The 57,671-nt window shown below is 64.4% G+C and carries 49 protein-coding genes (2 of these 49 running past the window's edge); 22 read left to right on the top strand and 27 right to left on the bottom strand.

Features of this window, described 5'->3' with window-relative positions; genetic code table 11:
- Window positions 1–935: the 5' portion of a tripartite tricarboxylate transporter substrate binding protein gene (locus tag E0W60_RS18410; protein WP_135705173.1), read on the bottom strand. The gene continues 61 nt to the left of window position 1, outside the view; only the first 935 of its 996 coding nucleotides appear in the window; it begins with the start codon at window positions 933–935; its stop codon lies off the left edge, out of view.
- 168 nt (window positions 936–1,103) lie between these two features.
- Here E0W60_RS18410 and E0W60_RS18405 point away from each other — a divergent pair, with 168 nt between their 5' ends.
- The 4 genes from E0W60_RS18405 to E0W60_RS18385 all read left to right on the top strand — a co-directional run bounded on the left by E0W60_RS18405 (window position 1,104) and on the right by E0W60_RS18385 (window position 6,026).
- A complete protein-coding gene (locus E0W60_RS18405; RefSeq protein ID WP_135705172.1) occupies window positions 1,104–2,015 on the top strand; it encodes a LysR family transcriptional regulator in 912 nt (303 codons plus the stop codon).
- 861 nt (window positions 2,016–2,876) lie between these two features.
- On the top strand, window positions 2,877–4,547 hold the full coding sequence (locus tag E0W60_RS18395) for an MASE1 domain-containing protein (protein WP_135705170.1): 1,671 nt from the start codon (window positions 2,877–2,879) through the stop codon (window positions 4,545–4,547).
- Entirely contained in the window at window positions 4,528–5,199 is a 672-nt protein-coding gene (locus E0W60_RS18390; protein WP_133098246.1) for a response regulator, read from the top strand. The genes E0W60_RS18395 and E0W60_RS18390 overlap by 20 nt, the downstream gene beginning before the upstream one ends.
- A 266-nt stretch (window positions 5,200–5,465) precedes the next feature.
- Window positions 5,466–6,026, top strand: a complete 561-nt coding sequence (locus tag E0W60_RS18385; RefSeq protein ID WP_135705169.1) for an RBBP9/YdeN family alpha/beta hydrolase — start codon at window positions 5,466–5,468, stop codon at window positions 6,024–6,026.
- Between the two features lie 115 nt (window positions 6,027–6,141).
- Here E0W60_RS18385 and E0W60_RS18380 read toward each other — a convergent pair whose 3' ends face one another.
- A complete protein-coding gene (locus E0W60_RS18380) occupies window positions 6,142–7,137 on the bottom strand; it encodes a Bug family tripartite tricarboxylate transporter substrate binding protein (protein ID WP_133098244.1) in 996 nt (331 codons plus the stop codon).
- A 290-nt stretch (window positions 7,138–7,427) separates the two neighbouring features.
- Between E0W60_RS18380 and E0W60_RS18375 the strand changes: the two genes are divergently transcribed.
- On the top strand, window positions 7,428–8,441 hold the full coding sequence (locus E0W60_RS18375) for a zinc-dependent alcohol dehydrogenase family protein (RefSeq protein WP_133098243.1): 1,014 nt from the start codon (window positions 7,428–7,430) through the stop codon (window positions 8,439–8,441).
- 67 nt (window positions 8,442–8,508) lie between these two features.
- Here the strand turns inward: E0W60_RS18375 and E0W60_RS18370 are convergent, their stop codons facing one another.
- From E0W60_RS18370 to E0W60_RS18345, 6 genes are all read right to left on the bottom strand, one after another.
- Window positions 8,509–9,843: an amidase gene (locus E0W60_RS18370; RefSeq protein WP_133098242.1), complete on the bottom strand. Its 1,335-nt coding sequence runs from the start codon at window positions 9,841–9,843 to the stop codon at window positions 8,509–8,511.
- Window positions 9,843–10,532: a DUF2848 domain-containing protein gene (locus E0W60_RS18365; protein WP_135705168.1), complete on the bottom strand. Its 690-nt coding sequence runs from the start codon at window positions 10,530–10,532 to the stop codon at window positions 9,843–9,845. The genes E0W60_RS18370 and E0W60_RS18365 overlap by 1 nt, the downstream gene beginning before the upstream one ends.
- 89 nt (window positions 10,533–10,621) lie before the next feature.
- On the bottom strand, window positions 10,622–11,881 hold the full coding sequence (locus E0W60_RS18360; RefSeq protein ID WP_135706266.1) for an MFS transporter: 1,260 nt from the start codon (window positions 11,879–11,881) through the stop codon (window positions 10,622–10,624).
- A 95-nt stretch (window positions 11,882–11,976) separates the two neighbouring features.
- Entirely contained in the window at window positions 11,977–12,645 is a 669-nt protein-coding gene (locus E0W60_RS18355; RefSeq protein ID WP_135705167.1) for a DUF4286 family protein, read from the bottom strand.
- Window positions 12,646–12,806: 161 nt separating this feature from the next.
- Entirely contained in the window at window positions 12,807–13,718 is a 912-nt protein-coding gene (locus tag E0W60_RS18350; protein ID WP_135705166.1) for a LysR family transcriptional regulator, read from the bottom strand.
- A 133-nt stretch (window positions 13,719–13,851) separates the two neighbouring features.
- A complete protein-coding gene (locus E0W60_RS18345) occupies window positions 13,852–14,754 on the bottom strand; it encodes a LysR family transcriptional regulator (protein WP_133098238.1) in 903 nt (300 codons plus the stop codon).
- A gap of 170 nt (window positions 14,755–14,924) precedes the next feature.
- On the opposite strand from E0W60_RS18345, the gene sdhC reads away from it, so the two are divergent.
- Genes sdhC through E0W60_RS18325 form a run of 4 tightly spaced genes read left to right on the top strand, consistent with a single transcriptional unit; the run spans window position 14,925 to window position 18,227 of the window.
- Window positions 14,925–15,332, top strand: a complete 408-nt coding sequence (sdhC, locus tag E0W60_RS18340) for a succinate dehydrogenase, cytochrome b556 subunit (RefSeq protein WP_135705165.1) — start codon at window positions 14,925–14,927, stop codon at window positions 15,330–15,332.
- 11 nt (window positions 15,333–15,343) lie between these two features.
- Window positions 15,344–15,709, top strand: coding sequence for a succinate dehydrogenase, hydrophobic membrane anchor protein (gene sdhD, locus E0W60_RS18335; RefSeq protein ID WP_135705164.1), 366 nt, complete (start codon window positions 15,344–15,346; stop codon window positions 15,707–15,709).
- A gap of 3 nt (window positions 15,710–15,712) precedes the next feature.
- A complete protein-coding gene (sdhA, locus tag E0W60_RS18330; protein WP_135705163.1) occupies window positions 15,713–17,491 on the top strand; it encodes a succinate dehydrogenase flavoprotein subunit in 1,779 nt (592 codons plus the stop codon).
- A gap of 34 nt (window positions 17,492–17,525) precedes the next feature.
- Window positions 17,526–18,227, top strand: coding sequence for a succinate dehydrogenase iron-sulfur subunit (locus E0W60_RS18325; protein ID WP_135705162.1), 702 nt, complete (start codon window positions 17,526–17,528; stop codon window positions 18,225–18,227).
- 136 nt (window positions 18,228–18,363) lie between these two features.
- On the opposite strand, the gene E0W60_RS18320 is transcribed toward E0W60_RS18325, so the two are convergent.
- Window positions 18,364–19,104 carry a FadR/GntR family transcriptional regulator gene (locus E0W60_RS18320; protein ID WP_133098579.1) on the bottom strand — a complete coding sequence of 247 codons (741 nt, stop codon included), beginning with the start codon at window positions 19,102–19,104 and terminating at the stop codon, window positions 18,364–18,366.
- 267 nt (window positions 19,105–19,371) lie between these two features.
- Here E0W60_RS18320 and uxuA point away from each other — a divergent pair, with 267 nt between their 5' ends.
- Window positions 19,372–20,412, top strand: a complete 1,041-nt coding sequence (uxuA, locus tag E0W60_RS18315; RefSeq protein ID WP_135705161.1) for a mannonate dehydratase — start codon at window positions 19,372–19,374, stop codon at window positions 20,410–20,412.
- A gap of 47 nt (window positions 20,413–20,459) precedes the next feature.
- Window positions 20,460–21,479 carry a Bug family tripartite tricarboxylate transporter substrate binding protein gene (locus tag E0W60_RS18310; RefSeq protein WP_135705160.1) on the top strand — a complete coding sequence of 340 codons (1,020 nt, stop codon included), beginning with the start codon at window positions 20,460–20,462 and terminating at the stop codon, window positions 21,477–21,479.
- A 195-nt stretch (window positions 21,480–21,674) separates the two neighbouring features.
- Here the strand turns inward: E0W60_RS18310 and E0W60_RS18305 are convergent, their stop codons facing one another.
- The 4 genes from E0W60_RS18305 to E0W60_RS18290 form a co-directional block, all read right to left on the bottom strand.
- Complete coding sequence (locus tag E0W60_RS18305; RefSeq protein ID WP_240745962.1) at window positions 21,675–22,466, bottom strand: transcriptional regulator; 792 nt, start codon at window positions 22,464–22,466, stop codon at window positions 21,675–21,677.
- A gap of 781 nt (window positions 22,467–23,247) precedes the next feature.
- Window positions 23,248–24,369 (bottom strand): hypothetical protein, encoded by a 1,122-nt coding sequence (locus tag E0W60_RS18300; RefSeq protein ID WP_135705158.1) that lies wholly within the window; start codon window positions 24,367–24,369, stop codon window positions 23,248–23,250.
- A 170-nt stretch (window positions 24,370–24,539) separates the two neighbouring features.
- The gene (locus E0W60_RS18295) at window positions 24,540–26,240 is read right to left on the bottom strand and encodes a hypothetical protein (RefSeq protein ID WP_135705157.1); all 1,701 of its coding nucleotides are present in this window, start codon (window positions 26,238–26,240) and stop codon (window positions 24,540–24,542) included.
- A 281-nt stretch (window positions 26,241–26,521) separates the two neighbouring features.
- Window positions 26,522–27,343, bottom strand: a complete 822-nt coding sequence (locus E0W60_RS18290) for a transcriptional regulator (protein ID WP_135706265.1) — start codon at window positions 27,341–27,343, stop codon at window positions 26,522–26,524.
- A 641-nt stretch (window positions 27,344–27,984) separates the two neighbouring features.
- Here E0W60_RS18290 and E0W60_RS18285 point away from each other — a divergent pair.
- Both E0W60_RS18285 and E0W60_RS18280 read left to right on the top strand, forming a co-directional pair.
- On the top strand, window positions 27,985–29,364 hold the full coding sequence (locus E0W60_RS18285; protein WP_135706264.1) for an undecaprenyl-phosphate glucose phosphotransferase: 1,380 nt from the start codon (window positions 27,985–27,987) through the stop codon (window positions 29,362–29,364).
- Between the two features lie 74 nt (window positions 29,365–29,438).
- Window positions 29,439–30,551: a glycosyltransferase gene (locus E0W60_RS18280; protein WP_135705156.1), complete on the top strand. Its 1,113-nt coding sequence runs from the start codon at window positions 29,439–29,441 to the stop codon at window positions 30,549–30,551.
- A 21-nt stretch (window positions 30,552–30,572) separates the two neighbouring features.
- On the opposite strand, the gene E0W60_RS18275 is transcribed toward E0W60_RS18280, so the two are convergent.
- The 7 genes from E0W60_RS18275 to E0W60_RS18245 all read right to left on the bottom strand — a co-directional run bounded on the left by E0W60_RS18275 (window position 30,573) and on the right by E0W60_RS18245 (window position 39,228).
- Window positions 30,573–31,739, bottom strand: coding sequence for a hypothetical protein (locus tag E0W60_RS18275; RefSeq protein WP_240745961.1), 1,167 nt, complete (start codon window positions 31,737–31,739; stop codon window positions 30,573–30,575).
- A 130-nt stretch (window positions 31,740–31,869) separates the two neighbouring features.
- Complete coding sequence (locus E0W60_RS18270) at window positions 31,870–33,078, bottom strand: lipopolysaccharide biosynthesis protein (RefSeq protein WP_135705155.1); 1,209 nt, start codon at window positions 33,076–33,078, stop codon at window positions 31,870–31,872.
- Complete coding sequence (locus E0W60_RS18265) at window positions 33,078–34,310, bottom strand: polysaccharide pyruvyl transferase family protein (protein ID WP_135705154.1); 1,233 nt, start codon at window positions 34,308–34,310, stop codon at window positions 33,078–33,080. Before E0W60_RS18265 ends, E0W60_RS18270 begins: the two co-directional genes overlap by 1 nt.
- On the bottom strand, window positions 34,273–35,352 hold the full coding sequence (locus E0W60_RS18260) for a hypothetical protein (RefSeq protein ID WP_135705153.1): 1,080 nt from the start codon (window positions 35,350–35,352) through the stop codon (window positions 34,273–34,275). Before E0W60_RS18260 ends, E0W60_RS18265 begins: the two co-directional genes overlap by 38 nt.
- 48 nt (window positions 35,353–35,400) lie before the next feature.
- Window positions 35,401–37,635, bottom strand: a complete 2,235-nt coding sequence (locus E0W60_RS18255; RefSeq protein ID WP_135705152.1) for a polysaccharide biosynthesis tyrosine autokinase — start codon at window positions 37,633–37,635, stop codon at window positions 35,401–35,403.
- Between the two features lie 19 nt (window positions 37,636–37,654).
- Window positions 37,655–38,092, bottom strand: coding sequence for a low molecular weight protein-tyrosine-phosphatase (locus E0W60_RS18250; protein WP_135705151.1), 438 nt, complete (start codon window positions 38,090–38,092; stop codon window positions 37,655–37,657).
- The gene (locus tag E0W60_RS18245) at window positions 38,089–39,228 is read right to left on the bottom strand and encodes a polysaccharide biosynthesis/export family protein (protein WP_135705150.1); all 1,140 of its coding nucleotides are present in this window, start codon (window positions 39,226–39,228) and stop codon (window positions 38,089–38,091) included. Before E0W60_RS18245 ends, E0W60_RS18250 begins: the two co-directional genes overlap by 4 nt.
- Window positions 39,229–39,998: 770 nt before the next feature.
- Here E0W60_RS18245 and galU point away from each other — a divergent pair.
- From galU to E0W60_RS18230, 3 genes are read left to right on the top strand one after another with little or no spacing between them, the layout of a single operon-like run.
- Window positions 39,999–40,895, top strand: a complete 897-nt coding sequence (gene galU / locus E0W60_RS18240) for a UTP--glucose-1-phosphate uridylyltransferase GalU (protein WP_135705149.1) — start codon at window positions 39,999–40,001, stop codon at window positions 40,893–40,895.
- An 11-nt stretch (window positions 40,896–40,906) separates the two neighbouring features.
- A complete protein-coding gene (locus E0W60_RS18235) occupies window positions 40,907–41,260 on the top strand; it encodes a hypothetical protein (protein ID WP_133098584.1) in 354 nt (117 codons plus the stop codon).
- A gap of 33 nt (window positions 41,261–41,293) precedes the next feature.
- Complete coding sequence (locus tag E0W60_RS18230; protein ID WP_135705148.1) at window positions 41,294–42,109, top strand: undecaprenyl-diphosphate phosphatase; 816 nt, start codon at window positions 41,294–41,296, stop codon at window positions 42,107–42,109.
- Window positions 42,110–42,198: 89 nt separating this feature from the next.
- Here E0W60_RS18230 and E0W60_RS18225 read toward each other — a convergent pair whose 3' ends face one another.
- Window positions 42,199–43,293, bottom strand: a complete 1,095-nt coding sequence (locus E0W60_RS18225; protein ID WP_240745960.1) for a hypothetical protein — start codon at window positions 43,291–43,293, stop codon at window positions 42,199–42,201.
- Between E0W60_RS18225 and E0W60_RS37540 the strand changes: the two genes are divergently transcribed.
- Entirely contained in the window at window positions 43,292–43,561 is a 270-nt protein-coding gene (locus E0W60_RS37540) for a hypothetical protein (protein WP_240745959.1), read from the top strand. The two genes, E0W60_RS18225 and E0W60_RS37540, sit on opposite strands and share 2 nt — an antisense overlap.
- 729 nt (window positions 43,562–44,290) lie before the next feature.
- Window positions 44,291–44,926, top strand: a complete 636-nt coding sequence (locus E0W60_RS18220; RefSeq protein ID WP_240745958.1) for a cysteine peptidase family C39 domain-containing protein — start codon at window positions 44,291–44,293, stop codon at window positions 44,924–44,926.
- Window positions 44,927–44,958: 32 nt separating this feature from the next.
- Here the strand turns inward: E0W60_RS18220 and E0W60_RS18215 are convergent, their stop codons facing one another.
- From E0W60_RS18215 to E0W60_RS18190, 6 genes are all read right to left on the bottom strand, one after another.
- On the bottom strand, window positions 44,959–47,169 hold the full coding sequence (locus E0W60_RS18215) for a penicillin-binding protein 1A (RefSeq protein WP_135705146.1): 2,211 nt from the start codon (window positions 47,167–47,169) through the stop codon (window positions 44,959–44,961).
- 409 nt (window positions 47,170–47,578) lie between these two features.
- Window positions 47,579–48,619, bottom strand: a complete 1,041-nt coding sequence (locus E0W60_RS18210) for an AraC family transcriptional regulator (protein WP_135706261.1) — start codon at window positions 48,617–48,619, stop codon at window positions 47,579–47,581.
- A gap of 156 nt (window positions 48,620–48,775) precedes the next feature.
- Window positions 48,776–49,111, bottom strand: coding sequence for a hypothetical protein (locus E0W60_RS18205; protein ID WP_133098587.1), 336 nt, complete (start codon window positions 49,109–49,111; stop codon window positions 48,776–48,778).
- Between the two features lie 100 nt (window positions 49,112–49,211).
- Complete coding sequence (locus E0W60_RS18200; protein ID WP_133098588.1) at window positions 49,212–50,456, bottom strand: complex I 51 kDa subunit family protein; 1,245 nt, start codon at window positions 50,454–50,456, stop codon at window positions 49,212–49,214.
- Window positions 50,457–50,475: 19 nt separating this feature from the next.
- Window positions 50,476–52,125, bottom strand: coding sequence for an FAD-binding protein (locus tag E0W60_RS18195; protein ID WP_135705145.1), 1,650 nt, complete (start codon window positions 52,123–52,125; stop codon window positions 50,476–50,478).
- A gap of 15 nt (window positions 52,126–52,140) precedes the next feature.
- On the bottom strand, window positions 52,141–52,779 hold the full coding sequence (locus E0W60_RS18190) for a 2Fe-2S iron-sulfur cluster-binding protein (RefSeq protein ID WP_135705144.1): 639 nt from the start codon (window positions 52,777–52,779) through the stop codon (window positions 52,141–52,143).
- Window positions 52,780–52,884: 105 nt separating this feature from the next.
- Here E0W60_RS18190 and E0W60_RS18185 point away from each other — a divergent pair, with 105 nt between their 5' ends.
- The 4 genes from E0W60_RS18185 to E0W60_RS18170 all read left to right on the top strand — a co-directional run.
- Entirely contained in the window at window positions 52,885–54,327 is a 1,443-nt protein-coding gene (locus tag E0W60_RS18185; RefSeq protein WP_135705143.1) for an anion permease, read from the top strand.
- Window positions 54,328–54,344: 17 nt separating this feature from the next.
- Window positions 54,345–55,280, top strand: coding sequence for a DUF2950 domain-containing protein (locus tag E0W60_RS18180; protein WP_135705142.1), 936 nt, complete (start codon window positions 54,345–54,347; stop codon window positions 55,278–55,280).
- Window positions 55,277–56,419: a DUF3300 domain-containing protein gene (locus E0W60_RS18175; protein WP_135705141.1), complete on the top strand. Its 1,143-nt coding sequence runs from the start codon at window positions 55,277–55,279 to the stop codon at window positions 56,417–56,419. Before E0W60_RS18180 ends, E0W60_RS18175 begins: the two co-directional genes overlap by 4 nt.
- Before the next feature lie 449 nt (window positions 56,420–56,868).
- On the top strand, window positions 56,869–57,671 hold the 5' portion of the coding sequence (locus tag E0W60_RS18170) for a TauD/TfdA dioxygenase family protein (RefSeq protein WP_135706260.1). It continues 118 nt past the right edge of the window; the window shows 803 of its 921 coding nt (coding positions 1–803); its start codon is at window positions 56,869–56,871; its stop codon lies beyond the right edge, outside the window.

Genomic DNA, 57,671 nt, shown 5'->3' with positions numbered 1-57,671 from the left:
AGGTGGTCGCGCAATACCGCCGGCGAGCTTCCGATCGGCTCGGCGCCGATCTGCGCCAGGCGTTTTTGCACGGCAGGATTACGCAGCGCCTCGAGTATCGCGCCGTTCAGCTTGTCGATCACGGGCTGCGGCGTCTTCGCCGGCACGAAGGCGGCGAACCAGGGCGACAGTTCGTAGCCCGGCAGCCCGGCTTCGGCCACAGTGGGAACGTTGGGGAGCGCGCTGGAGCGCTTGCTTGTGGTGACGGCAATCGGGGTCAGCTTGCCGGATTCAATCTGTGGCCTGGCCGACGTGATGCTGTCGAACATATAGTCCACCTGCCCACCCAGCAGGTCGGTCATGGCCGGTCCGCTGCCCTTGTAGGGAATGTGCAGCATCTCGACATGGGCCATCGACGTGAACAGTTCGGCCGCAAGGTGGATCGAGGTGCCGTTGCCGGCGGAAGCATAGGTATATTTGCCCGGTGCTGCCTTGGCATGGGCGATCACGTCCTTGACCGTGGTCTCCTGCCGGCGCGACTTGTTGGCGACCAGCACATTGGGCACTACGGCCAGTAGCGACACCGGAGCGAAATCCTTGACCGGGTCATACGACAGCTTGCCGTACAGCGCCGGGTTCACTGCCATGCCGTTGGCCACGATGATCAGCGTATAGCCGTCGGCAGGCGCGCGCGCCACCAGTTCAGCGCCGATATTACCGCCCGCCCCGGGGCGGTTCTCGACCACGATCGACTGGCCCAGCGTACGCGACATGTCTTCTCCGAGCGTGCGCGCGATGTTGTCCATTGCCCCGCCCGCGGGGAACGGCACGATCCAGCGGATCGGATGGTCGGGGTATGCCGCCTTCGCCGCGGGCGCAGCAAACGAAAGGCTTGCCGCCAGGGCAAGCGCGCCCGCCCGGCCGGTACGGGCCAGCCCCTGAAACAACGTATCCATGGTCTCCTCTCTGCATTGCCGCGCTTGGGCGGCTTGTCCGTGCCACCCGCTCAGCAGATTCAGGCCTTGCGGCACGCGCAGGCTGAAGGTGGCCAGGCAAGTATGGCGCTTGACTGAGACCACGTCCAAGACCGATGATGTTGCGATTGATACCTTCAAGGTATTGGAATGGAACTCCGACATCTGCGCTACTTCCAGGTCGTGGCCGAGGAACTCAACGTCACCCGCGCGGCAGAGCGGCTGCATATGGCGCAGCCACCGCTTTCACGCCAGATCCGCCAGCTCGAAGAGGAAGTCGGCGTGGCGTTGTTCGACCGGGTCGGCCGGGGCATTAGACTGACGGAAGCCGGGCGTTTCCTGCTGGAACAGAGCAAGCAGCTGACGGTGCGGCTGGAAGAGGTCATCGGGACGACGCGGCGCATCGGACAGCAGGACAAACGCTGGTTCGGCATCGGCTTTGTACCCTCGGTGTTGTACGGCGTCCTTCCCGAACTGATTCGCGAGCTGCGCGAGTCCGAGCAGCAGGTGGAAGTCGGCCTGGCGGAGATGATTACCATCGAGCAGGTGGAAGCGCTGAAGTCAGGCCGCATCGACCTTGGCTTCGGACGCATCGCGCTCAACGATCCGGCCATCCGGCAGCAGCAGGTCATGTCGGAGCCGCTGGTGGCGGCGATACCCGCGTCTGACCCGATCCCCGATATCGCCCAGCTGACGCCCCGGCAACTGGCCGCGCGATCCTTCATCCTCTATCCGGCCCGGCCGCGTCCGAGCTACGCTGACCACCTGTTGTCGCTATTCAGTGCACACGGGATCCAGTTGCGCGTGGCCCAAGAGGCCAACGAACTGCAGACGGCGCTGGGCCTGGTTGCCGCAGGGGTCGGCATCACGCTGGTGCCCGCGTCGATCCAGCGGCTGCACCGCGATGATGTTCGCTATTGCCCGATCGATGCGCCCGGCTTCGTCTCGCCGGTCATCATGAGCTACCGGGTCGGTGACCAGTCCCCCTTCCTGGCCTGGGCTGTCGAGCAAGTGATGAGGCGCGCAGGAGCAGCGCGCGAAAGCGCGTATTTAGGTCGCTGAGGTCCCTCCAGGCGATTGCGGCGTCGACTCGATCTCTTGCCAGCATGGCATCCTGGCTGATCAACGGCGGCCTTTCCTCAAATAATCGGTAAAGAGCAAAAAAATCCCCGAGCCGTGCTCGGGGGATATCGGGTTGTGGCCGCTGACGTGGCGCGGTCCACGCATGTAAGTCCAGACGTCTCGAGGCAACTACGTAGTTGCTTATTTACCCTAGTCTGTCAGCCCGTCGCGATTGGTAATTCTCGCACCGTCGGTGAACACGTCTCGCCTGTCTACCACTCTCGCGCCATCCGAGTAGACGTCAAACTTTGCGCTTCCATCGGCATACGGATCCCGCGGCCCCAATACGCTCGCGCCGTCCGTGTACACATCTCGCGCCCCGATGCCGGCATAGGCCAGGCTGGAGCCAAGCGCCGCGCACGCGCCAGCTAGCAAAATGAGTGTCTTTACCATTTTTTCACCTCCTACTTATGCGGTTGCAAGGGCCCGGCAGCGAATCCGCTTCGCTCCCGTGTGAGGACATAGCTTCGTACGACTGCAATGTATGTCCTGGCGGTAGGTAGATGAATAGGGCTTGTTTCCGAAAAGGGGCTAGGGGAATGCCCTATTCGGAAGGCGGACGGGAACTTTTCGAAATTCCCTCAAGAAGGCTTACCGCGCAGCAGCATTCTGGCATAGATTGGTAGGGTGCACTGCAACACCGAATGGATTCGATCCGCCTACACATTGCCCGGATTCGATAGAAATTGGCGATTTTCAACAAATTTAGACACGTTGGCTTTTTGCAAGACTTTTGTCATTTCAGATAACGTGACAATGGCTGGTGTTGCCAGGGCATGTCTCGATGGTTTGAATCGAACAATGACCATCATTCTGCATAAAGCGAGGCTCAACCTCTTCATTCGAAGCGCATTTGTCGCATTGGCGTATTTTGCAGGTGCAAAGCTGGGTCTTGCGTATGCGGTAGTGGGCGGTGCGGTGTCCCTGGTCTGGCCATCCAGCGGCATTGCCCTCGTTGCGCTGCTCACGATGGGCGTCGGCGTTGCCCCTGGCGTTGCGATTGGCTCGATGCTGGCGAACATGTCGGTGGGCATACCTGCGCATGTTGCCGCGGTAATCGGCCTCGGCGCAACGATGGCCGCCTTGACGGCCACATGGCTGCTGAAGCGGGTCGCCGGTTTCCAGGTATCGCTTGATCGCATCAGGGACGTGCTGGCCTTGATCATCCTGGCTGCGACGCTTGGCTCGGCACTGAGCGCCTGGATCGGCACGAGCGCCCTCCGGGGCGAAGGTATGCTGTCAGTCGACGAATACAGCGGCGCCTTTCTGAAATGGTGGCTCGGCGACATGATGGGGGTGCTCGTGGTAGCTCCGCCGCTGCTCAACCTGCTCACCCATTCAAGTCCCGTCCGTTCGGCGAGCCAGGCCGTGGAAGCGTGCGGACTTGCCGTGGTGATCCTCGGGGTGAGTCACCTGATCTTCGGCGCCCCGCAGCTTGCCGGGCACGGCTACTATCCTGCGGCCATGGCGATCTTTCCGTTCGTTATCTGGGCCGCCCTGCGCTTTGACCATCTTGGTACCAGCCTCGCGACCTTGCTGGTCGCGATCATCGCCGTCCGGGGCACCACGCACGGCACTGGTCCCTTTGTCGCGGAATCACCGGTGGATAGCCTTGTGAGATGGTGTGTGTTCGCGAACGTGGTGGCGATCACCGGGCTGCTGCTGGTGGCGACACATGCCCAGCAGAAGCGCATTCATCGTCTCCTGATGGCATCCCACAAGGAACTTGAACGGCGCGTGCAAGAACGAACCCAGGACCTTGAGCGAGCCAACAACGAACTGAAGCAGGAGATGGAAAGGCGCCGCCGGCTGGAGTCGGAACTGATCCGGATCGGCGATCACCAACAGCGGCTCATTGGCCGGGAACTGCATGACGGCCTCGGGCAGCACCTCACGAGCCTGGGCTTCTACTGCACCACTGTGAGCCAGGAACTGCAGAGGCAGGGAAACCCGGCAGCGGCGGATGCGGCAACCGTTGTTGAACTGGTGAAACAGGCGTCCCTGATGACTCGCAGGATTGCCCATGGGCTGGACCCCGTCACCATGGACTCCGGTGACCTCTCGGTCGCCCTGCAAGGCCTGGCGGAATCGACACGCTCGCTGAACGGCATTGGCTGTACGCTTCGCATCGCGACGGATGTGGACTTGCCGGATCCGCCAATGCAGACCAACCTTTACCGTGCCGCACAGGAAGCCGTCAATAACGCCCTGAAGTACAGCCACGGCAGCCATATCTGGATCGACCTGGAGCGCGAAGGCGACGGCCAGACGCTTTCGATCAGTGACGATGGCGTGGGGATCGACCCGGAGCAGATGGAACGCACTTCGGGACTGGGACTTCACAACCTGCGTCACCGGGCAAGCCTGCTGGACGGTTCGTGCACCGTCACCCGCAATGCCATGGGTGGCACCACGGTTGCCATCAGCTATCCGATACGCAGGGGGCCCGGCCATGCCAGAGACGCCACCTAGCCCTCGCCCTGCAACCAGGGTCCTGATCGTCGACGACCACCCTATCATCCGGGAAGGATTGACCCACTTGCTGAAGCAGGAGAATCTGCACGTCTGCTGCGCGGCAGCCAGTACGGAAGAGGCTTTGGCCGCAATGGCGTGCGGGCCTGACATGGCCATTGTGGATCTCAGCCTGCAGGCGGACTCCGGCCTGGATCTTATCAAGACGCTCCGGCAACACTATCCGAACCTGGCAATACTGGTCCTCAGCATGCACGACGAAGCCCTGTTTGCCGAACGCGCATTGCGAGCGGGCGCCAACGGGTATCTGATGAAACTCGAGGCCACCGGGCATGTCATGAGTGCCATCCGCGAGGTGCTGGCCGGCAATATCTACCTCAGCGCCGCCATGCATACCAGGCTTGCACGGGCACTGGCCGTCCCCAGGAACAACCTGGCAGGCTCGATTGCAAGTCTTTCTGATCGTGAGTTCGAAGTCCTGCACCTGATCGGGCTCGGCTTCAGCACGCGCGAGATCGCCATGAAGCTGAATCGGAGCGTCAAGACCATCGAGGCACATCAAGCCAACATCAAGGAAAAGCTCGACATTTCCAGTGGCAAGGAGTTGATGCGCTTTGCGATTCAGTGGCTCGAAAGCGAGGGGAGTGCCTAGGACCTTTGGGATATCGGAGGGGGAAGCAGGCTCTTGCTTTTTGAGCCGGCCGCACTCGCCCGGAGGCAGGGCGATCCAGACGCGCGTGTCAGCTTTGTGCCATGAAATGGTAAATGCTTGTCACGTCCCGTCAAGCGGACGCAGCCCGCAACATCCAAACTCACGAGGGCTGATCTGTCTGATCGAGCACCGCAGCCTTATCCCCGTGCCACCGAAAGATGGAGCGAACCGCCATCATCGGTGACGCGCCATCTTGAAAGTCTGACATGAACCCTACGACACCAACCGTTCTCATCGTCCCCGGCCTGCGTGACCATGTGCCGGAACACTGGCAGACCCTGCTGGCAGCGAAGCTGCCCCGCGTGGTCTCCGTCGCCCCACTCGAGCAAGACAAGCTGAGCTGCGCTGCCCGGGTGGATGCGATCGAGCGCGCCCTGGCTACTATCGAGGGGCCGGTCATCATCGTGGCACACAGCGCCGGCGCGATGATGGTCGTCCATTGGGCAGCCCGAGGCGGCAAACGCGAGATCCTCGGCGCACTGCTTGCGGCACCTGCGGACCTCGAGACGCCCATGCCGGCAGGCTACCCGGCGACCGACACACTGCGCGATCACGGCTGGCTGCCGATCCCTCGCGCCGCCTTGCCGTTCCCGAGCATCGTTGCGGCAAGCAGCAACGATCCGCTGACTCGCCTCGAGCGCGCCCGCGACCTGGCGCAGGCCTGGGGAAGCCGTTTCGTCGAACTCGGCGACGTCGGGCATCTGAATCCGGCTTCCGGCTATGGTGAATGGCCGCAGGCGGAAGCGCTCATCCTCGAGCTCTCGTAAAGCGGATCACCGCCTGGTGCCACAGGCCGCTCGTAACGGACATGGCCCGCGGCGCCGGTGATCGTGCCATGCACGCCGGAGGAGCCGTGGCAAGTTCGCTCACGGCTCCTTCTGCTTACTCCGGCTGGTAGTTGATGGACTTCAGCAGCGCGGCCTGTTGCTGGTATGCCTGCTTCAGGTCCGTCATCATCTCTTCCGACGTCGCGGGATCGCCCTGCTCCATGCCCATGTCCTTGATGCGACTCTGCACGGCGGGTTGCTTGAAATATGCCAGCGTGGCGTCGCGGATTTTCTGCTGTACCGCCAGGTCGACATCCGGGCGTGACCACACGGCGAACCAGCCAGCTTGCGCCAGCTGCGGGTAGCCAAGCTCCTTGAAGGTAGGTACATCCGCCAGGCCCGCGATCCGGGCCGGATAGGCCACCGCAATCGCTTTGATCTTCCCCGCCTTGATCAGCGGCAACGAGGTAGTCACCCCATCGAACATCAGCGGCACATGCCCACCCATCAGGTCGTTCAACGCGGGTGGAGAGCCCTTGTAGCCTACGTGCCGCATTGGCACATGGGTGAGTTGTCCGAGCAATATGCCCGAGGTGTGCCCCTTCAGTCCGGCAGCATAAGAAGCAAACACGAGCCCGTCTTTTTGCGACTTGCCATAGTCCACAAGCTGCTTCAGGTTGGAAACAGGAAGGTCCTTGTTGGCAACCAGCACCAGCCCCGTGCGGCTGATCTGGGCAAGAGGCTTCAGGTCTGCAAACGGCTTGTACTGGACCTTGTAGGCCAATGGCGCCTCGCTTACGACACCGCCCTGGATGACCAGGAGGGTATGGCCATCCTTGCCGGTGGACTGCATGTCGCTGATCGCCAGCGCACCGGCCGCACCAGGCTTGTTTTCCACAATGACCGGCTTGCTCCATGCCTTATGCAGGCCTTCCGCGAGCAGCCGCGCCAGTGCGTCAGCGCTGCCGCCGGCAGGCCCCGCCACCACCAGGCGGATCGGCTTCGTTGGCCAGGCCTGCTGGGCGTGAGCCACGGGCAGCCAGCCGACGACACCAACACCGAATGCCAGGGCGCATCCTTGCCACCATAAGCTATTGGCCTGCTTCTTCATGTCTGTACCTCTTGATTGCTGCTTTGCGTGTTTGGAAAGCTTTGTCGATGACGGAAGCGGCATATCGCACCACGGGCCACGCGCGTGAGGACTGCTCACCTCTTTTTTTCTATTCTCGGAGCGCGGCACGTCAACCGGCTAGGCCGATCACGACATGCTTTTACCAATTCGCGCAAACAGAGGGAAAACCCTGTAGAGATCTGGCAAGCCACCCTGACGAGCCGGTGGTCTTTCCGGCGTTCGGCAGCTAAACTCGGCCCGCATCTTCTGTCGGCGACCTGGGGAATGCCTTGACTGCTGCAAAAGCCATATATCTCGATCCACCTGCCGGTTTCGAGCGCATCGTCGTCGGGGAAGCCACGGCCGCCCCTCCCGGACCGGGGGAGATCACCGTGCGCATCCATGCGAGTTCGCTCAACTATCATGACTACGCCGTGGTTTCAGGCCGTCGGGCCCTGGCGCAAAGGCGCATTCCGATGGCGGACGGCGCCGGTGAAGTCACCGCCGTTGGTGCCGGCGTGAAGACATTCTCGGTCGGCGACCATGTTGTCAGCACCTTTTTTCCGACGTGGCATGACGGAGGGCCGTTCCTGTGCGATTTTGCTACCGTCCCCGGGGATGGCGTCGACGGCTTTGCGCGGGAGGTTGTGACGTTGCCCGAAGCGTGCTTCACGCATGCTCCACACGGCTACAGCCATGCCGAGGCCGCCACGCTGACCACGGCCGGCCTGACTGCCTGGCGGGCATTGTTTGCCGATGGCGGCTTGAAGCCGGGAGAGACCGTGCTGGTACTCGGCACCGGCGGCGTATCGGTCTTTGCGCTGCAATTCGCCAAGGCGGCCGGCGCGCGGGTGATCGCCACCTCATCCTCGGACGAGAAGCTGGCCAGGCTGCACAAGCTTGGCGCAGACTGCCTGATCAACTATCGCAAGACGGCGCAGTGGGGCGAGGCAGTACGCGAGATGACGGATGGCGCAGGCGCAGACCATGTCATCGAGGTTGGCGGCGCCGCCACCCTGGACCAGTCGATGACGGCAGCCCGTGTCGGCGGACATATCGCCGTGATCGGGTCACTGGGAAACCCGACCGGGCCGGTCACCGTCACCCAGCTGCTGCGCAAGCACCTGCGGCTGACGGGGCTGCTGGTGGGGAGCCGCCAGCACCAGCTCGACATGGTGCGTGCCTTGAATACCACCGGCATCCGCCCGGTCATCGACCGGCATTTCCCGCTGGAAGCGATGGCCGACGCCTTTCGCTACCAGGAAGCGAATCAGCACATCGGCAAGATCGTGCTGGACATCTGATCAACGGCCGCTGCATAACCAGCGGCGGCCGGCAACCCGATGTCTTGCGCACGCGCGCACGATGCCTTCAGCAAAGGCCCCTTTCGATCGCCCCGGCAACCTGCAGGATGCGCGCGTCGGCACCGTTCAAGCCACAGACGCTGAGCGCGACGCCCGGCACGGCTGCGGGGAGCGGTAGCGATACCGCACAGCCATCGAGGAAGTTGATGACGCTGGGATTGCGAAGCACTAGCCCGTTGATCGAAAAGAAGGCCTCATCGCTGCCGAGTGCATCGAGCCGCGGCGGCCGGACGGCAACGGTCGGCATCAGCCAGGCGTCGGCATCGCGCAGCAGCTTGGCTGCGCTCTGGCGCATCGCTTCCCGTTCTTTCAGCAGCGTCAGATAGTCGGCAGCGCCCTGTTGCTGGCCGCGGCGTATCCGTGTCGCCACACGCGGATCGTAGGCAGCGCCGCGCTCGTCCAGCAGCGCGCGATGCCAGTGCCACGCCTCGGCCGCGGTCAGGCCGCCGCCGGCGTTGATCGTGGGCAGGTGGTGCAGTTCGGGGAAATCGAACGGGATGACGTGCGCACCGTGCCGGGACAGGCTGGCAAGCGCTGCGTCGAAACCACGCGCGACTTCGCTGTCCAGACCCTCGGTGACGAAATCGCGCGTCACGTACAGGCGCAGGCCGGCGAGCGCAGCGGGCTCGCTGTCGAGCGTTTCGCCGCTGAGGACCGCATCGAAGGCCGCGCAGCAAGCCACCGAACGCGCCAGCGGGCCGGCCGAGTCGAGCGAGGTCGACAACGGCACGGCGCCCGCCAGCGGCACGCGCCTTGCGCTGGGCTTGAAGCCCGTCAGCCCGCAGAATGCGCTCGGGATGCGGATCGAGCCGCCCGTGTCGGTACCGAGCGCGGCCACGGCCATGTCGAGCGCCACGCTGACGGCGCCGCCCGAGGTCGAGCCCCCGGCGATGCAGGCTTCGTCGAACGGCGTGCGGGGCGTACCGTAGTGCGGGTTCAGGCCAAGCCCGGAAAACGCGAACTCGCTCATGTTGGTGCGCCCGATCAGCACCGCGCCTGCCGCGCGCAGGCGCGCCACGGCCGGCGCATCGGCGGCCGCAGCGGCGCCATCCAGCGCCTTTGAGCCGGCCCGCGTCACCTGGCCGCGCACATCGAACAAGTCCTTGACGGACACCGGCAGGCCGGCCAGTGGCGATGCCACATAGCCGGCGGCACGCGCCTGGTCTGCCGCCGCGGCCGCCGCCAGGGCGCCCTTGTCATCGACCTCGACGAAAGCCGCGCCGCCCGACTTGCGATGGCTGTCGATACGCGCCAGCGCCTGTTCGGTCAGCGCGACGCTGGTCGTCCGCCCGGCATCCAGGCTGGCGGCCAGTTCGGCGATGGTGGGAAGATCGGTACGCATCAAGGAGCCACCTCCAGGCTTGCCACGCGGTACGCATGGCGTAGCGAACGCCGCAATACCGGATCGTGCAGCTCGACTTCGAACGCCTCCCCGCCTCCCAGTTCCCCGATCACGGCCTGAGTGCCGCAGAACATCGCGGTACCGGGCGGTAGCGCGTCTGCGCCATGCACATCGCCGTGCAAGCGCCGGATCAGGTCACGCGGATCGAGCAGGCGCGTCACCAGCCCTTCCTGGTAAAGCTCGCGCACGCCATGCCGGGTGCGCCAGCAGCGCATCTCGAGCCGGTCCCAGTGCGCCGCGACATCGTCGAAGCGCCAGACCTTGCTGCCGACCGGCTTGGCGCACATCTGCTTGGAGACGGTGACGTCATAGGCCTCGACCTTGCGATCGGTATGGTCCGAGCCCACGCCGACATAGAGCGCGTCGGGGCCCGCCATCAGCACGAACTCGATCTCGCCCGATGAATCCTCCCGCGGCACTTCCAGCAACGGCGCGGTCGTCAGCAGCGACGCGGCAAGCGGGTAGAAGCACGGGACGGTCGACGGCGGCTTCACGCCGATCTCTTCGAGTTCCCGGATGTGGTGGTTGACGGCGTCGGCATCGCGCCCGGTCCAGCCGGCAATGACGAGCCGGTCGATATGCAGCGCCAGCGGTCCTTCGCCGGCGAGCTGGAATTCCAAAGTAGGCATACGGTACAAGTGGTTGGAATGATGGGGCTGCGAGCGGAACGCAGCCGCTGGGCGCGGCCCGCCGGACAAGCCGGCGGGCCATGGCCGGCCTAGTGTTCGAGCGGCTTGTGCGCCGTTTCGCGGGCAACCAGCAGCGCAACCAGCGTCACGCCCAGTGCCGCGCAGACGTAGAGCGACACCGCGCCGGTCGTGCCGTACGCCTTGTACAGGCTGGTGATGATGAGCGGAGCGAAGCCGCCGCCGAGGATGCCTGCCAGGGTGTAGGCCAGGGACGAGCCTGCATAGCGCACCCGCGTCGGAAACTGCTCGGTCACGAACGCTGCCTGCGGGCCGTACATGACGGCGTGGATCTGCAGCCCCAGCACCACCGCCACGCAGATCTGCCACGGCTGGCTGCTGTCCATCAGCACGAAGAACACGAACGCCCATACGATCCCCAGCAGCGCCCCGACGATGTAGACCGGCCGGCGGCCGAGCTTGTCGGACAGCGCACCGAACAGCGGCACCGTCAGCGCATTGCCGGCCGCGCCCAGCATGGTCGCGGTCAGTGCCAGCGGTCGCGACAGGTGCAGCACGCTGGTGACATAGGTCAGCGTAAACACCACGACCAGCGCATAGAGCACGTCCGAGCCGATCCGCACGCCGCCGGCCACCAGCAGGCGCCGCCAGTGCGAGACGAACACTTCCTTCAGCGGGGTCTTGGCCTGCGCATTGTGCGCAGCCATTTCCTTGAACGCCGGCGTTTCCTCGACGCCGCGCCGCAGCCACAAGCCGAACACCACCAGCGCCACGCTGGAAACGAACGGAATGCGCCAGCCCCACGCCAGGAAGTCCTCCGGGCTCAGGAACAGCGACACCAGCGCAATGAAGCCGGTGCCCAGCAGCGTGCCGGCCGACGGACCTACCTGCGTAAAGGACGCGTTGCGCCCACGCTGGTCCTGCCTGCCGTGCTCCATCGCCAGCAGCACCGCGCCGGCCCACTCGCCACCGATGGCGGCGCCCTGCACAAAGCGCAGTGCCACCAGCAGCAGCGGGCTCCAGATGCCCCACGATGCATAGGTCGGCAACAGGCCCATCACGCCGGTGGCGATGCCCATCAGGATCAGCGTGGTCACCAGCACAAAGCGGCGGCCGAGCTTGTCGCCAAGATGGCCGAACACCATGCCGCCGAGCGGCCGGGACACATAGCCGACGGCATACGTGGAAAACGCCAGGATCGTGCCCGTGAGCGGATCGAAGGACGGAAAGAAGATGACGTTGAAGACCAGCGCCGCCATCAGGTTGTAGACGGTAAAGTCGTACCACTCCAGCGTGGTCCCGATCGAGCTGGCCGCGGCCAGGCGGCGCATCCTTGCGCTGGCGTTGGCGTTGGCGTTTGCGTTTGCATTTGCCTCGTGCGCGCCGGCTGCGGAGCCGACGTCGGCTGCCGTAGAGATCATTTCGCTCATGACGTCAGTTCCTTTGCGTAGAGTTTCCACTTGAGGATGTAGCGCGTTGCGCCTGCGGCATCGGCGTGCAGGCCCTGCGCCGCGATGCTCAGCGCAAGCTCGCTTGCCTGTTCATCGCTGCTCTCCACGACGAACAGGGGAAGCAGCTCGCGGCCTTCCAGGCTCTCGTTGGGCAAGGGTTGACTGAGTTCGTCGTCGGGGACCAGAAGATAGGAGCGGACATACCCCGCGCGCAGCGAGAGTTCATCTCCAACCTCGCCGGCCCGTTCGATGAGGGACACGGCATCGTCTGCACGCGGCAGTGGAAGGACCGCGATCCAGCTGCCGCTGCCCTGCCCCACCGAGGCGTTGACCGCGCACACGCGGCGCATCGGCCTGCGCATGCGCCCGAGATTGGTGACCGACCACGGGGTCTGGTGCCGGAAGGCTTGCCTGTAGGCGGCCGAGGTGAACGCGGCCAGCGATTCGGTGCGATAGAGGCCAAGGTACTTCGGGCCGCCGTGCACCGCCTGGTAACGCGCGGCCGAGATAAAGCCCGGCACGCGCGCACGCTCCTCTACGTGTTCGCGGTCGTACCACAGGTTGAAATCGGCTTCATCCGCCGCGTCCACATCGGACGCGACGAACAACAAGCCATGTTGGGGAATGGCCGCAGGATTGCTCATCTGACTCTATCTCCTCTGATGGGGTGATCGCCGTGTTCGGCGGATGAGTCGATGATCGTTGCAGCAGCGAGTCAGGACAAACGGGAAATTGTTGGTCCCTCCGATCAGTTTTTCTTGTGGATGCGGCCGGGAAACCGCACCAGGCTGGCGCAATGGCCGCTCTAGGCACCCGAATATGGTGCGGGCAGCGACTCGACGAACCGGTCCGATTCGCGGCAGGCCAGTTCGGCAACGAAACGGATGGCCTCGGAAACGCCGTGGTCGTGATAGCTGACCACGACGCGCTGCGGTGGCAGCGGGACATCGCAGGCAAGCAGGCGCAGTTCGCCACGCTCCACCTGCTCGCGCACCGGCGCCAGCGGCATCAGGGCATTGCCGAAACCGCCCCTGACCAGCCTGACAATGGCAGCGATCGAGCTGACGCAATGCACCTTGCCCACCGGCAGTCCGGCCTTGCGATACAGCTCCTTGAGCGCAACATGGGGTTGCGAGCCCCGGCTCATGGTGATGGTCGGATGCTGCAGCAGCCCGGCCAGCACGCCCTCACCCGGCTGCGGCTCGCCCGGCGGGCCAACCCAGCCCATCGCCATCGGCAGGCAGGGCATGCTGGCAATGCCTTCGCCGACAGCGGTGTCGGTCTGCAGCGCGATATCGATGGCGCCGGCGCGCAGGCTCTTGTGCAGCCCTTCCGTCGTCTCGGAGGTGATCTGCACCTCGATGCCGGGATAGGTCGAACTCAGGTGCCGCAGGAAGTCGACCAGCCAGGTATGCACCACGGTTTCGATGGCGCCGATGCGCACCAGCCCGAGCAGTTGCTGGTCGGAGCGGCCCAGCACCATGATCTCGCGCTGCAGTTCGAGCATCCGCTCGCCATAGCTGAGCAGGCGCAGGCCAACCGGCGTCAGCCGCAGGTCGCGGGCCTCGCGTTCAAAGACGCGGGCTCCAATTTCCTGCTCGAGCGAGGCGATGCGGTTCGACATGGCAGCCTGCGTGATGTGCAGGTGGTCGGCAGCGGCGCGGAAGCTGCCAAGCCGCGCGACCCACATGAAGGCCTCGATGAAACGTGTATTCAAGGGCACCTCTGCGCCAGGCGGCCTGAAACCACACCAGTCATGGTGTTGTCCCCTCTTATTTATGTGTCGATTTTCCGGGGATTGTACCTGCGTGCCCGGCGCGTCCGTTCGAACGACTGCGGTGCCCTACGGCTCAGCCTGCGTTGGCGCCGGCACGGAATCCCTGAGCCATTGCCAGAAAATTGGCCGTTTTCGCAGGCGTCGACTCGATCCGGGAAGCCAGTGCCAGCCGGATCGAGACCGGGCTGCCAACGATGTCCTTATAGACAACGCCCTCGACCTGTATCTGGCAAACCGAGGCAGGAACGATGGAAACGCCGAACTCCGCTGCCACGAGATTGACGACCGAAGAGAGCTGCGGCGCTTGCTGCCCGGCGATGAGATCAAATCCGGCCTGCTTGCAAGCGCCCACAATGACGTCATGCAAGGTCGGACTCGCTTCGCGGGGCAGCAGGACAAACTGGTCTTCCGCCAGTGCGTCGAGGGATATCCGGCGCCGCCTGGCAAGTGGATGGGTTGCAGGGAGCACGACCTTCATCGGTTCCACCGCAATGTGCTGCAGTTGAACCCCGGCCGGCGACTGCCCGCTCAATCGGACAAAGGCCACATCGACCCGGCCATCGTTGAGAAAGGCGAGGAGCTGGGATGTATTGCCTTCCGCCAGGGTGAGGACAACGTTGGGGTAATCCTGCCGAAACGCGCGGATCAGCCTGGAGACCACCGGGTTGAACGCGGCGGAGCCGGTAAATCCGATATTGAGTCGCCCGATCTCGCCCCGTCCGGCGCTTTGCGCTTTTTCTACGGCTGTGCGCGTGTCATGGAGGATGCGCCTGGCATCCGTTGCGAACGCCTCGCCCGCTTCCGTCAGTACCACGCCATGCCCGGTCCGGCGAAACAGCTTGACGCCCAACTCCTCCTCCAGCGCGTGAATCTGCTGGCTGAGGGGCGGCTGTCCAATGCCGAGCCTTTCCGCCGCCCGCGTGACGTTGCGCTCGTCGGCGACGGCGAGGAAGTACCGAATATGCCGCAGCTCCATGCGATATCTGCCGTTTTATATATCAGAAAGATGCGATAGATATTGGACAGTATATCAGCGGAAGGCCAAAATACGCGCGTATCACCCCTTGCCGGGTACTTCACGGTGTCGAAGACCGTGTTGTTCGCGGCAAAGGCGGCGAATCACCCCACGACAAGAATCAGCGCCCCATGGAAAAGCAACTATCCACCAGGCCCGAATACCGGAATATCGGTATCTCGCAGATCGCGAAATACCGGTTGCCCTGGGCCGGCAAGGTATCCATCCTGCATCGCGTGAGCGGTGCCTTGATGTTCCTCCTCCTTCCCTTCGTCCTGTACCTGTTCGAGCAGAGCATTACCTCCGAACTGAGCTTCGCAAAGTTCTCGGCCCTGTTGTCCGGCGGCTTTGTCAAGCTGGTTGTGCTGGCCCTGATCTGGGGTTATCTGCATCATTTCTGCGCCGGTATCCGCTTTCTGCTGCTGGATGTGCACGTTGGTGTTTCCAAGCCCGCCTCGGCCAAGGCTGCCATCAGCGTGCTGGTTGTCAGCCTGCTGCTTACCCTGATTTTCGGCCTGAAGCTGTTCGGCCTGTTCTGAGGAGAATCACGGTGGCAAACAACAATATCGGTCCCAAGCGCCTGGTCGTCGGCGCCCATTACGGCCTGAAAGACTGGCTCGCGCAACGCGTCACGGCCGTGATCATGGTGGTGTTCACCGTGGTGCTGGCCATTGCCTTCCTGCTGTCGAACGGCGCTTCGTACGAAGCGTGGGCAGGGCTCTTCGCCAACCAGTGGATGAAGATCATCACGTTCCTGACCATCCTGTCGCTGCTGTATCACGCCTGGATCGGCGTGCGCGACATCTGGATGGACTATGTCAAGCCGATGGCGGTGCGCCTGGTGCTGCAAGTTCTTACGATTCTGTGGCTCGTCGGTTGCGCGGGCTACGCTGCTCAGATTCTCTGGAGGGTGTAATAAATGGTCGCAGTCAAGACTGGATTGCCGCGTCGCCGCTTTGACGTGGTCATCGTCGGTGCTGGCGGCGCCGGGATGCGCGCATCCCTCCAGCTCGCGGAAGCCGGCCTGAACGTGGCCGTGCTGTCCAAGGTGTTCCCGACCCGCTCGCACACCGTGGCGGCGCAGGGCGGCATCGGTGCTTCGCTGGGCAACATGAGCGAAGACAACTGGCACTATCACTTCTACGACACCATCAAGGGCTCGGACTGGCTGGGCGACCAGGACGCGATCGAGTTCATGTGCCGGGAAGCGCCGAAGGTCGTGTACGAACTCGAGCACTTCGGCATGCCGTTCGACCGCAATCCGGACGGCACGATTTACCAGCGCCCGTTCGGCGGCCATACCGCCAACTACGGCGAGAAGCCGGTGCAGCGCGCCTGCGCCGCGGCGGACCGTACCGGCCACGCGCTGCTGCATACGCTGTACCAGCGCAACGTGCGCGCCAAGACCCACTTCTTCGTCGAGTGGATGGCGCTGGACCTGATCCGCGACCAGGACGGCGACGTGCTGGGCGTGACCGCGCTGGAAATGGAAACCGGCGAGGTCTACATCCTCGAGGCCAAGACCACGCTGTTCGCGACCGGCGGTGCCGGCCGTATCTACGCTGCGTCGACCAACGCCTTCATCAACACCGGTGACGGCCTGGGCATGGCCGCACGCGCGGGCGTGCCGCTGGAAGACATGGAGTTCTGGCAGTTCCACCCGACCGGCGTGGCCGGCGCGGGCGTGCTGATCACCGAAGGCGTGCGCGGCGAAGGCGGGATCCTGCGCAACAAGGACGGCGAGCGTTTCATGGAACGCTATGCGCCGACGCTGAAGGACCTGGCGCCGCGCGACTTCGTCTCGCGCTCGATGGACCAGGAAATCAAGGAAGGCCGCGGCTGCGGCCCGAACGGCGACTACGTGCTGCTCGACCTGACCCACGTCGGCGCCGAGACCATCATGAAGCGCCTGCCGTCGATCCGCGAAATCGGCATGAAGTTCGCCAACGTCGACGCGATCAAGGAACCGATCCCGGTGGTCCCGACCATCCACTACCAGATGGGCGGCATCCCGACGAACTACCACGGCCAGGTCGTGGTGCCGAAGAATGGCAGCCCGAACGAAGTGCTGAATGGTTTCTACGCGATCGGCGAATGCTCGTGCGTGTCGGTGCACGGCGCCAACCGCCTGGGCACCAACTCGCTGCTCGACCTGGTGGTGTTCGGCCGTGCCGCCGGCAACCACATCATCGCGCAGAACCTGAAGCAGAAGGAACACAAGCCGCTGCCGGCCGACGCCGCTGACCTCGCGATGTCGCGCCTGGCCAAGCTGCAGGCCACGTCGTCGGGTGAATACACGCAGGACGTCGCCAACGACATCCGCAAGAACATGCAGTCGCATGCCGGCGTGTTCCGCACCCAGAAGCTGATGGACGAAGGTGTCGACCGCATCCTGGAAGTGGCCGAGCGCGCCGACAACATCCACCTGAAGGACAAGTCCAAGGTCTTCAACACCGCGCTGGTGGAAGCCCTGGAAGTGGCCAACCTGGTGGAAGTGGCCAAGGCCACCATGATCTCGGCGGCCGCCCGCAAGGAATCGCGCGGTGCGCACGCGCACAGCGACTTCCCCAACCGCGACGACCAGAACTGGCTCAAGCACACGCTGTTCTACAGCGAAGGCAACCGCCTCGACTACAAGCCGGTGAAGATGGAACCGCTGACGGTGGAAAGCGTGCCGCCGAAGGCCCGTACCTTCTGAGCACCGCATCGTAGAGACAACAGGACCCACAGAAATGAAGCGTATTTTCGAAGTCTACCGCTACGATCCGGACAAGGACGCCGCACCGCGCATGCAGACCTACGAGGTCGAACTCGACGGTCACGAGCGCATGCTGCTGGACGCGCTGGTCAAGCTCAAGAAGCTGGACGAGACCATCTCGTTCCGCCGTTCGTGCCGCGAAGGCGTGTGCGGCTCGGACGCGATGAACATCAACGGCAAGAACGGCCTGGCGTGCCTGACCAACATGCGCGAGCTGCCGGACCGCATCGTGCTGCGTCCGCTGCCCGGCCTGCCGGTGGTGCGCGACCTGATCGTCGACATGACGCAGTTCTTCAAGCAGTACAACTCGATCAAGCCGTTCCTGATCAACGACGAGCCGCCGCCCGAGAAAGAGCGCCTGCAGTCGCCGGAAGAGCGCGACGAGCTGGATGGCCTGTACGAGTGCATCCTGTGCGCGAGCTGCTCGACCTCGTGCCCGTCGTTCTGGTGGAACCCGGACAAGTTCGTCGGCCCCGCCGGCCTGCTGCAGGCTTACCGCTTTATCGCGGACAGCCGCGACCAGGCCACCAGCGAGCGCCTGGACAACCTGAACGACCCGTACCGCCTGTTCCGCTGCCACAGCATCATGAACTGCGTCGACGTGTGCCCGAAGGGTCTGAACCCGACCAAGGCCATCGGCAAGATCAAGGAACTGATGGTTCGCCGCGCGGTTTGACGCGTCGCGACGCCGGTCAGTGCGGTTGGTTCGCCTTGCCCTGAGGTGACTTTCCGCGCGACCGGCGGCTTTTACACCCTCCGCTCCTGGAGCGGCCCGGCGTGGAAAAGCCGAACTACGCCCAACGGGCTATCTGTCAACGCCACGCCTGGGTGAACTCGCTGATCACCCTCTCCAGGTGGTTGCGCATTGCCGCCCGCGCCGCCATCGCGTCGCGGGCCATCACCGCCGCGAAGATCCGCTGATGGTCTTCCTGCGATGCCTCCCGTAGCCCGGTGGTATGGAAGTGTTCCTCGATCTTGCTCCACAGCGGATCGCTGCGCCCGCTATCCCACAGTGCGGCGACCATATGCAGCAGGACCCGGTTGCCGGTCGATTCGGCAAGGCACAGGTGGAACTGGCGGTCCGCCGCCTCGTTGGCCTGCTTGTCGTCCATGTGCTCGCGCATCAGGCTCAGGGCCGAGAACATGCGGTCAAGATCGCTGTCCTTGCGCTCGCTGGCCGCCAGGCCGGCGACTTCCGCCTCGATCAGGGCCCGGGCGCGCAGCGATTCGATAGGCCCCGGCCGCCACGGCATCTCAAACGGCTCGGGACCGGGCGCGGGCGCTCCTGCGCAGACGTAGATTCCGGAGCCGCCGCGCACTTCGACCAGCCCCTGGACCTCCAGCGCGATGATTGCCTCGCGCACCAGGGTACGGCTGACGCTGAACCGCTCGGCCAGGGTGCGTTCGGACGGCAGCCGCATGCCGGCGGAGAACTCTCCGGATGCGATCAGTGCCTGCACCTGGCCGGCCAGGCTCAGGTACGACCGGTCGCTGGCCGCTGGCGGGTTCTCGACTGACGGACGGGTTGCAGGATCGCTGGTGGAATGTCGCATTGCAGGTAAGGCGGCGGCTGCCCAATGTCATCACCGGTTGACCAATCGCCACAAAAACGCGGCATGGCCGGGCAGTGCCTGATGCATCCCATGGTAAACCATGACGGCAAAATTGGGCAACCTGTTCATAATTGGTGAACCAAATAAACCAATCCGGTACACCAATGCTGCGTGGCCTCCGGGCCATGCCGCGCGCCGGTTCGCACTACAGGTCGGGGTTTTTCCGCCCTGTTCTGCCGCAACAGAGTCGCCCCAAGGATGCCCCCCATGAAGATGTCGTTCCGCTGGTTTGGCCCGTCCGACCCGATTCCTCTCGAATACATCCGGCAGATCCCGGGCATGACCCACATCGTCTCGGCCATCTACGACGAACCCGTCGGCGAGGTATGGCCACTGGACAAGATCCTGGCGCTCAAGTCCACCATCGAGGCGGCGGGGCTGCAGTTCAAGGTCGTGGAATCGGTTCCGGTCCATGAGGACATCAAGCTTGGCAAGCCGACGCGCGAGCGGCTGATCGCGAACTACCAGCAGAACATCAGGAACCTGGCCGCCGCGGGCATCGAAGTCATCTGCTACAACTTCATGCCGGTATTCGACTGGACCCGTACGGAACTGGCGAAAAAGCTCGATGACGGCTCGACCTGCCTCGCCTTCAGCACGCGGGAGGTCGAACTGGTTGACGTCAGCCAGGGCATCGCCCTGCCCGGCTGGGATTCCAGCTACGAGCCAGGTGAGCTGCAGTCGCTGCTGGCTGAATACCGCGGCATCGACGAAGCCAGGCTCTGGGAGCATCTGGAGCATTTCCTGCACGCGATCATTCCCGTGGCGCAGGAGTGCGGGATCAAGATGGCCATTCATCCGGACGATCCGCCGCGCCCCATTTTCGGGCTGCCGCGCATCGTCAAGGACCGCGACGACCTGGCACGCATCCTCGGGATCGTCGACACGCCGGCAAACGGCCTGACGCTGTGCTCGGGCTCGCTTGGCGCCCGCCCGCAGAACAACGTCGAGGCGCTGGTGCGCGAGTTCGGCGGCATGGGCCGCATCCACTTCGCCCATATCCGCAACGTCAAGATCACGCCGGAAGGCGACTTCGAGGAAACCGCCCACCTGTCGAGCTGCGGCTCGCTGGATATCGCCGCGATCGTCAAGGCGTACCACGACGTCGGCTTCCAGGGCTATTTCCGCCCCGACCACGGCCGCATGATCTGGGGCGAGACGGGCAAGCCGGGATACGGCCTCTATGACCGGGCACTCGGCGCGGTCTATATCAACGGGATGTGGGAAGCGATGGAAAAGACGGCCTGAAGCGCCGTGGGGCTGCGGCCCTGTCAAAACATAATCGGAGACCTGTCATGACAATCACCAAGAAATCGCCCGTGAATTCGCGCCGTTCCGCGTTGATCCTGGGCGTCGCTGCGCTCGGCCTTGGCGCGCTGGCGACAACGGCCGCCTGGGCACAGACCACCTGGCCGACCAAGCCGGTGACACTGCTGGTCGGCTTCCCGCCCGGCGGCCAGACCGACTTCGCGGGACGTGCGCTGCTTAACGGCCTGCAGAGTTCGCTCGGCCAGCCGTTTGTCATCGACAACAAGGCCGGTGTGAATGGCAATATCGCCTCCATTGAGGTCATGCGCGCGGCGCCGGACGGGAATAAGCTGCTGGTAGGCAACGGCTCGATGACGATCATGCCGCACGTCTACACCAAGCTCGGCATCGTCGACCCGCAGAAGCTGACGCCGATCGGCGTGATGCTGCAGTCGCCGCTGGTCCTGGTCGTGCCCGCCAGTTCGCCCATCAGGACGTACGCGCAGTTTGTCGAGGAGGTAAAGGCGCGGGACAAGTCCGGCAAGACCATCGACTATGGCTCGGGCGGCACCGGCGCATTGCCGCATGTCACGATGGAGCTGCTGCGCGAGCGCATGGGCGGCCCCAAAATGAACCACGTGCCTTACAAGGGCAGCAGCCCGGCGATGGTCGACCTGATGGCCGGGCGCCTGGATGCGATGTTCGATGCAACCTCGGTCGTCGCGCCCTTCATCAAGTCGGGCCAGCTGCGGCCGCTGATGGTCACCGGACCCAAGCGCGTGGCCATGATCCCGGATGTACCGACGGCCACCGAGAGCGGCATCAAGGACTTCACCATCATCTCGTTCATCGGCCTGTACGGGCCGCCGGGCCTGAGCCCCGACATCGTCAAGAAGGCCAACGGCGCGTTGAATACGGCGCTGAAGGACCCTGCCGTCGTCAAGAGCATCGTCGACCGCGGCGACGAGCCCGGCGGCGGCACGCCCGAGCAGCTCGCAACGCTGACCCGCACCCACTACAAGATGTGGGGCGAGGTGGTGAAGGCCAACAACATCACGGCTGATTGAGGCCGTGCAGGCCGGCGCATGCCGGCCTGCCGCCAGCGCCGCGTCGCCCGACTGCGTTCCACCCTCCACGCAAAAAAAAGACACCGCGCTAACGGTGCCTTCAATGGGAAATTCAATGAATGAAGATTGCGAATTGTCTCAAGTATTTTGACTCGGGAAAATTGAAAGTTTTTTACATCAGTTTTTTGGGTGGCACTAGACGAGGGATTCGCAATTTCCCGCTCGCGCGGGTTCATTAGCCGGAAACATTGGCCGGACACGTTCCACCGGACGACTACCACCCGCTTCGGCAGGCAGCCTCCTCGTCTCGCAGCGCTCCGGCAGGCGCTCCGCCCTGGCCGGCGCTCCATCGTCGACGGCATCGAGCTCGGCGCAGTGCTTGAAGTCGCTCTCCGCCAGCCGCATGCCCAGAAACTTTCCGAACGCATCGAGTTGAACCTGCGACGTCATCCCGGCGCTACCGCCGATTGCCGGGCAGATGATCCACGTCGTCCCGTCCTTGGTGAAGAGGCGCAGGCGCCTGACCTGGTCTGCCGGCTGGAGTGCATGCTCCTCGCTGGCGAGCCCGCCTAGCGAGAAGGCTTCGATGTATTCGTCGGCATGGCGATGGCTCAGGCAAATGACGACCTTCGGGCGCCAGCGGGCGCGTGTCTTTGCGAGAAACCGGAAACGTTCGCCATGCCGGCACAGATCCAGGTAGCGCGACTGCGGGATCAGTTCAGGCTGGCCCCGGAACGCCTTGGACCACGTCGTTCGTCCGTCGACATGGGCAGGCAGCGGAAACAGGCTGAGCCGGAACTCTGCACCCCTCGGCGAGTAGAGATGGCGCCGGTAGTATTGCTCCCAGTCGTTGTCCCCGAGCCGGACGCGCAGCGCCTCGGCCCGCGCGGCCGCCATGATGCGCGCCATGCACTGATGGCCGAACCACTTGCCCATGTCTTCCCGGTACTGGTGGCGGAACACGGCGTCCCAGGCCGGCGGTGCCATACGCGGCTGTAGCGGTGCGACGAGTGGCTCGGAGCAGGCTGGGCTTCTGTCGCATATCCAGACCGGAGCCTTCGGATTTCCGCCTTCCATCCCAACGTAGGAGGCAAAATAACGATCCAGGTCCGGACGCGCGAACACCTTTGAATGCTGCATACTATCCCTTGCTGCTTGGTGGGACCCCCGACAGACAATGCCGCGGCATGCCGCGGCCTCTGTGGCGCGCGTGCTGCCGTGGTCTTTCGCAAATCGTTATTGGCAGGTACGGTGCGAGGAATTCAGTGTGCCGCCGCATGCGACATCCTCGCGCCGACCGGGTCTTTTCAAATGCCCGGATCTGCTTGTTTTAATGATGGTTCGGGCTGGAACCCGCCTCCGATGCCCACCTGACACAAAATCCGGTCAGGCGGCGCGCCGAACGCAGTCGCGGGTTCGAGGAAATACGGTGAGCCCACGTCATCCTGTAACACAGGATTATTCCCATCCTTGTTTGAACTTCTGCCATGGAGGAAAAACGCCTTCCCTGGCATCGCACGCTTGGCGATGATTTACGCCGAAGATAAAAATGATATTTATCTGAACGCGCGCCCGGCGACTTTAGCAAAACTGAATAGAGCTATATAGATTTTTTCGATTGAATTAATTCTAACCCAGCCTCACCCATTTAGGAATTTCAATCTTCTAAGGTCTGACATAAGTGATTTGCTGCGATGCAATATCTCTGGGATTGCGTTTTCTATCCCCTCACCCGAGGGGATAGAAAACCGCGACCTGCTTCACAAACTCAGAACCCGGAGAAACGAATGCCGATCGAGCCGTAGCCGTAGTAGCGATCCAGCTTGCCCGCGGTCGTCGCGTTATAGAGGAACGGGATGGTGCCGACGAAGTTGTACAGCGACGCCTGGCCGCGCAGGAACACTTCCACGTTCTTCACCACCGCATACGAGAGCTCCAGGCCCAGCGTGTGGTTGGAGCGGATTGGCGAATTACCGTAGCTTTGCGTGCGGCTGTCGACATTGCTGCGCAGCAGGTATTGGAACTGGTATCCGAGCCGCGCCGCGAAGCGCTCGTATTTCCAGCGCCATGACCCGCCCAGGTTCAGATAGCCGGCTGTGTAGTTGAAATCATCGTTGAAGTTCAGCCCGAACTGGCTGGCGTCGACCGAGAACGACGCCGACTGCAGGGTAACGTTGCCCACGTTGCATGGCGCGGCCAGTTGGCCATTGGCGAGATTGTCGGAGCCGATAGCGACATTGAAGTTGCAGTTGCCTCGCTGCAGGCGGGTATTGATGCTGCCGATCGACACGCGGCTGATGCCGAGGCCGATGAAGCCGGTGAGCTGGTTGCGCTCGGTCAGCTCGCCGGAGAAGATGACGTCGGCCTGCGCCTGGACGTCATTGGCGTTATTCACGGTGAGGCTGTTGAACGTCGTATTGCGGACCATCACCGGCGACGAGCGGTTCAGGCTGCCGGAGTGGTCTCCCCATAGCGAGAAACGCAGCATGATGCGATCGCGAGCACCGGCCTCGGCGAGCGGGTCGTAGTGCATCGCCAGCATCCAGGTATCGATCTGGTTGTGGTCTTGCCCATAATCGATGCCACGGCGCCAGTAGGTGGCCGACCCCGACCAGTGCGGCGAGAACTTGTAGCCCAGCATCAGCTTGCCGCCGCGATAATCGCCGGCGTTGTCCGACACCGGTCCCTGCCGCCCGCGCAGGTTGAAGACATCGACAGTGCGATCGACCATGTCGTAGCTGGCCTCCACCCGCACCGAGGTGAACTCCCCGGTGGCGGGCTCGGCCTGCATGAACACATCGTCGGGCGCGGCACTGGCCGTGCCCACGCACGACAGGCCCAGCATCAGGGCGCAGGCGTGGTCCAGCCGGCGCTTGCGAATCAGCTGCATAGAAGACTCCGAGGCCACTGGGCGAGCCTCATGCGTCGCGCGCTCCTGCGAGATGCCCGACACAGACACAAAAAAGCCCGGTCACCCGCGGCGCGGCCTTGAGACACGCGTTCGGATGACCGGGCGGCCTGGCCTTCCCCATCCGGGCGGAAGGCACCGCTACGCGCCGGTCACGGGTTCAGCGTCACCGTGGTCTTGAGGCCGTCACCGACCACCATCTCGGCGTCGGTCTTCACCAATGCCGTCTTGGCGAATTCCACGTCGCCGTTGACCAGCATGCCCACCTTCACATCCCTGCCCTGGGCACCGGTGGTTGTGGCAAACGCCACGGGGAACGTGCTGGTGGCAGTTGGCGTGAGAGCGTCAACCTGCGCCTGGCTCAGCGCGCCGGCAGACCTGAGCTTGCCGAGGAACACCGTGAACGGCAGGTTCAGCGAGCCGCCGTTTGCGGTGGAGAACAGGCTGTCGGCGGCGCTGTTGGTCAGGCTTGCCGCGGCAGACACGTTGCCACTGATCCGGAACGAATAAGCAGTATTGGCAGGCACCACCGCATCCACCAGTTGCGACCCGTTGAACGTCAGCGTCACGTTCTCGATGATGACATCGACCTGGTTGCCGCCGTAGGTATAGCTCAGGCCAGCGCGCAGTTGCGACGGGCCGCCGTTGAAGGCGTTGCCATTCTGCGTCACCGCAACCTGGATCGCGCCCAGCGTGCCGCCCGTGGCCGAGATCGTGTCGGTGATCGGGTAATTGACGCCGTTGATCGTCAGGTTTGACAGCAGCAGGTAGTTCTTCAGCCCGACCGCGTTTGCCACGTTGTTGATCGCGCCGGCATCCACCGTGCTGCCGAGTTCAGCAGTGACCTGCTGGATCTCGGCGGTGTTGCCGGTCGACACCGCTTCGCCGAGTTCAGCCAGCCTGGTCGTGATCGATGCATCGCTCAGCCCGTCGGTCGTCACCGCCTGGACCAGCGCCGTGGTCGTCGTCGACTGCGCGCTTTCGGTCACGATGTTGAGCGATCCGCTTTCCGTCAGCGCCGACAACGTCGCGGTCGGGCTGCTACCCAGATCGACGGCCTCCAGCGCCGTGCTCACGCTTGCCACCTGGGTTGTGATTACCGGCGCGGCCAGTGCGGCCACATTGGCGGCCACGACACCGATGTCCGAGCGCAGTTCGGCAGGCAGGCCGGCCTGGGCGTTCTGTACAGCGCTGGACACCACATTCGTGACCAGCGCAACGCTGGTCAGGTCTGCCGTGCCCGGAGTGCTGGCCACGGCGTTGGCGACTGCCTTGGAGGCGGCCGCGGCCGTATCCGCGGAAGTCAGCGTGCCACCCGTGCCCAGGCCGGTCAGCGTCTTGGCGACATGGTCGACAAGTTGCTGCACAACGACCGCCGCCCGCAGCGCCGCCGCGTCCTGCATCGGGTCGAGCGTGTTCAGATCCTTGCCTGCCAGGCCTAGGCCGGCCGCCAGGGGGGCCGCCTGACCCGAGCCGACCTGGACCGCCAACGTGGTCAGCGGCGAGACCACCTGGATTACGCCCTCCTTGCTATCCAGCGCCGGTGCCTGCAGTACACCGGTGAACGGCTGGTTGGTACCGATATCGGTGCCGCCGGTCACTCTCAGCGCACTCTTCGCGCAACCCGCCGGGAAGGTAAAGTCCCCGCTTCCATTCGTGACCGCGGTCTTGTTGTCGCAGTCAAGGAAGGTGACAGTCGAGCCGGACAGGTAGAAGTCCACCGCCTTGCCGCTCACGGTGGCGGGCTGCGAAGGCGGCGGCGAATCGTCGCCGCCGCCGCCGCAAGCCACGAGCGTTGCCGCGGCGCTGGCCATGATGCCAAGGATGAAGATGTTCCGGGTTTTGGTTTGCACGCTGCTCTCCTGAGATCGATACTTCGCTACAACGAAACATGGTGGGGACTACTGCGACGGAGTACTGCCGCGCACGGTCTCCGGCGCCCTACGCTGCCGCTGATGCCACGCACGAGACTGGCGAGCGGGTGCAGTGGCAGCGATCTTGCAGATCGCGGCAGCCCGCAGATAAACGCATCCACCAATCCGTGTCACCCCTACATGGCGGGGGAAAGCCAATCATTTGCTGCACAGACCGCGCCACCAGGCGAACGGTATCGGCGACCCGCGCGCGCCATGGCTCATGACGCCCTCGCGATCGGCTTCTCTGTACCGGTCGAGAACCCGAGGAAATCGTCCGGCCGCAGCCAGCGCGTGATGTACTGCCCCATCGCGTCGAGCAGGACATCGGACATCATTCCCGCTGCGCCGGCCAGTGGCGGACAGATGATCCATGTGGTGCCGTCGCGCTCGAGCACACGCAAGGTCTTGGGCTGGTCGGCAGGCTGCAGGACGTGGTCGGTGGCGCGCGCCTGCGCGAGCACGAACGCCTGCACGAAGTCGTCGGCGTGCCGTTCGCCCAGGCATATCACCACCTTCGGCTTCCAGCGCCGGCGGATCCCGTCGATGAAGGCAAAGCGCCGGCCTTCGCGGCACAGGTCGAGGTAACGCTGCCTCGGCAACAGCTCCGGCTGGCCGCGAAACGCCTTCGACCACGGGGTCTGATTGATCAGGCGCGCCGGCAGCGGGAACAGGCTGAGCTTGAACTCGGCGCCGTGCGGCGCGTACAGATGATGATCGAAGTAGTGCTTCCAGTCCTGCTCGCCCATGGCCGTGTTGAAGACCTGTGCTCGCGCCGCCGACATGATGCGGGCAATCCTCTGGTGCGACTGCCAGCGCTCCATGTGATGACGATACTTGCAACGGTAGGCGGCATCCCATGCGCCGGGTTGGCGGCGAGGAACCAACGGGGCCAACAGCGACGCCCCGCTCGGATGCGGAGAGCTATCGCAGAACCATACCGCAGCGCCTGGGTTTCCACCTTCCATCCCTACGTACGAAGCGAAATACGCATCCAGCTGTTCCCGCGTGAATACCGTATGTGGCTCTGTTTTCTTTCTCATTTCCTTGCCGCGGTTGAGTGAAGGATGCCCGGCTGCCAAGCCGCATCGGCCTTTTCACGGGCATCACACAAACTCGGCGGTCCCGAACCTGCTCGCCAATGCTTTTTATTCTCACCCCCGGTGCGGGGGGTGTGCTGGCCTCTCGCTTCCCTCCTTGAGCGGGGTAACGCTGGAGTCAGCGTCACGGCATTTTCGCGCGCGGAAAATCGACGAAGCCCATCGCGAATAGCGGTCGAACGCTTCATCGGCCAAGGCCAGGCTTTCCCTTCTGATGAAGGGTACCGAGGCATTTCGCTGCATCGCACTATTCGCACCTGAAAACACGAAGCACGCCGGTGCCATCAGCGCGCCGGCAGCAAAAAGAGCGTTGCGGTTCCGTGGACGGCCCTCAAGGATGCGGCCGTGGCCGGTCGTCAGCTGACCGCCGCCACACCATGGAACCGGCTGCCGCAATGCAGCCCCGCACGACTCTGCTTTGTCCACACCTTGAGCATGCACAGCAACGATGCATGCCATGCAACGAGCCTGGACGCCACCGCGCGCGGACCGGAGGTTCGGAGGAGACAACAACGGCATGGGCACTCGATTGAACGCCCATTACTCAACGCTTCTGGGGGAAGCAATTGGGTATCTATCGCGATATGTTTGCCAGGCACCATGATCAGCTCGCGCTGATGGCCCGCCTGCTCGACGCCGGGGCCATCTGGCTTGCGGCAATCCTGGCCAGTGAAGTGCGGTTCTCGACCGCGCACGCGCCAATCCACCAGTTCATCCAGTATTTTGGTTGTGCGATCGCCTTTATCGTGCTGCCCGGGTTCGACGTCTACACATCCTGGCGCGGCCGCAGCCTGATCTCGCTCGCCGCGCGGCTGCTGTCTGCGTGGAGCCTGGTCTGGCTGGTCAGCTTGCTGCTGACCTACCTGCTCCATCAGGCCGACTCCCTGTCCCGCCTGTGGATGGTGTACTGGTACGCCTTCTCGCTGGGCGCCCTGGTGGGCCTGCGCGTAGTCACCCGCGCCGTGCTAAACCTGCTGCGCGTTGCCGGAGCCAACAACAAGCGCGTAATCATCGTCGGCTTCGGCCGGACCGGCCAGGAGATGTACCGCCGCGCGACCGCCCACCACACCACCGGATTCAAGGTCAGCGGCATCTATGCCGCAGAAGGCGAATCCACGCCGGAGGGGCGCCGGCGCATCACCGACAGCGCTCACATCGCCGATTTCGCCCGCGAGCACGGGATCCATGAGATCTGGATCACCCTCCCGATGAGCGAGCACCGCCTGATGCAGGAGATCGCCTTCTCGCTGCGCAATGACTTCATCGACATCAAGTGGATGCCGAGCGTGCTCGACTTCGACCTGCTCAACCACAACGTCGGCAACTTCCTGGGCATGCCCGCGGTGGAGATGAACAAGCCGCCCTCGCTCGGCGTGCGCGGCACCATCAAGGCCGTCTTCGACCGCACCTTTTCCGCGCTCGTGCTGGTCGCCCTGTCGCCGCTGTTCCTGCTGATCGCCATCCTGATCAAGCGCGATTCGCCGGGGCCGGTCTTCTTCAAGCAGGAACGCCTCGGCATGGATGGGCGCGTCATCCACGTCTACAAGTTCCGCAGCATGAAGGTGCATAGCGAGCATGGCGTCGTCACACAGGCCACCCGGGGCGACAGCCGCGTGACGCCGATCGGCGCCTTCCTGCGCCGTACCAGCCTGGACGAACTGCCGCAGTTCATCAATGTGCTGAAGGGCGAAATGAGCGTGGTCGGCCCGCGGCCGCACGCCATGGCACACAACAACATGTACAAGGAGCAGCTGGACTTTTACATGCTGCGCCACCGCGTCAAGCCCGGAATCACGGGCTGGGCGCAGATCAATGGCCATCGCGGCGAGACCGACACGCTTGACAAGATGGCCAAGCGGGTGGAGCACGACATCTTCTATATCCGGAACTGGTCGTTCTGGCTCGACCTGCGCATCATCTTCTGGACCGCGTTCCGGGGGTGGGTGGGAAGCAATGCTTACTGAGGCCGCCCCCTTCCATTACGCAGCAACACGCATCCCAAATACGCATCCCAATACGCACCAATTTGCGCAACCCAATGATTAAAGTCCTGCATGTGACCGAGTGCCTGGGCGGTGTCGAGACTTACCTCCACCTGCTGGCATCCCATATCAACGACGAGAACATCAGCTTCCACTTTGCGCTGCCGAAGCAATGCTCGATCTCGGCCGTTGCGGATGCGCGAAACTTTGGCGTCAGCTACCTGCCGATTCCCCGCAAGCTCGACCCGGTGAACGACCTGAAGGCTGCGCTCAGGTTGCGGGCGCTGGTAAAGAGCGTCGCGCCGCAGATCGTGCACCTGCACAGTTCGAAGGCGGGACTGGTGGGCCGGCTGGCATGCATCGGACTGGACGTGCGCGTTGTCTATACTCCGCATGCCTACTACTACCTCGGCCTCAGCGGGATAAAGCGCCGCGTGTTCCTGATGGCGGAGCGGTTTCTGCATCGCCTTACGGACGCGGTGCTGGCCACCTCGCCGTCCGAGCGGCATCGTGCCATCCACGAAGTCGGGCTGCCGCAGGACCGCGCGCACGCGATACTGAATGCCGTGGAACCCCGCTTTCCGCCGGCGGAAAGGCAGCTTGGCGACGGCGTCAAGCGAGTGATCATGGTGGCGCGGATCAGCCGGCAGAAGAATATCCCCATGTTCCTGGACGTGGCCAGGCTGTTCCAGGGCCGCCGGGATATCGAGTTCATGCTGGTTGGCTACGGCCACTACGAGGATGACCGGGCGACGCTCGATGCACTGCTGCAGGAACGCGGCCTGGTCGAGGGCAAGGATGTGACGGCCATCGCGTGGATGAGCCGGTCCGAACTGCTGGAGTTGCTGGGGTCGGCCGCGGTGGTGGTGCTCACCTCGCACTATGAGAGCTTCGGCTACGTGCTGGCGGAGGCCAATGCCCTGGCGATACCGGTGGTCGGCACCGACGTCGACGGGATCAAGGACATCATCGTCGATGGCAGCAACGGCTTCATCGTGCCGGTTGACGATGCGCCCTCCATGGCGGACTGCATTGAGGCGATCGTCGGCGACGCCGCGCTCTGGCAGGCCATGTCGGAGCACGCGGTGACACGCGCAAAGTCGGAGTTCAATATCGTGACCCAGGCCAGGAAGTTCGAGTCCTTCTATTCAAGCGAAGTGCTTGCCTAGCACAGGCACCGTGCGTGCTGGTCAGGGCTGCGCAGTGCCTGCTGCCAGGCTGACCAGCACAATGTCCCCGTTGGAATATTCCGTGTCGGCCTGCAGCATCGCCGCGCAAGGCCGCGCCCCGGCGGAAGTGCCCAGGGCCCTGACCTTGCAGCCGTCCGCCCTTTCCTTGCCCAGCTCCTCGCGCATCATCGCCCTGCTCTGCGGTCCCCAATAGATGCGATGGACAGCGCCATCCTTGCGCAGCGACAGCACAAAGCTGCCGTGATGCTCGCGCCAGGACGCATCGGTCGCACCGGCAAGGACGCCCAGCAGATCGCGCAGCATGGCGACGACCGGCTTTTCCGACCCATCAACCCTTAGCAGGCCGAAATTCGCCTCCCGGTCCCAGCGCGCCTCGCCCCGGTCGCGCCAGGAATAGATGCCCAGCATGGGCACCTGGGAGATGACACCGGACAGCACCTGCCTGGCGATCAACGCGGCCTGCGTCGCTTCGCTGCGAACCGGAAGATAGGAGGCATAGCCCCATTCGCTGACAATCAGCTCGGCGGACGGACGTGCTGAATTGCGGATCCGGCCGCTCAGTTGCCGGTAGTCCTGCAGCAGCGTCTCCGGCGTTGGCCGGTACGGATGAATGCTCAATCCCCGGAAGCAGCCCAGCCGCGGATCCGCCAGCAGCCGGGTCAGCGACAGCTCCGCGGCCGGGTTCCCCGGCTTCGGCAGCCGCGCAAGGCCGAACAGGTACAGGGGCGGCGGCGGCGCGACGCCCTGCTGCGCCAGTTCGTCGCAAAGCCTGCCGGCGGTCGAGATCAGTCGCGAGATCGGTACCGAGGGATGCAGGAAGGTTTGGTTGTCCGGCTCGTTCCAGATCTCATACGACAGGTCCGGCCCCTTGTTGCGCAGCATGAAGCGGGCAGCGAACCCGGCGAACTTCGCCTCGTTCGCATCGCTCGAACCGTCCTGGCCGGTATCGCCCCAGATATACCGTCCGCCGTAAAGCGTGATTAGCATGCGCAGGCCAGCCTGGCGCGCCATGCTGATGACCTGCAGGTAGCGTTCCGCCGGCAGATGCCCCCGCACCACGTCGGGCCGCACGCCGAACCGCACCAGCGAGAATCCCAGGCCCTTGATCGTGGCCAGGTCGTGATAGGACACCGTGGCGGGATCGATCTGCACGGCAAAGGCAGGCATCGATGCGATCCGGCCCGGAGCCGGGCGCGGTTCGGCGTGCGCGTGCTGGCAGGGCAAGAACCCAGACAGGGCCATGTGCGCCGCCGTGGCGAGCGCGCCCGCCAGCGCGCGGCCGTGCCCGGAGGCAGCCCTATGCCGTCCCATGCCTGCGAAGGACGCCCATTGCGAGCGCACCAGTCTGAATCAGCGCGATGACGAGGAACGACAACAGCATGACCTGCGCTGCCACGAGGTAGTCGAGCCGGGGATAGCGCCATGCCCCAAGCCCGATCCCGGCCACCAGGCCGATGCCCGCGGCAAGGAAGATGGCACGGGCCATGCCGAATGATTTCAGCAAGGTCCTCAGGCACATCACGACTGCGAACACGACAGGGAACAGGGCAAAGAAGCGCACATCGAGGTCGCCGTACGCCGCGCCGAACAGTATGACGACGATCCGGTCGCCAACCAGCAGCAGCAGCACGCTCAGCGCGCCGGCCAGCGCGACGCCGCCCAGCACGAACAGTAGGGACGTCCTGGCCAGCGTCAGCGTGTCATCCTGCCGGAACGAGGTCGCGAACCTTGGCATCAGGTGATAGCCGAGCGCCATCAGGATGTATTGGGCCGGCAGCAGCACCGTCAGCAGGATCCGGAATTTCGCCGAGTCGGCAAAGTGTCCCAGCGATCCCAGCAGCACGACCAGCCCCGGCCCGACCAGCCAGCTCATCAGCTGCGCGCTGGCCGAGCTTGCACCGAATCCCAGCCATTGCCGCGGGGACGCCGGCCTTCCCGGGATGATTTCAATACGGCCATTGCGCATATCGCGCCGGATGGCACCGGCCCCCAGCAGCGTCGGGAGCAGGATCGCGGCGGCGAGCATCAGCATTACCGCGGACTCTTTCTGTGTGCCGGAAGCCAGGCCGATCACGGCAACGCCGCCACCGATCAGCGTGTGGCAGGCGAGCAGCCCGGTATAGCCCCTCGCCTTCGCGCCTACGGTCCTGAGCACCCAGTATGCGGTGTAGCTGGCGAACAGCACGGCGGCCGCGGCACATGCCGACGTGCTCAGGCCATGCCCGTACAGGTAGAGGATCGACCCCGCGGCAACCGGCAGCACGGTCAGCAATGCAACTTCTATCGAAAAGCCCACGCGCAGCTTCAGCCCCTCGATCAGCGCCGGCTCATGCAGGAAGGAGACATAGAAGATATTGATGAACACCACCAGCGACAGCACCACCGCAACCACGCCATAGCCGGCCACATCCATTGACCGGGCCAGGGCCACGTTGATGCCGAACTGCACTGCCGTATAGGCGGCCTGCTCGAACACCGCGCCAAGCGCCGACAGCATGCGGCGCATTACTGCATCCCCCCGAGCGAAGGCGCGGCCTTGATCTCTGTCCGGCATGCCGGGGATGGGCCCGGCATCGCCGGGCTCCGGGCAAAAAGCATGGACAGGCCCTGCCTGATTTCCTGACCGAGCCGCGCCGAACGCTTGAACTGCGCGGCCCCCAGGGACCGGGCGTATGCCAGCCGTTCGATCAGGTCGTCAGCGCTGGCCGTCTGCCGCATCGCGAAATCCCCGCGCCCGCTCAGCTTGAAGAACGAGGCGACCTTGGTGTCCCAGACAATGCCGACGGAAGGCACGCCGAAGCTGAAGGCGATGATATTCGCGTGCATCCGGTGGCCCACCATGCTCCGGCATCCCGCGATGACCGAGACCAGTTCCGCCGGGGACCTTGGCAAAATGAAGTCCACATCATCAACGCCGAGCCGGCTCCTGACCGCAGCCGCCGCGATATTGTCTTCCGCCGCGCCGTTAGTGAACAGAACGACGCGTTGCCCGCTCTGCCGCAGCTTGGTCACCAGCCCTGCGAACATGCCGATGCCCCGGCCCTGCTCCGATACGCTGACAAGGTCCGCGTTGTAGTGCAGCGCTTCGACGTCCGACACGCAGATGCCCACATCCCAGCGTTTTTCCAGTCCCTTGTCGGCATAGAGCGCCGAACTCAGGATGGCCGGGTCCGGAATGATGGTCACGTCGGAACAAGTGTCCCCGGCGACGCGGACGATATTGCGGCGGGAATTTTCATCACGAACGGAAATGAACCGTGGCGCCGCCTGCTTGAAGAATCTGGACAGCAGATACTTCCCCGCGCCGGACCAGTTGCCCGCCACGCCTACCGATACCAGCGCGACCTCGGCCTTCTTGCCAAGGCACTGGGCCAGCAGGTAGAGCTTCAGGGGGAAATTGAGGTCCACATCGCACAGCAGCTGGCCGCCGCCGATCACCACCACATCGGCATCGGCGAGCTGCTGCTTCCACCTGGCGCGCCATTGCCGGCGGTATTTCATCCCGATGGCAAGGGTCAGCGCGGGCACCCGTGCCCAGCCAGGCAGGCTGGAGAAGATCCGCATCAGCCGCCCCTTCTTCAGCGAGCTTTCGCCGAGCTGGGTGCGCCCCGCGATATCGAGGTAGCTGATCCGGCAGTCCGGCAAGGCCTGGCGGATCAGGAAGCCCAGTGTTTCGGCTATCACGGCATCGCCGAGGTTGTCACTGTACGGCACCGCGCATATGACGACGTGCTTCATCTTGATTGGCCGAGGGCAAAGTTAGCAAGGGAATGAGAAACAAGCTGACCGAGGTGAGATGGCGGACATAGCTGCCCAGGTCTGGCTCGAATATGAACTGCACCAGGATATGCGCGACAATCAGCGTGGCAAACCAGCGGCGCTTGCGGTAGTCGTCACCAGCCGGCAACGTCCCGGACAAGCCGCGCAGCGCAACCCGGATGATCGCGAAGTGCATCAGCATCATGGCAAGATCGACCGGCGCGCGGAAGCTGATCACCGGCAACACGAAGATGGCGGCTGCATACAGGTAGTTGACGATGAAATTGATACCCGAGGTGGGCGGGTACAGGTTCCAGATCATCGTCCGGTTTTCGCTGCCGATGCTCAGCGCGTAATTGTTTGAGATATCCCTGGGCGACTGAAGGATGTACAGGATCTCCGAGGGCGCCACCAGGATCGCGCCCAGCAAGCAGGCCAGCACCGCGGCTTTCCATCCCGGCTTGAGCCCTGCCGACGCGCGGATGCCAAGCGCAAGCACCAGGATCATCGCATAGTAGTTCCGGATGAAGAAGGCGTAGCACCCGTAGATCACGATGACAATGACGACAAGTCCACGGGATGACACGGCCCTGGACATGCCGCATGCGACCAGGATGATCGACATGGCGATCACGACGGTCTCCTTGCCGGGTGCGAGCAGGTTCAGCAGCATGCACGGGAGCACGAACAGCCAGCGCACGGCCAGCTCGCGCAGGCTCGCGATGCGGCTCGACGCCACCACAAGGTAGGCAACGCCGACGCTGGCGGTGACGACGTTCACATACTCGGGGCCGAAGAAGGAGAACACGCGTGCTGTAGCGGCGAACGAATCGTCGAAGTTGGACGAGCCGGTCACCAGGAATTCCAGCATCTTGTTCGAATCGGTCACCCACTTCTCGGGAAGCGATTCGCGGCCGAAGAAATAGATCGCCAGATAGAGGATGCTCAGCAGCATGCTGGCGACTGCGGCCAGCCCACGCTCGGCAAGCACCCAGTCCGGATTCAGTCTCGTGGCATGCATTTCGATCCCCCGCTAGCGGCGTTCCACGATGGCCAATGCGCTTCGGCGTTACGATTTCTCGCCATTGCCGTAGCCGTAGTAGGCATAGCGATAGCGCCCGTATTTGGAACCGTAGCCATAGCGGAAGGCATTGGGATCCAGTCCGTTGAATATCACCCCCTTGACACTCACGTTTACCTGTCCAAGCTGCTTGGCGCACTCCGAGATCTCGCCGATCGAGCTCTTGCCGAAGCGCGTGACCAGGAAGACCGTGGCGCAACGTTCGGCCAGGATCGCAGCGTCGGCGACCGCCAGCACGGGGGGCGTGTCGATCATGAGCATGTCATAGCGATCGCTGAGGCCTTCGAGCAGCCTGACCATGCGCTCGCTGAGCATGAGCTCGGCAGGATTGGGCGGTATGGTCCCCGTGCCGATGAAATCCAGCCCCGGGACGACGTCGCGGTGAACGACCTCTTCCAGCGCAAGCTTCCCGGCGAGCACGTCCGACAATCCTGGATCCCGGTCCTTGCCGAAGTACTGGTTCAGGTAGCCCTTGCGCATGTCGGCATCCACCAGCAGCACACGCTTGCCGCCCGACGCCATCAACGCCGCCAGGTTGACCGAGACGAAGGACTTGCCCACGCCGGCCGTCGCGCCGGTCAGCAGCACGCGGTTGTTGTTCGCATCCAGCATGGCAAACTGCAGTGATGTCCGCAGGCTGCGCAGGCTTTCCACCGATGGCTCGTTCGGGTAGCGGTCCGCCAGCAGATACTGGCCCCGCTTGCGCGAATGGATTTCCTTGCTGAGGCTGATCTGGTGCTCGGATTGCGGAACGGTGGCATACACGTTGAGGCCGGTATGTTCCTCGATGTCCTTGGGATCCGTGATCCCGCCGAACAAGGCATTGCGGACAAAGGCCACGACCGCGCCCGCCAGCAGGCCCAGCACCGCGGCCAGGACGATCACCAGGGCCTTCTTTGGCTTGACCGGCTCCTCGGGGACCGGCGAGCTATCCACGAGGCGCACGCTGCCGACCTTGCCGGCCTTCACCAGCTTGAGCTGCTGCATATTGTTCAGCATGCCGACGTAGAGGTCGTTGTTGACCTGGACGTCGCGCATCAGGCGCAAGGTGTCCTGCTCCAGGTTGGGCAAGGCCTTGACACGGCTGGCGATCGATCCGACCTTGGTACCGAGCGTGGCGATCTGCTGGTCCAGGGCCTGCATGGAAGGATGGCCCGGCGCGAAGCGCGTCAGCAACTCGGCACGCTTCTGCTTGAGTTCGAGCAGCGAGGTCTCGGCCGTCACACTCTCCTGCAGGAATGCCTTGCCCTCTTCGCTGAGGTTGAAGGTGCCACGCTCATTGCGCATGGCGTTGTACTTGACCTCGGCGCGTTCGAGCTCGCCCTTCAGCTGCGGCAGCAGGTTATTCAGGAACAGCAGGGACTTTTCTGCTTCCGCGGCCTTGCGATTGATGTTCTGCGCCACGTACTCGTCACCGATCTCGTTCAGGATCGCCGCGGTCAGCCTGGCATCGTTGCCTTCGAGCGAGGCCCCGATCATGCCGCTCTGCTTGCCCTTCTCCGCGATATTCAACTGGAGCTGCAACTGCTCCACTGTCTTCAAACGAGAGTTCCGCACAAGGTTGAAGACAATGCCGGGCTTCGCCTTCAGTGCGCTCACCAGCAGCCGGATCTTCCCGACGGCATGGTCCGCTTCTACGGTTTCCCCGACACGGCCGTCGATGGGCTTGTCGAGACTGCTCTGCTCGAGCCGGTAGCGGCCATCACCCAGGCTGGTCAGTACGAAGTTCTCGCCTTGCAGTTCCTCGGGTACGTCGAACGTGGAAACCGCGATGGATTCCGAACCCCAGGCATATCCTCCCGTGCCAAACAGGCCCGGCTCGGAAAGCCCTTTTGACTGGCTCGCGATCCATGGCCCGATCAACGGGAAATACTTTGGCTTGGCATCGATATAGAGCCGCAGATTGTCCACCGCCTTGCCGACGATCATTCGCGAGCGCAGGATCTCGATTTCCGCGGTCGCCTGCGTCTTGACGTCGAACAGCGAGGAGACGTCGCCCAGCAGGCCGTTGGGACTGTTCTGGCTGTCTTCGACCTGCACGAGGATATTCGCCTCGTAAACCGGCCGCGCCAGGAACGCATAGCTCACCCCAAGCGCAAGGATGGCAATGGCAATCGCCGCGATGAGCCAGCGGCTTGCCACCAGCACGTCCAGATAGCGAACGAGGGCGATCTCTTCTGACTGACTGGGCGCCGCGACAGGAACGTAAGTGGAATTGTTCATTGGAGGCAGGACAGTATGTTTAACCCAGGGCCCGGATGCGAGGCACCCACGATTCCACGCCGCGCCGGATCAGTTGCAGCGCATTTTCGAAGGCCGGACGTGGCTGGCGATAGGGATCCGGCACATCGAACTTTCCCAGTTCGCCCAGGCGGAACACGCGCCCCGTGGTAGCGGGGTGCAAGCGCTGAATCTCCTGGCGCTGGGCGCCGTCCATGACGAGTATCAGGTCCGCGCGCCGGATCATGGCGTAACTGAGTTGCTGGGCCCGATGGCCCGAAATGTCCACGCCCTGCTGACTCATGAGGTCCACCGCCTTCGGATCGGCAGCCTGTCCGGCAAGCGCACCCAGCCCGGCGGAGCCGACGTCGCCCTCGGGCAGCGCCTGCCTGAGCAGGCCCTCCGCCATCGGACTCCGGCAAATATTGCCGATGCACACCACGAGTACGGTCTTGATCATTTGACTGCGTTCGCCGTGGACGTGAAGAAGTTTCCGCTCGGCAGCAGTTGGTTGATCACACGGCTCCAGCGGACCACGCCCGCGGCATCCACGTAGACAACGTCCCTCGGCTTCAATTCGAACGCTTCGGCCAGCGCAAATGCCACAGGCGACTTGCCGTCAAGGTGGAACACCTCGGCTTGTCCGTCCGTACCCTTGCGGATCACGTAAAGTTCCTTGGCGTTGGCGGAGTTGGGGTTCAGGCCACCAGCTTCACCAATCGCTTCGCTGAGCGTGAGCCGCCCGTTCCGCGGCATTACCGGGGTCGGCTTCACGACTTCGCCGGTCACGAAGACCTTGCTGTCCTCACGTTGCTCCACGCGCACGATGTCGCCGTTGCGCAGCAGGATGCTGGCCGGGTCGATGCCTTGCTGCAACAGCGCAGGCAGGCTGACGAAGTAATTTTTCCCGTCGCGCGAGATGCGGATGCGGCTGTTATCGCCGGTCAGGACGTTGACACCGCCAGCGCGGTTGAGCGCTTCGACCAGGGTCATCGGCACGTCGTCGATATTCTGCGGGCCAGGCGTCTTCACTTCGCCGTCGAGGTAGACACGCTTGCTGCGAAAGGCGAGCACACGTACGGTGACCTGCGGCATGTTGACGACGGGCTTGAGCTGGGTGCTCAGTTGCCCGCGGATCTGATCCGGGGTCTGGCCGAGAACCTTGAGCACACCGGCATAAGGAAACTGGATGGTGCCGGCAGGGCTGACGACATAGCCCGGTATGTTGGCGGCACCGCTGTAGCTCGGTATCTCGTAGGCCGCACCGATCGAGTAAGTCTGCGTGGGGAACACCAGCTCCGGGTGGTCCCAAACAACGATCGACAGGATGTCACCGACGCCCACGGTATAGGGCTTTGGAACGTCGTACAGCTCCTCCACCCCGACGTTTACCGATGGCGTGGTGGCCTTCAGCGTACGCACCAGCGCCGGCGTGATCTGCGTGATCCTGGGCACCGATTCCGGATCTTCCGGGTCGAGCGGACGCTGTGGGTCGAAGCGCATGCCTGGCGCGAGTGCGCAGGAAGCCAGCAATGGAATGATCCCCACGCACATGGCGGCCCTGCCAAACCTCAATCTGCTTGAAAGCTTTAGCACGTCTCGATGATTCCCTTGTTTGCAAGAAGACCCGCATTGCCCGCCGTCTCCCTGGCGGGTTGAGCAGCGGCGGTTCCGCTGGTTCGACATGGCACACGTGGGTGCCTTTCCGCTTGTTTGCATTGCCTGCGGACTTGAACCTGGCGGTGTTGGCTTCGTGTTGCACGGCGCGGAGGCGCGCTCTTTTTGCACTGCGTCATTTCGCAAATGACCGGCGAAGTTTATGGCCCGTGGGACTACATCTTCAAGGCGCAACCGGCGTTTTCAGTAAGTTTCCGATCCCCCCATCAGAGTGGAAACGAAAAATGGAATGGACGGCAATGAAGCGGTGTCGGGTCGACGGGCGCCTCGTCGAGCAGGCCGCCCCGGGCCTAATGCCCTGCTTCGCGCAACTTGCGAAAGCCCAAAAAAGAGGGCGTAGACGCGGGGAAGCGTCTACACCCTTACGGGAGCGGCAACGGGGTCAGTGCTTGCCGGCCTTGATTATTGAGGGGCGGCGAAACCCGTCTTACCCCGTTTCGGTAGGCCCCACACCGAGGTGGGGAAAGTTTCCAATGATCGGGCTGACTGACAATTGCCGTCGCGCCAACCACGTTTTTGCCTTCTTCCTGTCCCAACGCGTGGGGGGTACCGTGGATGCTGCGACGCAGCACAATTCCCGGTGGCACCCCGTTGCCGACTTAAGGGTGTAGGCGATCGATTCCCTGTTGCGCCTACACCCTCTTTCTTTGCCGTTAGCAGCATTATCAAAATAGAAGGGAGCAACTCAAATGACGAGTCGCGTCAGCAAAGCCGTCTTCCCGGTTGCGGGCCTGGGCACCCGCTTCCTGCCCGCCACCAAGGCCAGCCCGAAGGAAATGCTGCCGGTGGTGGACAAGCCGCTGATCCAGTACGCCGTGGAAGAAGCCATGGCCGCCGGCATTACCGAGATGATTTTCGTCACCGGCCGCTCCAAGCGCGCCATTGAAGACCATTTCGACAAGGCCTTCGAACTGGAGGTGGAACTCGAGGCCAAGAACAAGCGGGCACTGCTGGACGTAGTGCGCTCGATCAAGCCGGCCAACGTGGAGTGCTACTACGTGCGCCAGTCCGAGGCGCTGGGCCTGGGTCATGCGGTACTGTGCGCGGCCAAGCTGGTTGGCAACACGCCGTTCGCGATCATGCTGGCCGATGACCTGATCGACGGCAACCCGCCGGTGATGAAACAGATGGTGGATGCCTACAACCACTACAACTGCTCGGTGCTGGGGGTCGAAGAGATCTTGCCCGAGCAGAGCCGCTCCTACGGCGTGGTCGAAGGCCGTGAATGGGGCGAAGGCGTGATCAAGGTATCGGGCATCGTCGAGAAGCCCGCGCCGGAAGAGGCCCCTTCGAACCTGGGCGTGGTCGGCCGCTACATCCTGACGCCGCGCATCTTCGACCACCTGCGCGCACTGAAGCCCGGCGCCGGCGGCGAGTTCCAGCTGACCGATGCGATCCAGTCGCTGCTGAGCCACGAACAGGTGCTGGCCTACCGTTACCAGGGCACGCGCTACGACTGCGGCAGCAAGCTGGGCTACCTGAAGGCGACGGTCGATTATGCGCTCAAGCACCATGAAACCGGCGCAGAGTTCCGCAGCTACCTGGAGCGGCGTGGCTGCCTTTACTCTGACAGCGTGATTGCCTAGAAGCAGACGCGATGATCCTCGCTCCGCCCGAGCATACTGGAAACACCCGGATGTCTGCACAAAGCGAAATTGCCAAGGCGCTCAGGCAATGGCTCACTCATCAGTCCTGGTACAGCGCACACCCTGTCGATGAGGGCAGGTTCTACCGCGCGATGGCTGAGGTCATTGCCCACGCGGGTACGGTCTGGACCGACTCGGAGTTCGCCGAAGCCATCTACGATGTGATCGGCAGGAACCCGAAGGCAGCGCTCGAAGAATACGTCCACGCGTACACCAGCATCGCGATGCGCATCCGGGACTACGAGACGGTTCGGCCTGATCCATTGTTTGCTTACGGCGGCGGTGGCTCATATGCCCGCCTGTAATCTCAGCAACGCAACCAGAGAGGCAGCAGCCACATGATTGACTGGATCCACGTGGGCAAGGCGTTCTTTCTCGGCATTCTCGAGGGCTTGACGGAATTCCTGCCCATATCGAGCACCGGGCACCTGATCCTGGTCGGAGACTGGATCGACTTTGCGGCCAGCGAGGCGCGCGTGTTCGACGTGGTGATCCAGCTCGGCGCCATCCTGGCCGTGTGCTGGCTGTACCGTGCCAAAATCACGCACCTGTGCGAGGGCGCGGTCCGACGGGATCCGGAGGCGCTGCGCTTTGCCACGGCGGTGCTGGTCGCCTTCCTGCCTGCAGCGGTCATCGGCGCACTGCTCATCGGGCCCATCAAGCACCGGCTCTTCCATCCCCCTGTCGTCGCGGCTGCGTTGATCGTGGGCGGCCTGGTCATTCTCTGGGTGGAGCGGCGCAGGCCAGTGCCTCGCATTCACACCATCGAAGATTTCGGCTGGAAGCAAGCCATCGGCATCGGCTTTGCACAGTGCGTGGCCATGATCCCCGGCACGTCCCGCTCGGGCGCCACCATCATCGGAGGCATGCTGTCGGGCGTGTCGCGGCAAGCCGCAACCGAGTTCTCGTTCTTTCTCGCCATCCCCACCATGCTGGGCGCCGCCAGTTACGACGCCATGCGGCACTACCATTTGCTCAGCATGGCAGACCTCTGGGCCATTGCCGCCGGCTTTACCGCGGCGTTCATCTCGGCGCTGTTTGTCGTCAATGCGATGATCCGCCTTGTCGCGCGACATTCGCTGCAGGTATTTGCCTGGTATCGCATCGCACTCGGCCTGCTGATTGCGGTCATGACCGCTGTCCCCTCGCTTTGAGCCTGGTCTGGGCCCGCAATATGGCAAGCCGCGCCTACGTGGCCGGGCAATTCGATGCCCGGCCACGGGACGCGCCTGATCCAGCCAGCTTACTTGGCGCAGGCGAGGTTGACGGCCAGTCCGCCCCAGTCGGTGGCCTGGTTGGTGTCCACCTGGACCTGCAGCTTGTCGTTGTGGAGAACAGTTCCGGCGGCCACCTCCCGGGTGCAGCTCTTCAGGCCGTTGGTCACCTTGCAACTCAGGCTGCCAACCTCCGACAGGCTCGCTGTAACGCCCGCCCCCGTCACCTTGTACACCGAGATGTCCAGCGATCCCTGCACCTTGCCAAGCGTGCTTGCAGTGAGCGTGACGCGGGTGCAGTCATATGGAATCACGACACCGAAGTCGGACGGCCGTGGCACCGCACCGCCGGCGCCGGTCATGACGTAATGGCCGCGGGTAAGCGTGTCCGGTACGTTGAAATTGCCGTTGTACACAGTCGACGTCGTCATCGTCACGCCGGTGGTCGGCCACTTGCCGTCCTGCTTCGGCCCGTACATCGTCGAAGTCGAGGTATCGAAATAGAAATCGCCATCGACGCCGATGCTGTCGGTCGGCGCACCGCTGCCGTACAGGATGTGGCCGCCATTGCCAACCGTGCCGCCACCGGTACCGCCCGTGCCGCCGGTCCCGCCGCTGCCTGACTGCCCCACCAGCGACACCCCCGCCGGCCACTGGTCGTTGGCCTTGGGCCCGTACAGCGTCCAGGTGTTGGTATCGAGGTAGAAATCGCCATTGTTGCCGACGCTGTTGTCCGGAGCCCCCGCGCCGGTCAGCACGGTGCCGCCGCCGGGGCCCGACGATCCGGTGCCGCCACCCAGCGGAACGCCCGGCGGCCAGGTGCCGTCCGCCTTCGGCCCGAACAGGGTCGAGGTCGAAGTGTTGATGTAGTAGTCGCCATTGTTGCCGACGCCGTCAGTCGGATCGGTGGAGCCGGACAGGATGGTATTGCCCGCCAGGCCCGTATTGCCGCCGGTGCCGGTGTTGCCCTGGGCGCCGCTCCCGCCCGCCGGCCCTGCGATCGACACCCCCGCCGGCCACGCGCCGTTTGCCTTGGGCCCGAACAGCATCCAGGTCGCGGTATTCAGGTAATAGTCCCCGTCCTTGCCGATTTCGGGCCCGGGGTCAGTGGTACCGGACAGCATGGCGCTGCCCGCGTCGGCTGGCGCTGGCGCGTTCGTGGACGTGGACGGCCCGGTGTTGCCCGTCGTTGTCGCGGCGGAATTGGTGCTGGCGGGGGCCGAGTCGCCCCCGCCTCCTCCGCAACCGGCCACCGTGAAAATCAGACAGGCAAACGGTACCGCTGCGAGCCTCATGTGGATGCGTTTCATGAATACCCCCTTTTTCCCGGCTTTTTTTAGCTACATTGAGATCCGATCGCTTGCGCTGACGCCAACGATGCGTTCAATCTAGCTGGCGGAATTGGAAAGAAAAATCGCCCCTATGGACGAGCGCCGGGTACGCGCCAGGAGCGCCCGCAGCGTGCATCGGACCGGGTCGGAGGCGGTTGCCGGAGCGCACGATGGCCATTGCATGCGGGCCGGTCGACGGGCCTCGCGGATTCCCACAAAGCCTTTACGTACAAGGCTTTTCGGGTCATCGAGGCCACTATCGCGAGTTCGGGCACAGATTGCGTGCACACGCTGTCTACCCCGCGAAAGCGGGAGCTTTATTCCGCCCGGGACCGCGCATCGGCAAGCCAAGGGCAGACTCCCCCGAAAGGATGTTCGGAAAATGAAACGTGGGTGTCATCAACACGCCGGCCGCCCCGGCTTGCGGCAAGGATCACGGCTTGTTCTGCCCACTTGTCCTCGCGGTTTGGCGGCACTGGCCCGGCGTGCATGATCCAGGCGATGTTTCAAAGCCGAATCAGCCTCGAAGTCCCCTGTCTGAATGATGGGAACGGGTGCCCTCGTCCACTACGCTTGCATGAAACTGCCACACCACTGAAACCGGGGGGGAATCATGGGTGAGTGGAACCCGTGCGGGCCGCACGAGCCTGCCGAGCTTCTATTGTGCGAGGCGCCTGAACCAGTTGGAACACCGACGCCAAGGTCGACCCAGAAGCGGCCCAAGGCGTCACGTGTCGCACCACCCTGGACAACACCCATTGTGTGGCCCGGCAGTTTCGAGTGCGACGCCATGGCCGGACACCGCGAGCCTGCGGGCGGGGACCGTCTGACGGGCGCGGATGATCCGCTGCTGGGCTGCCTGTTGCTGCTCAACCGGGTATGGCAGCGGCCAATACCGACGGGCGTCCTGAAAGAGCTGCCACACCGCCTCACGTTGCCGCAGCTGGGCGACGCGGCGGCGCACGCGGGCTTGTCGACCCGGCTCGCGGAGATGGAGTTGGACACGATCCCTGACCGCGTACTACCGGTAATCCTGCTGCTACACAAGCGCAGACCGTGCGTACTGCTGGAGCGCCGCGAGCACGGACGCCTGCTGGTCGCGCTGCCGGGTTGGGGCGGCGGTGAACAGGAGGTTAGTCGGGATGAGTTGCTGGCCCAGTACAGCCGGTACGCCATCCTGGTACAGCCTTTATCGCAGGCAGAAGGGCGGGCAGAAACGCAGGCAGAAATGCAGGCAGAAGCGCAGGCGGAAACTCAGGCAGAAGGGCAGGCAGACATGGAGCCAGCGCAGCCGGGCCGTTCGACCGGTACCGCGACGCGCCCATCCTGGCGCCACCATTGGGACCGGCTGACTGCCTCTGCGCACAAGGTGTTCCGGTCGCGGCGCAGGCGGCGTGCGGACGAGGCTGCCGTCATTCGCAGCTAGCCATGCCGGAAAGCGATGGGCGCCAAGCCTTTTCAGTCGCCCCAGAACAGGAAGCGCCGATGCCGCGGCGTATGGACCTTACGAGACGCCCGGGTCTCGGGACTGAAGCGCGCCTCCGGGTCGACCGCTCGTGCGCGCAGCGCCATGTCGTAGAACGCGCCCACCATCGGCAGGGCGCTGCGCGCGCCCTGCCCCCAGTAGTCGCCGAGCGTCACACGTCCATCATCGAAGCCCACCCAGGCGCCCGCGACCAGTTGGGGATGCATCAGGATGAACCAGCCGTCGGCATTGTCCTGCGTCGTGCCCGTCTTGCCCGCCACGTCGGCGCGAATGCCGAAGCGCGTCCGGATCTGCGCTCCGGTGCCCCGGACCACGACGTCGCGCATCACGTCGACGAGTGTTTGCGCTGCGCCTGCGGGTAGTGCCTGCTCCGGCGATGCGCTCTTAAATTCGGCGAGCACCTTGCCCTCGTGATCCTCGATGCGGGTGACCATGCGCGGCTCGACATAGGCGCCGCGGTTGGCAATCGTGCTGTAAGCCGAGACCATTTCCTTGAGCGTGACCGGGCTCGTGCCCAGCGCGAGCGACGGTACCCGTTCGAGCGCGCTTTCTCGCACACCCATCGCGTGCGCAAGGCGCGCGACCTTCTCGGGCCGCGTCTCCTGCATGAGTTGCGCCGTGACGCGATTACGCGAGTACACCAGCGCGTCGCGCAGCGTGACCGGCCGGCCAGTTGGCGGCTCCGCATCGGAAGGCCGCCACATCGCCTGCCCGCGCAGTGGGATGGCAACGCTGCGGTCTACGAGCGTATCGTCCGGGCGGGCGCCGTCCGCGAACGCCGCCCCGTAGACGAAGGGCTTGAACGTAGACCCGGGCTGGCGCCGGGCCTGCTGCACGTGATCGAACGGCGCGTCAGTGAAATCACGACTACCGACCCATGCCTTGATATCGCCGTTGCGCGGATCGATCGCGATGAATCCCGCCTGGACCTGGGTCTTGCTTCGGCAGAGGTCACGGACAAACGCCGGGTTCCTGCCTAGCCTCCTGAGCGCCGTCTCATCCGACCGACCCGCATCGCGTGCGGTGCGGTATTCCGGCGTTTGCCGCATGAACGTCCGGAACAGGTCGTTGTCCGGCCCACAGCCCCGGCGTTCGCTCCAGGCCTCATTCGCAATCCATTGCAGCTGGCTGGCCTGCCAGTCCACCGCCTGCAACGCCATGGCCTGCAGCCGGAAATCTATGGTCGTGCGCACGACCAGTCCGTCGGCGTAGATGTTGTAGCCATTGCGCTCGGCCCATGCGATCAGCCATTTGCGCAACTGCACGGAAAAGTGCGGTGCTGCGCTTCTCGGCGCGGGCTGCACCGCGAAATTGACCCTGAGCGGTTGCCGGCTCAGCCAGATATGGGCATTGGGTCTGAGCTTCCCGTGCTTGCTCATCTGCCCAAGCACAGTGTTTCGCCGCTGCACGGCGCGCGACGGATTCAACACGGGGTTGTAAGTGCTGTTGGCCTTCAGCATGCCGACAAGTGTCGCGCCTTCGAGGATATCGAGCTGTTGGGCCGATTTGCCGAAGTAGGTGCGCGCCGCCATTTCCACGCCGTAGGCGTTGTACAGGAACGGTACATTGTTCAGGTACGTCTCGAGGACCTGGTCCTTGCTGTACACGGCTTCGATCTTGAGCGCCGTTATCGCCTCCCTGACTTTGCGCGCGAGGGTCGGCGCGCGGCCAACCTGGTCGGGGTACAGGTTGCGCGCGAGCTGCTGCGTGATCGTCGAACCGCCCTGGCGTTCGCCGGACAACGTATGCAGCGCAGCCGCCGCCATGCGCAGCCAGTCAATGCCGTGATGCTCGTAGAACCGGTGATCCTCGGTTGCGATCAATGCGTCCAGCACGTACGGCGAGATCTGCCTGAGCGACACCCACTCGCGATTGACCGGCTTGAACTCGTCGAGCACCCTGCCATCGGCGGACACGATGATCGCCGGGCGGTCGATGCGAGCTTTCCGAATGTCGCCGAGAGCCGGTGTGGACGGTACGAGCGCGAGCACGTACAGCAGGAACAGCGCGGGCACTGCAGCAAGGGTCAGCAAGATGCCTCGTCGCGTCGGGCGGCGAAGGCGGCGCAGTGCGCCGCTGAAGGCGCGCCTGGCTGTCAGGATGCTGGCAGCGGCCAAGGGTCGGATGCGGATGAGCCACCGTGCGCAGAACTCTCGAAACAACGATACAGGGCGGCGATTCACGACGGCGGGACGCTTGGCGGAAAGAGCAGGATCCTACCAAAGCACCGGAACCCGTCTGTTGCCAAATGCCCGCGTAAGTCGCGGCACTAACATTCGATTACATCTGTTTCATTTGGACAGAGTTACCGGCGTTTCCCACGAAGACTGGATGTCGGACAAAGCCGGATAGCGCCGCGACAGGGGAGCGGTTAAATTGGGCCGCTCGATCGGGCATCTTCATGGGAGGCATAGGCATGCAAGACATTCTCATCCTGACCGTCGGCACTCTATTGCTCGCAGCCCTCCTCTTCCCTGGCCGCAAAAGCCGGCGAGGCAAGTAGACAAGCTCGCGCACACGGAACTCGTGCCGGCGGCGGCCAGGTCGCCGCCGGCAACCGGAACGTCGCATCTGGCATGGCTTGCCGCGGTGCTAGGTGTTGGCCTGCAGGGAACCGGCCGGCCGGCGCATTGCGCCCCGCGCCGCCCTGCTCTCCTTGGGACTGCAGCCAAATTGCGCGTGATACCAGCGCGAAAATCCGCTTGGCGCGGAGAAACCGAGCAGGGTCGCCACCTCGGTCAACGGGCGATCGCTCTCCAGGACATGGCGCGTGGCGAGTTCCGTGCGGATGTCATTGACGATCGACGAAAAGCTCTGCCCTTCTTCCGCCAGCCGGCGCTGGACCGTGCGGCACACCACGCCCAGGTGGTCCGCCACCTGCTCGATGGTGCAGCGCCCGCCGGGCAGCAGCAACGGGATGATGCGCCGCACGTCATCGAGCATGGTCACTTGCCGGGAAATGGCAAAGGCATCCACCAGTTGTTGCGCGTAGCGCGCCATGGCGGGATCGGCGGAGGGATTGCGGGCGTCGAGATCGGCCTTCGTGCAGATAATGCAGTTGAATTCATGGTCGAATTCGATGCGAGGTCCGAAAAACCGCTGGTGCGTACCGAGGTCGCGTGGCGCGGGATGTTCGAAGCAGACGCGCCGCGGTTCCCAGTCCGGTCCCAGCAGCTGCCGGATCAATCGCACGATGACCCCGAGTGCGAGCTCCGCCCTTTGGCGCGTGGGCTGATGGGCGTTGCCGGCGATGACCGCCTCGCGGATGATCACCAGCCCGTCGCATTCCTCGACCGCCAGCGAGAGCGCACTGTTGAGCAGGGTCTGATAGCGCATCAGGACGCGCAGCGAGTCGCGCAGGGTCGCCTGGTCGCGGATCAGCAATCCTACCGGCCCGAGGTTGGACAGCAGGCGCGACTCGGCCATGCACAGTCCGAAACTTTCATTGCCCGACAGGGTCGCGGACGCCTGCAGCAGCCGCCCGACGCGCTCGCCCGGGATCATCAGGTCCGGCTCGCGCAGGACGCTCGGGCTCAGGCCCGCGTCAAGGAGCATCCGCACCGGATCCAGCCCGGCAGCCAGGGCGACCTCGCTGTAGTTGGTGAGGGCCGCAGCGCGGACAAGAGACGACATGGCAGGGCCGAGTGAAACAGTGACAGGGAATGATAAAAGCCTGTCATCCACTGTCAAGCGGGAGAAACCCGTGGCGTCCGGCCTCCGGCGGCGATTATCCGGCGGCGATTGCTGCCGGGATCACCAGCAGATGGCGGACGCCTGCCGCGGAGCCTTTCAGCGCCCCATGCGGCGGTCATAGCTGCGGGAAACGCGCTCGATCAGGCCTGGATCGCGCGTGCTCGCGGCATTGAACTCCACCCGCACGCTGCCGTCGCCTTGCTGGCGGACAGTGGCCGTGACGGTATCGCCATCTTTGCTGCCGACGACCGTGCCGGCCATCGCGTCCTGATTGGCGATCACCAGGCCCTGGTCGCGCATGGCATCCGCGGCCGCATAGAACGAACGATCGTAGCTGGCCGGCGCGCCCGCCGTGGGTGGATAGCCATAGTACGTGCAGCCCGCCAGCGACAGCATGGCAGCGGCAATCAGGGCAATGCGCGTGGGCTTCATGGTGGTACGCTCCTCTTCCAGTGGTGGCCGTGGCCAGGGGGCCGGCGCGCCCAGGGCCTCGCGAAGCACCGGACGTCTGCTTCGTGCCTGCTTCGTGCGGCTATGCCATCAGAAGCGCCTCATATTCTTCCCGGAACTGGTCGAGGGAGCTGTCTACCACCGTCACGGCGCCGTCGATCAGGCCGCAGCGCCCGCTGCCGGGAAGGATGCGGCACAGGTTTTCCAGCGCTTCCACGTCGGCGCGCACGCCGCGGCCGGTATCGATCCGGTTGAGCAGGCGCATCAGCTGGAAGGTGCCGCCCTTGCATGGCGGGCACTGGCCGCACGAACCCTGGGCGAAGAAGCTCACGTACTCGGCCACCTTGCGGACGATGCTGGTGCCTTCCGACACCACGATCATCGCGCCGGTCCCCAGCCGCGAGCGCCGCTGCCGCACGGAATCGAAGTCCAGTGCCACGTCGAGGTCGCGCTTCGTCAGCAGGGTATTGGAAGGCCCGCCCGTGAAGACCGCCTTGAATTCCTTGCCCTGGAGCATGCCGCCGCCATGCCCGAACACCAGCGTCTCCAGGCTCGTGCCCATCGGCAGCTCATACAGCCCGGGCCGCAACACGTCGCCCGACAATGAATACAGCTTGGTGCCGGCGGCGTTGCCGATGCCGAGACTGCGATACCACTGCGCCCCGTGGCGCATGATGCCGGGCACGTGGGCCAGCGTCTCGGTGTTGTTGACGACGGTGGGCGCGCCATGCACGCCGTGCTGGGCCGGGAAAGGCGGCTTGCGGCGCGGGAACGGGAACCCGCCCTCGACGCTTGCGATCACCGCGGTTTCCTCGCCGCCGATGTACAAGCCGGAGCTCGGCACGACGCCGAGCGATACCGGCCCGCCTACCAGTTGCGCCAGCTCGGCGAACTGCGCGTGCGCCTGCCACTGCCGCACGGCCTGGCGCGTCATGTCCAGCGCAAGCGGCTGGTGCGGATTGACGTACAGCACGACATGGTTCGCACGGGTGGCGGCCGCGGCGATCAATGCGCCCTCGATCACCTGGTGCGGCGTATGCTCCAGCAGGAACCGGTCCTTGAACGTCCCCGGCTCGTCTTCATTGCCATTGCAGATGATGTATTTGTCGCCATCCGGGGCCGCTGCCACCGGTGCCCATTTGCGATGCGTGGCGAAGCCGGCGCCGCCCATGCCGCGCAGGTCCGCCTGTTCGATTTCGGCGATGATCGTGGCCGGATCGCGCAGCGCCCTGGCCAGCCCCTCTCCGCCGCCCCGCGCAAGCCAGCGCTCCAGGTCCGCACCGACGCGGATTTCCTTGTTGAGGAGTACCTGATTCAGGGGTTCCATCGCGCGCTCCGTCGATCGCTCACCGCGTGCCGCCGACCGTGCGGCCCCGTACGCCGGCGCCCAATCCGGCATCGACACGCAGGTCGAAATGCGCGTAGCCGGGGAACAGCTGCGGTGCCTTGACATGCAGCGGCAGCCCGGCGAGCGTCAGTTCCCGCTGCCACGCATGCACGTGGCCGATGCCGGCGCGCACGGCCATCGCGCCGCGCCCTGCCTGTGCCGCGCTAACTCCGGCACGCCGGCCCATGCTCAGGATGTCGAGCAGCGCGTTGCCCATCAGCCGGTTGCGCCCGTGGATGCCGCCCGTGACCTCGCCCACGCAGTAAAGTCCCGGCACGCTGGTCGCGCCGTCCTTGTCGATGGCAACGCCACCATTCTGGTAATGCAGGGTCGGATAGACCAGGAAAGGCTCCTGCGCCGCGTCCTGCCCGCACTTGTGCGCGAGATGGCGCAGCGTGACCAGGCGCTTGGCCAGGATGCCGGGGTTTTCCATTTCCAGCGTCGGCGTGTCGAGGAAGACCCCGACCTGCCCGCCCCGCTCGATGCCGCGGCCCTGCGCGCATTCGCGCAGGATCGCGGAGGCCACAATGTCGCGCGGCTTGAGCTCATCGACGAAGCGCTCGCCCTCGCCGTTGATCAGCCGTGCGCCGGCCGAGCGCGCGGCCTCGGAGATCAGGCCGCCCGCCAAGTGCGGCGGGTAGGCGATGCCGGTGGGGTGGTACTGGAACGAATCGAGCTCGCGCAGCCGCGCGCCGAGCCGATAGGCAAGCACCAGACCGTCCGCGGTCGCGCCGTAGTGATTGGACGTGGGGAAGCTGTTCAGGTGCAGCCGCCCCGCCCCGCCGGTGGCGAGAATCACGGCACGGGCGCGCACCAGCATGAAGGTGCGCCATTCGAGGTTGTAGATCACGGCGCCGGCGCAGCGGCCGCGCTCGTCGGACAGCAGCTCGACCGCGGGGCAGCGGTTCCACACTGCAACCCCGGGCTCCAGGTCCACCGCCTCGCGCAGCACGCGCATCATCTCCAGCCCGGTGTAGTCCCGATAGGACAGGATGCGCGCGGCCGACGCCCCGCCCGGCTTCTTGCGCAGCAGGTTGCCGCCAAAGGGCCGGTCTTCTTCCTGGTCGAACATCATGCCCAGCCGGATCAGCCAGCGGATCACGTCGGGCCCGTCCATCACCATCTGCGCAACAAGCTCGGGCTCGCCGCGGAAATGCCCCGCGCGCAGGGTGTCCTCGAAGTGAAGCTGGGGACTGTCATCCTCGCCGATGGCCGCCTGGATGCCGCCCTCGGCCATCACGGTATTGCTGTCGCCAAGACGCAGCTTGGTGGCAAGGATCACCTGCGCGCCCTGCCCGGCGGCGGTCAGTGCCGCCGCGCAGCCGCCCCCGCCGCCGCCGATGATCAGCACATCGGTGGAGACCAGCTGCGCACCGGCGATGTCGACATCGTCGATCAGCGCGTTAGCCTGCAGGCAGCGCGCGAGATCCGGCTGGCAGGGTTCGCCGCGGTTCACGCCGACGGCCAACGCGACGCGCGCATTGGGCCCGTGGTCGGGGTGATAGGCCTTGAGCAGGGCGTCAACGTTGGTCTCGTCGCTGCGCATCGGCGCGGCCACACCGGGCCGGTAGCGCCGGCGCGCTTCGTCGTAGGGGATGCCGGTCGGCATGATCGTGTGCCTCCGTCAGCGCGGCGGCTGTGCGCCGGGCGCGTCGAAGTCGATCGTCATCGCCCCGCTTTCGATCTGCTGCAGGCGCAGCATCAGGTTGGCGGGCCGCAGTGTCTGCGCCGCGATCATGCGGCGCACGAACAGGCCGAGATGATTGGGGCGGATGTGTTCCGGGCAGGCCAGCGTGCAGAGGTTGCACATGACGCATTCGTCGAAGACCTGGCTGGCAGCGGTGAGCTTGCCTTCGACGGCGAACTGCACGCCCTGCTGGACCTCGAGTTCCTTCGGGCAGGCGCGGTCGCAGCCGCTGCAGTGGCGGCAATGCGCGGCCTCGGGGAAGGTCGTGGAGATCGCCTGCAAGGCCTCCCAGCTCTCGCCGATCTCTTCCATGCGGTAGACGTGCCGCTCCGTCGCCGTAAAGTAGTCCAGGAACGCGACCTGCATGCCGTCTTCGACGAGCGTCTCGCACGCCAGCGCCGTGCGCACGTCCTGCTCGCCGCTGCGCCGCACCATGACCCGGCACGAGCCGCACACGCCCTGGCCCATGCATCCCACGCCTTCGACCAGCGTTTCCCCCGCGTGCAGGAAGGCCTGCAGGATGGAGCAGTTCGCCGGTGCTTCGATCTGCCGCCCTTCGATGCTCAGACGTACCATCGCATGCCCCGTGGAATCGGCGGCGCCCACTTCACACTGGCGCCAGGGTCGAAAAGGTCATATAAAACCATAGCACACCGAAGGTCTTTGCCTAAGGGAGCCGTAATGGAAACCTGGCTGAATGCGCTCGCGCCCGTCATTGCAGCGATCGTAGTCGCCGTGATCCCGGCGCCAGAGGGACTTGCGCTGCACACGTGGCTATACTTCGCGATCTTCGTGGGCGTCATCGTCGGGCTGATGCTCGAGCCGCTGCCCGGCGCCGCCATCGGCCTGCTGGCGGTGACGCTGGTGACGGTGCTGTGCGAATGGGTGTTCTACAGCCCCGAGCAACTCGCAATGCCAGGCTTCAATCCTGCGAACGCGGCCCTGGCGTGGGCACTTTCCGGATTCGCCAACAGCACGGTGTGGCTGATCTTCGGCGCCTTCATGTTCGCGCTCGGATACGAAAAGACCGGGCTGGGCCGGCGCATCGCCCTCTTGCTGGTGCGGGCCATGGGGCGCAGGACGCTGACGCTGGGCTATGCGGTGATGATGGCCGACGCACTGCTGGCGCCGTTCACCCCTTCCAATACCGCGCGCAGCGGCGGCACGATCTTTCCCGTCATCCGCAACCTGCCGCCGCTCTATGACTCGAAGCCGAACGATCCGTCGGCGCGGCGGATCGGCTCGTACATCATGTGGACCGCGATTGCCAGCACGTGCGTAACCAGTTCGATGTTCCTCACCGCGCTGGCGCCCAACCTGCTCGCCGCCGAGCTGATCCGCAAGACGGTCCAGGTCGACCTGAGCTGGATGCGGTGGTTCATGGCCTTCGCGCCGGCAGGCATCGTGTTGTTGCTGGCCGTGCCGCTGCTCGCATACCTGCTGTATCCGCCGGAAGTGAAGCAAGGCACCGAGGTGCCGGCCTGGGCGGCGCAGGAACTGCAGAAGATGGGCCCGCCAAACCGGCGCGAGCTGCTGCTTGCCCTGCTGGTGCTGATCGCGCTGGCGCTGTGGATCTTCGGGGACAAGCACGTCAACGCGACCACCGCGGCGCTGATGGTGATTGCCCTGATGCTGGTGACCGGTGTCGTGACCTGGGATGACATGCTGTCCAACAAGCAGGCGTGGAATACCCTGGCCTGGTTTGCAACGCTGATCGCGCTGGCCGACGGCCTGAGCCGGACCGGCTTCGTCAAATGGTTTGCCGACACCATGGCAAGCCACATGAGCGGCCTGTCGCCGATGACGGCTGCGGTAACGCTGGTGCTGGTCTTCTATTTCACGCACTACATGTTCGCCAGCGTCACCGCCCATACGACGGCAATGCTTCCGGTCATGCTCAGCGTCGGCTCGACCATTCCCGGCCTGCCAATGGAGTCCTTTGCGCTGATGCTGGCCCTGACGCTGGGCATCATGGGCATCCTGACACCTTATGGCACCGGTCCGAGCCCGGTCTACTTCGGCAGCGGCTACCTGCCCGCCGGTGATTACTGGCGGCTTGGCGCCATGTTCGGCGTGATCTACATCGCCGCGTTCCTGGCGCTCGGCGTGCCGCTGCTGCTTTGAAACGGAGCCCTCCAGCCATGCCCTACGAACCGAGTCCCCCGCATAAGCCGGCGATTGCGCGATCCCGGGGTTTTTCGCCTGGTGCAGCCGCCGCCGTGGCCTGCCTTTGCCTGCTCGCACCAACTCCGGCGCATGCCCAGGCGCGCCAGGTCTTCGCTTCGCCCGATGCGGCAATGGCGGCTTTCGGCCAGGCGGTGCGCGCCGACGACGAGGCCGCCATGCGCCGCATGCTGGGGCCGAAGTTCCGCGACATCATTCCGCCGGCCGGCGCCGAAGTACGGAAACGGTTCGACACCGCCTGGGCGCAATCGCATCGCTTGCAGCAGGCGGACAAACATGCCTTCATCGCGGTCGGCGACGATGGCTGGACCCTGCCGGTGCCGCTGGTCAAGGCGCCAGGCGGCTGGCAATTCGACACGCGGGCGGGTGTCGAAGAAATGCGCGTGCGCCGCATCGGCCGCAACGAGCTTGCGGTGATCCAGACCATGCAGGCGATCTGCGATGCGCAAGCGGAATACGCCCAGACGATGCACGATGGCGAGAAGCGGCTGGTCTACGCCAGCAGGCTGTCCAGCACCCCGGACAAGCATGACGGGCTCTATTGGCCGACCACCTCGAACGAGTCACCGAGCCCGCTCGGCCCGGCCTTCCGCGACGCCGGCACGCGCAATGCAAGCAAGGACGGTTACCACGGCTACCACTACAAGCTGCTGACCGCGCAAGGGCCGCATGGCGACGGCGGTGCGCTCAATTATGTCGTCGACGGCAAGCTGTTCGGCGGCTTCGCGGTCATGGCCTGGCCGGTGCGCTACGGCGACACCGGCGTGATGAGCTTCATCGTCAGCCACAAGGGGCAAGTGTACGAACGCGACCTGGGGCCCAACAGCGCGGCCAAGGCCGCTGCAACGAAAACCTTTGACCCAGCCCCGGGCTGGAGGAAGGTGTCGCCATGAGCCATCGCATCCTCACCATGGCCTGCTGCGGCGTACTGGCACTGGCCGGATGCCAGGGCGCCGGGCCGCCGGCCGCAACGCCGGCGTCCGCGCTGCCTGGCGGCGGCCCGACCCAGGTCCAGCGCGAACCCGCCCCGTACAAGGCAGAAGAAATCGAGGCCCTGGTCGCCCCGATTGCGCTCTACCCCGATCCGCTGCTGTCGCAGGTGCTGATGGCGTCCACCTATCCGCTGGAGGTCGCCCTCGCCGCGCGCTGGCTCAAGGAGCGCCCTGACCTGAAGGGCGATGCCGCGGTCAAGGCGGTGCAGAACGAAACCTGGGACGTCAGCGTGAAATCGCTGGTGGCGTTTCCGCAGATCCTTGGACCCATGGGCGACAAGCTGGACTGGACCCAGAAGCTGGGCGATGCCTTCCTGGCCCAGCAGAAGGACGTGATGGCTGCGGTGCAACGCCTGCGCGTGCGCGCCCAGCAGGCCGGCCACCTCAAGTCGGGGCCGCAGCAAACTGTGATCGTGGAACCCGCGACCGCGGCCGAATCCACGCAGCAGACCATCGTGCGCATCGAACCGGCGCAGCCCGACGTGATCTACGTGCCGGTGTATGACCCCGCCATTGTCTATGGCGGCTGGGGCTATGCAGGATACCCGTACTACTATTGGCCACCCTACGGACCCTACTATCCTGGCGACGCCTTCCTTGGCGGCATCGCATGGGGCGTCGGCCTGGCCGCGGCCGTCGCCATCTTCGGCGACTGCGACTGGAACAACGGCGGCGTCCATGTGGAGCACCACAAGGCCCGCAATATCGACCGCAACTTCGACGCCAGCAAGCTGGATAAAGGCCGCTGGCAGCACGACGCGCGGCACCGCCAGGGGGTGGCCTACCGCGACAGCGCCACGCGCGAACGATTTGGAAGGAGCACCGCCGATGCGTCGGGCCGCGCCGGCTTCCGCGGGCGCGACGCCACCGGCGGCCGGGACAACGGCTTCCAGGGCGTGGGCCGCGGCGGCAGTGCCGTGCAGCGTGATGTCAGCCGCGGAAACCAGAGCCTGCACTCGGGCGGCGGCCGGGCCGGCGGATTTGGCGGCGGACGCGGCGGAGGCTTTGGCGGCGGGCGTGGTGGCGGTGGACGACGTTAGGGAACCAATGCCCGTTTGGAGTGGTGCACTGGCACCTGGCTCCCGACATGACCGGATTCCCGAAGCGCAAGGGAAATCCATCGGCACAAAGACGCAGAATATCCATCCTCGCGCCCCCTCCTTCGCGCGCTGGAATGACGCCGGCGCCAGTCGCGTCAGCCGAGAGATCCTTATTCTTGCCGGCTAGCCGCCCTGATTTGACCACGATCAAGTCCGAGTCATCCGGCGCCGTTTCCTGGCGCCGAACGCAAAGCTTCTGGCATGGAAAGCAAAGTCCGGACGTAGCCCCCACGCTTACCTTGATGACAACGCAATATGCGTTGGACCCATATCAAGAGGAGACACAGAATGGCTACACCCGGTTATTGCATTGCGCATCTTGTTGCCGAAGTCTGCCTTGCTGAATTAGCACATTCCGATTCAGTCATGGTGCGTTCGGAGGCCGAATGATGCGCGTAGAACAACTGACCGCCAGCATCGGCGCCGAACTCGTTGGCGTGAAACTCTCCGATGCCATTCATGACGATGGCTTGTTCAATGAGATCCGCGCCGCGTTGCTGCGGCACAAGGTTCTGTTCCTGCGAGACCAGGATATTTCTCGCGCCGAGCATGTCGCGTTTGCCGAGCGCTTTGGCAAGCTCGAAGACCATCCCGTTGCCGGCAGCCATCCGGAGCATCCGGGTCTCGTCCAGATCTACAAGCGACCGGACCAGCCGATGGACCGCTACGAAAACGCCTGGCATACCGATGCCACGTGGCGCGAGGCACCTCCGATGGGCTGTGTCCTTCGCTGTGTAGAAACCCCTCCGGTCGGCGGCGACACGATGTGGACGAACATGGTTCTCGCGTACGAGAACCTGCCCGGTCACGTCAAGGCGCAAATTGCCGGCCTGAGAGCACGTCACAGCATCGAGGCGAGTTTCGGCGCGGCCATGCAAATCGAGAAGCGCCTGGCGCTGAAGGCGCAGTACCCGGATCCCGAGCATCCGGTGGTACGAATCCACCCGGAAACCGGCGAGCGGATCCTCTTCGTCAATGCCTTTACCACGCATCTCACCAACTTCCATACGCCTGCGTACGTGCGCTATGGCCAGGATTACAACCCCGGTGCGGCCGACCTGCTGCGTTACCTGGTGAGCCAGGCCTTCATTCCCGAATACCAGGTGCGCTGGCGCTGGAAGGCCAACAGCATGGCGATCTGGGACAACCGCAGCACCCAGCACTACGCGGTAATGGACTACGCGCCCTGCCA

The organism is Cupriavidus oxalaticus (assembly GCF_004768545.1).
GTDB classification, from domain to species: Bacteria; Pseudomonadota; Gammaproteobacteria; order Burkholderiales; family Burkholderiaceae; genus Cupriavidus; species Cupriavidus oxalaticus_A.
Note: the sequence above shows the minus strand (reverse complement) of the source record. Positions and strands in the feature narration are given on the sequence as shown.

What these genes read in the sequence shown, in the direction of transcription:
- E0W60_RS18405 (WP_135705172.1), top strand. Translation starts at nt 1,104, where the DNA reads ATGGAACTCCGACATCTGCGCTACTTCCAGGTCGTGGCCGAGGAACTC.
- E0W60_RS18265 (WP_135705154.1), bottom strand. Translation starts at nt 34,310, where the DNA reads ATGAAGCACGTCGTCATATGCGCGGTGCCGTACAGTGACAACCTCGGC.
- E0W60_RS18305 (WP_240745962.1), bottom strand. Translation starts at nt 22,466, where the DNA reads ATGGCACCGCCGGCCTGGGACGCCGTGTTCCGCCACCAGTACCGGGAA.
- E0W60_RS18195 (WP_135705145.1), bottom strand. Translation starts at nt 52,125, where the DNA reads ATGCCGACCGGCATCCCCTACGACGAAGCGCGCCGGCGCTACCGGCCC.
- E0W60_RS18380 (WP_133098244.1), bottom strand. Translation starts at nt 7,137, where the DNA reads ATGAAGAAGCAGGCCAATAGCTTATGGTGGCAAGGATGCGCCCTGGCA.
- E0W60_RS18275 (WP_240745961.1), bottom strand. Translation starts at nt 31,739, where the DNA reads ATGCCTGCCTTTGCCGTGCAGATCGATCCCGCCACGGTGTCCTATCAC.
- E0W60_RS18280 (WP_135705156.1), top strand. Translation starts at nt 29,439, where the DNA reads ATGATTAAAGTCCTGCATGTGACCGAGTGCCTGGGCGGTGTCGAGACT.
- E0W60_RS18325 (WP_135705162.1), top strand. Translation starts at nt 17,526, where the DNA reads ATGAAGCGTATTTTCGAAGTCTACCGCTACGATCCGGACAAGGACGCC.
- E0W60_RS18210 (WP_135706261.1), bottom strand. Translation starts at nt 48,619, where the DNA reads ATGTCGTCTCTTGTCCGCGCTGCGGCCCTCACCAACTACAGCGAGGTC.
- E0W60_RS18270 (WP_135705155.1), bottom strand. Translation starts at nt 33,078, where the DNA reads ATGCGCCGCATGCTGTCGGCGCTTGGCGCGGTGTTCGAGCAGGCCGCC.
- E0W60_RS18230 (WP_135705148.1), top strand. Translation starts at nt 41,294, where the DNA reads ATGATTGACTGGATCCACGTGGGCAAGGCGTTCTTTCTCGGCATTCTC.
- E0W60_RS18225 (WP_240745960.1), bottom strand. Translation starts at nt 43,293, where the DNA reads ATGCTGTCCGGTACCACTGACCCCGGGCCCGAAATCGGCAAGGACGGG.
- E0W60_RS18205 (WP_133098587.1), bottom strand. Translation starts at nt 49,111, where the DNA reads ATGAAGCCCACGCGCATTGCCCTGATTGCCGCTGCCATGCTGTCGCTG.
- uxuA (WP_135705161.1), top strand. Translation starts at nt 19,372, where the DNA reads ATGAAGATGTCGTTCCGCTGGTTTGGCCCGTCCGACCCGATTCCTCTC.
- sdhA (WP_135705163.1), top strand. Translation starts at nt 15,713, where the DNA reads ATGGTCGCAGTCAAGACTGGATTGCCGCGTCGCCGCTTTGACGTGGTC.
- galU (WP_135705149.1), top strand. Translation starts at nt 39,999, where the DNA reads ATGACGAGTCGCGTCAGCAAAGCCGTCTTCCCGGTTGCGGGCCTGGGC.
- E0W60_RS18300 (WP_135705158.1), bottom strand. Translation starts at nt 24,369, where the DNA reads ATGCAGCTGATTCGCAAGCGCCGGCTGGACCACGCCTGCGCCCTGATG.
- E0W60_RS37540 (WP_240745959.1), top strand. Translation starts at nt 43,292, where the DNA reads ATGGCGCTGCCCGCGTCGGCTGGCGCTGGCGCGTTCGTGGACGTGGAC.
- E0W60_RS18370 (WP_133098242.1), bottom strand. Translation starts at nt 9,843, where the DNA reads ATGCGTACCGATCTTCCCACCATCGCCGAACTGGCCGCCAGCCTGGAT.
- E0W60_RS18390 (WP_133098246.1), top strand. Translation starts at nt 4,528, where the DNA reads ATGCCAGAGACGCCACCTAGCCCTCGCCCTGCAACCAGGGTCCTGATC.
- E0W60_RS18190 (WP_135705144.1), bottom strand. Translation starts at nt 52,779, where the DNA reads ATGGTACGTCTGAGCATCGAAGGGCGGCAGATCGAAGCACCGGCGAAC.
- E0W60_RS18360 (WP_135706266.1), bottom strand. Translation starts at nt 11,881, where the DNA reads ATGCGCCGCCTGGCCGCGGCCAGCTCGATCGGGACCACGCTGGAGTGG.
- E0W60_RS18250 (WP_135705151.1), bottom strand. Translation starts at nt 38,092, where the DNA reads ATGATCAAGACCGTACTCGTGGTGTGCATCGGCAATATTTGCCGGAGT.
- E0W60_RS18290 (WP_135706265.1), bottom strand. Translation starts at nt 27,343, where the DNA reads ATGAGAAAGAAAACAGAGCCACATACGGTATTCACGCGGGAACAGCTG.
- E0W60_RS18180 (WP_135705142.1), top strand. Translation starts at nt 54,345, where the DNA reads ATGCCCTACGAACCGAGTCCCCCGCATAAGCCGGCGATTGCGCGATCC.
- E0W60_RS18345 (WP_133098238.1), bottom strand. Translation starts at nt 14,754, where the DNA reads ATGGAGCTGCGGCATATTCGGTACTTCCTCGCCGTCGCCGACGAGCGC.
- E0W60_RS18255 (WP_135705152.1), bottom strand. Translation starts at nt 37,635, where the DNA reads ATGAACAATTCCACTTACGTTCCTGTCGCGGCGCCCAGTCAGTCAGAA.
- E0W60_RS18310 (WP_135705160.1), top strand. Translation starts at nt 20,460, where the DNA reads ATGACAATCACCAAGAAATCGCCCGTGAATTCGCGCCGTTCCGCGTTG.
- E0W60_RS18320 (WP_133098579.1), bottom strand. Translation starts at nt 19,104, where the DNA reads ATGCGACATTCCACCAGCGATCCTGCAACCCGTCCGTCAGTCGAGAAC.
- E0W60_RS18385 (WP_135705169.1), top strand. Translation starts at nt 5,466, where the DNA reads ATGAACCCTACGACACCAACCGTTCTCATCGTCCCCGGCCTGCGTGAC.
- E0W60_RS18235 (WP_133098584.1), top strand. Translation starts at nt 40,907, where the DNA reads ATGATCCTCGCTCCGCCCGAGCATACTGGAAACACCCGGATGTCTGCA.
- E0W60_RS18175 (WP_135705141.1), top strand. Translation starts at nt 55,277, where the DNA reads ATGAGCCATCGCATCCTCACCATGGCCTGCTGCGGCGTACTGGCACTG.
- E0W60_RS18355 (WP_135705167.1), bottom strand. Translation starts at nt 12,645, where the DNA reads ATGAGCAATCCTGCGGCCATTCCCCAACATGGCTTGTTGTTCGTCGCG.
- E0W60_RS18260 (WP_135705153.1), bottom strand. Translation starts at nt 35,352, where the DNA reads ATGCATGCCACGAGACTGAATCCGGACTGGGTGCTTGCCGAGCGTGGG.
- E0W60_RS18285 (WP_135706264.1), top strand. Translation starts at nt 27,985, where the DNA reads ATGTTTGCCAGGCACCATGATCAGCTCGCGCTGATGGCCCGCCTGCTC.
- E0W60_RS18395 (WP_135705170.1), top strand. Translation starts at nt 2,877, where the DNA reads ATGACCATCATTCTGCATAAAGCGAGGCTCAACCTCTTCATTCGAAGC.
- E0W60_RS18220 (WP_240745958.1), top strand. Translation starts at nt 44,291, where the DNA reads ATGGCCGGACACCGCGAGCCTGCGGGCGGGGACCGTCTGACGGGCGCG.
- sdhC (WP_135705165.1), top strand. Translation starts at nt 14,925, where the DNA reads ATGGAAAAGCAACTATCCACCAGGCCCGAATACCGGAATATCGGTATC.
- E0W60_RS18185 (WP_135705143.1), top strand. Translation starts at nt 52,885, where the DNA reads ATGGAAACCTGGCTGAATGCGCTCGCGCCCGTCATTGCAGCGATCGTA.
- E0W60_RS18365 (WP_135705168.1), bottom strand. Translation starts at nt 10,532, where the DNA reads ATGCCTACTTTGGAATTCCAGCTCGCCGGCGAAGGACCGCTGGCGCTG.
- E0W60_RS18200 (WP_133098588.1), bottom strand. Translation starts at nt 50,456, where the DNA reads ATGGAACCCCTGAATCAGGTACTCCTCAACAAGGAAATCCGCGTCGGT.